This is a genomic window from Methylomonas sp. HW2-6 (genome assembly GCF_052474525.1).
On sequence record NZ_CP184124.1, the window covers coordinates 3,618,962 to 3,675,230 of the forward strand.

Sequence of the window (56,269 nt, forward strand, 5' to 3'; positions counted from 1 at the left end):
CGGCATCGGTAGCGCGGTGCAGCCGGAAAACAGCTGGGTAACGACGACTAACCGCCCGGCAGGCCTAAGCTGCAACGCATACTCTAGTCCGTTGTTTTAACTAATGAATTACCCATAGACACCGTTTGTGTAAGTCCGGTTGGCCAACCCCAAGTCGCCTGCAAATGCATAAAAAACACACATACTGTGTGATTTCACTTAGCGTGTGCGCGATATCACATAATTTGGATTTACCCGGCACCTGCATCCGGGCAACAGCGCGAGTCCGGTACCGCCACTACCGGACGATCGGATACCGAGATCCACACCCGCGAAAACCGCGCAATCCTTAGGTTTTCAGTCGCGCCGCCTAACACTGGAAAACTCGCGGAAACGATAGTCGATAGCAAACCGCCGATTTTCCCGTACAAGCCGATCGCCAGACAAAAAAACGCCAAAATTTTGATTTATAAAGGATTTATATAAAAGAGGCATGGCTATTGCTATCCGCAACTATCAATTGACCGCCCGGTCCGAGGTAGCCGCACCGCTGCCTTGTACACCATCGGCTCAATCGCATGGCCTGAACAACGACGGATAACATTATGAAAATACGCTATAAACGCGCGCTGGCATTCTCGGCTGCGCTCGGCATCGGAACCATTGTGACGCCACCCCCGGAAGCGCCATTTACCGGCCACGGCAACCCGGAAGTTTTAAGCCGGTTGTACCAGCGCTGGAAATATGCTCACGAACAATCCTCCAGCCCGGACAACTTGCAAATCGGCTTGAGCTATTCCAAGGCATTGTCCGCACGCTTCAGCCCGGCCGCCGGCCACCTTCAACTGAATCTGCGCACCGGGCGCTTGCAGGCAACGGTATCGGGTTTACCGGAAACCGGCCAATACGAACTTTGGTTGCTGGACAATCATAAGCAGTCTCGGCAAGGATTGCGCGTCGGCCAACTGGAGCCGGCGGCGGGCCGCCATGGTTTGACGCTGCAACTCGACCCGCAGCGAATGCGGAACTTTACGCTTGACGGCGCGGCAATCGTCCTAGCCGGAACCTCTCCCGAAAACGGCGGCCTGCTGTTCGGCTCGCCCAACCTGCTGCAGCGGCTTTATTTCACCGAGCACGACTGGCCGGGCGCGAACCTGGCTGCCGCCGGCGGCGAGATCGCCGCGAATCGCCTGCCGTTCGAATTCTTACTGCCGAAGACCGCTCAAGCCGGCAATTTCGGGAGCGAACCACAGTTAGCGCAGCTGATAGCCCGCGGCCAAAAAATATTTACAGAAGAGACTTTCGGCGGCAACGGACGTACCTGCGCCACCTGCCACCGGCCGGATAACAATCACACGATCGACCCGAGTTACATCGCCAAGTTACCGAAAAGCGACCCGCTGTTCGTCGCCGAAACCCGGCCGGAATTGGCCGATCTGGAAAAGCCGGCACTAGTGCGCCAGTTTGCCTTGTTCGTCGCCCACGCCGACGGCTTCGACCGGCCGCCGGTGATGCGCAGTTCTCCCCATCTGTTGGGCATGGCCAATACCCTCACCTTCGAGCGTGCAGTAAATCCTGGTTACGGCAACGGCGAGTTTCCGCAGGACGAAGAATACTTCAAACGCCACGATGACGAAGCGCAGCAATCCGGCAGGCACACCGAAGCCATAGGCTGGTCCGGCGACGGCGCCCCGGACGGCGGCTCCTTGCGTGACTTCGCCAAAGGCGCGATCAAGCAGCACATGCCGAAAACATTGATCCGGGCCGAAAACATCGATTTCAGATTACCCAGCGAAGACGAACTCGACGCCTTGGAAGCCTATATGCTGTCATTGGGGCGTAGCGGCGAATTGAATCTGGCCAATATGTATTTCAAATCGCCTTTGGTGCAAAACGGCCTGATGTTGTTCAATACCAAGAACAATCCGAAAGCGGCCGACGGCTCGGTGATTTTCGGCGCCACGGCAAACTGTAACGGCTGCCATTCCAATGCCGGCGGCATCAGTTCGACCACCAATGCCAATCCGACCCGCGATACCGGTGTGGAACGAATGCGCGACCAATTGCACCATTTGGCCGACCCGACGCTGGCCTATGACGGCGGCTTCGGTCAGATCCAACAAAACGACTGCGGCCCGAATTATGACGAAGTCTGTTTTAGCGACGGCAGTGTTGCGCCGAGCGGTACTACCTCGCGGCCAGCAGGACACCATGGCTTGAACCGCTTTAATACGCCGTCCTTGGTCGAAGCGGCCGACACCGCACCGTTCTTTCACAACAACGGCGTAACGACGCTGGAAGAAAGCGTCGCCTACTACAGCTCCGATGCCTTCAACAGCTCGCCCGGCGCATTTACCTCTAGTAAAGCGAATCGGCAAGGCAAATTGGATTCGTCGCAAGTAATAGCCGTAGCAATGTTCCTCCGTACGATCAATGTGCTGGAAAATATCCGCAGCTCCAATTCGTTGGACAAAAAAGCGTTGGAACAGAATGGCGAACAAAGTATGAAGTCCCTGAAGCTGGCAATCGCCGACACTCAGGACGCGGTGGAGGTATTACAGCAAGCGGTAATCAATCCTTATCCGGAAGCTTTGGAAAAATTGCAGCAAGCATTGAATCTGGAGGCAATGGCCTGCAACCGATTTTTTCCGGGCAAAACCGGTCTGCTGCGCCGAGCGATTGCGCTGAAAGAGCAGGCCCGCAACCTGATGGTTAGCGGTGGCTAGGCCAAGCGGGCGGAATGCGGTATGGAATATTGCTGCGCAGGCAAGGCCGACACTGCCGCTTGCAAGCCTTGCCGCGGCGGATTTCGGCAGGCATAAAAAAAGCCGGCGAGGCGCGCCTCGTCCGGCTCTGGAAGGACTTAAGCCGGAGCTTAAGCTTGGACCAGCGTTTTCCGGCGTCCGGTGTAAAGGAAACCCAACAAAGCGCTTGTCATGAACCAGATAGAGGCGGGAAGAGGTACTACAGAACCACCGCCTTGGTTAGCAGCAGGCTTGATATCGAAGCCGTACAGCAAAACCAAATTGTTGGTAGGCACACTTGTTTTGGCAAAACTCAACAAATACATGTTGCCAAGCAATGAGCCATTAGCCGCTTCACCCAGCCACTTACCCGCATCCCACAGACCCAATTTAAAGCTGCCCGTAGCAGTGTAGCTACCGATACCTGTAAATGAGTAAAGTGGCGCGGCGGTATTCAAATCAGCATTTGCTGCGAAAATACCGAAAGTTTCAGAGCTCGGTAATCCAAACAGGCTAATTGACAAGAAATTACTATCTCCGTCAGTTGACTCCCAAATGGTACTCGCAGAACTTGCAGACGAAACGGCCAACAATAACGCGGCAAGCCATAGTCTTAAAGATAAAAGCGTTTTCATGGATATTCCCCATTAGTTAACGTTAACAAACGGCCATTCCTCTGGCCATACAACTGGAATTGGCGATTTTTCCGAAATTGCCGCCTCCAAGCCGAGAGCAAAGACCGCAGCCTCCACTCCAAAATAGATTATACAAAAAACGTGCCAAAATATCCAGGCCTGGGATTTCAAGGAATTAGCTCGGCCGAACAACAGCCAATGTAAAATAAGCTGACACAAATTCCGGGAATTTAAGTCATTCGCGTTTCGGCTGCGCCATTTTGGCGCTATTTGCAATCCGCAGCCGGAATCCGCTGATATCCGCCGCTCCCCGGAAAAGCGGCAGCGGCGCCGAAATGCAGGAATAAAGCCTGACGGGTTTTGCTGCGCTGTCTAAGCTCGGCCCGGACACCACGCGCGGCAAGTTGCTCCTTAAACGCCAGCGCTCTCGCTCTATCGACAAATACACCCAAAGATAGCGCGCCTTTAATCTCTCCGTCCGGAACCATCCAGACGTCGTCAATGCCTTTGGCGTGCAACGTCAACTTGTTAAGCCGAGCCTGCTCGGCATCCTTGGCCGGGGGCAAGTAGAGCTGGTAATCGGCGGAAACCGTCGTTTCCCGCACAAACGGCTTCGTGAAAAGCAAGGGTTTGCCGCGCAGCCAGCGCTGCAATTCGCGGTCGTCGCTGAACGGCCCCGCTTCGTAACAAATCACTCGAACCGGCTCCGGCTTCCCGGTTGCCGCCGGCAGCGATTTTTTTTCGGATTTAACCGCGGCACCCGCCAATTGTTTTGGCTTAGGCGCCGCAAAAGCGGCAGGCGCGGTCAAGCGTTGCAGTTCGGCGGCATCGCGATCCAGGACCCGCGAAATCGCCACGCTACGAAGCGCGGCATCCCGTTCGGCAACCAGTACAATCGACGGCAGAGCGGCCTGGACTTGGTTGGCCGGCGTCGACGCACCAAAATGGAGCTTCCAGAAAAAAAATAATACATTAGCCAAACACAACAGCAGAAAAACCTGCTTCATCCCGATGCCTCCGCTTCAGCGCAGTAGTGCAACAAGCCTTTGAATACCAGCTGCGAATCCAACACTTTGTCACCTGCAAGTTGCTCCGCTAACTGTGCTGAATCGCCCCCCGTCAACAGCAATCGATACGGTTGGTTTTGCCGGCCTAGCGCGGTTTCGACCAAGCCGACAGCCGCCCACAGCACTCCGGCGTCGATCGCCGCATCGGTATCGGCCGCCAGCCCCCCCCCTCCGGCACCGGCGGCAACCGGTAAAGCGTGAGTATTCGCCGACAAGGCTTGCTTCATTAAACGCAAGCCGGGGCAAATCAAGCCTCCCTGGTGCAGCCCATCGGCGGCGACAAAATCGACGGTAATTGCCGTACCGCAATCGACAATACAATTGGCGCCCGGATAGGCGTGCAGCGCGCCAATCATCGCCAACCAGCGGTCGACGCCTAATTTTTCGGGCTTGACGTAAGCGCTGGTGACACCGAAGGCTTGGCCGGCAGCGCTCGGCTTGACAACCGTGGCGGCGGGCCACATCGCCTGAGCCAATCCAAGCACCTTTGCCACAACTTCCGGCGCAGCAACAGCCGCTAGCCCGATTTGTTCCGGTTCCGATAACGAGGTCCAGGCCCGGGTCAAAACCGACACAAAATCCGATTCGCGGTAATTCAAATAGCGCGGTTCGGCAATCATTCCAGAGTCAGCCAGCGTCCATTTCAGAAAGGAATTGCCGATATCGACCAGCAAAATCATGATTGACGTAGACTCACTTCACCGGATGCAAAGGCACGTATTTCGCCGTCGGCCTGACGTAGTAGCAGCAAACCTTGATCATCAATACCGGCCGCTTCTCCGCTAAACCGCTGCTCGCCCAAAAACACACAGACCGGACGCTGCAACATACAATCGTAGCTGCGCCATTCGGCCAACCAGTAAGCAAGAGTGCGCGATTCAAACTCGGCTAAGGCCGGAAGCAAATGGTTTAGCAATTCCGCCGTCAGCCGGTTGCGCATACCGTGAGCACCATCGGCCAGGATACGATGCAGGTCCACCCAGGCTTGGTCAATCTCTGCCGCATCTCGGCCGGGCATGAACACATTTAGCCCCAAACCCATCACGGCATGGCAAGGCCCGCCGCTTTCGCCGCCGACTTCGATCAATATGCCGGCTAACTTACGTTGCCGCCAATAAATGTCGTTAGGCCATTTCAAGCCAACCTCTTCGACGCCCAATGCCCGCAGTGCCCGCACCACGGCCACGCCCATCGCCAAACTCAAACCGCTCAAAACAGTCGGTCCGCCCTGAAAACGCCAGAGGATAGACAAATACACATTGTGGCCGAAGGGTGAAATCCATTTCCGGCCACGGCGTCCGCGTCCGGCGGTTTGCTGCTCTGCCAGGCAAACCACGCCGCTCTCGCCCGACTCGCGCGCGAGCTCAAGTAAACGCCCGTTGGTGGACTGGATACGGTCGTGGATCTCAATGCGTCGCAGCAAAGCTGAAGCATCCTGAGTCAAATGCTCCAGAATTTGTCCTTCCTGCAACAATTGCAACGGCTGGTTCAAGCGATAGCCCTTTCCGGAAACCGCAAGCAAATCGACACCGGCATCCGTTAGCGCCTGTTGGTATTTCCAGACTGCTGACCGGCTGATACCCAGAGATTGCGCCAACTCGGTACCGGAGTGGAAACGGCCGTCGCCCAACAGCCTGATCAACTGTTTGAGTTTCGGCGCCAGCGGTGTGGCTCCATCCGCGGCCCCGTCGCCAGATTTGGACATAAGGAACGCGGTTCAGGATTCGTTTTTGTCGCGCAGTTGTTGCAACTGCTTTTTGATGACATGCTTGATCAACAATTCGCGGTTGTCTTCGGTCAGATTAATGTATTCCACACAAATCGCGAACGGCCGCTGCGGATTGTCCTGAGAAATGTCCTTGCATTGCACGACTCTGGCGTAAGCGACGATTACCGCCATGCATGAGGTCAACAGCATCCGCAGCTCGAGGATTTCACCGACCGCAATCGCTTGTTCGTTACTGAACGCCAGGCCGGTGGCACTCAGACTGACTTCTCGAGTATCGTGCTCGGAAAACTTATCGGTCTGGGCATTGATTGCCTGCGCGATCAGATTGATTTTGGTGTCGATAATCTTCAGATATTCGAACATTTCCGGGTCGCGCCGTTCCAGGCGCGGCCCGAGCATCCGAGCTTCTTGAGCCAATACGTCCAGGGCTGAGGACAAAGTGCAATTGCTCAATACGTCGTTGGAAACATGGCTGGCGGCGTCGAAATTCTTTTTATCGATCACCTTGTGCAACAGGTTGATAGTATCGTTGACCCGGAAATAGCGCCGTTTTTCTTCAATTTCTTCCGCCATGGCGTGCTCTATCCTCGTAAAATAATTTGGAATGTTTAAACGGCAATTCTAGCCGATGCAGAGTCGGCCGGGTAAAGCCGGGGACATCAATCGGGAATGATCGTTGTGAAACCGCCGATCAAATCATGGACTTCGCTCCGGCCGACCAAGCGTACCGGCAAGATCAATTCGTCCGCCGTGAGTCCTCTTGCCTGCAAGGATTCGCGCTCCAGATACAGCTCCGTCACTTCGTAAAGCTCCAAAGCCTTAAAAATAGCCGAGGTATCTTTCAGCGCCAAACTTTCCGGCTGTTGCCGCGCCAACAGCTGAAACACGCCATCGTCCAGCCACAACACCGCCACCCGCTGATCGAACGCCGCAGCTGTTAATAAGGCGTCCAAGGTTTCCGCCAGGCGAACCCCAGTGTACGGTGGCCGGCGCATTACGAACAAAAACGACTTCATGGCCGCCTCAAGCGAATATCAAGCTGCGGTCGGCCAACAACTCGACTTCCAGCCACTGCCCCAAGCCGGCGATCCGAAACCCGGGCGCGACATCGTCGTCGAGCTTGCCTTGCCGGCGCGCTTCGTCGGCACACAATAAGCCGCGACGCTGGGCAGCGGAAATACAAACGGCTAGATCGACTCCTCGGTCGAGCGCCAATTCCGACCATTTTCGCCCCAGTTGCAGTTCGTCCTCCGGCGGACTGGCGTAGCGAAAAGCATGGTAAACCCCGTCCTTGTAAAAAAATACGCGAACCACATCGTGACCGGCATCGAGCGCGGCCGAAATAAATCGGTAAGCACATAGTCCGGAGTTACCGGAGCAAGGCCCGGCATTAACTTGAACGGCATATTTCATCGCACTGTAGAATATTGTCTTTGCAAAAACATCGTTGCATTTTAATACGCGCCCACCAATCTTGCCTGTTTTGCCGCCGAGCATTCGCGATGGAACCAAATTCGATACCTCAGGTCCGATCCGCCATGAGACTAATACCCGTTACGCTCGCCCTTGGTTTGAGCCTGTTTTGCCCCCCGCCGCATGCGCTAGAAATTGACAAAATCCAGTTGCCGGACATGGGCGACTCCGCCGGCGCGATCATCTCGCCGATTCAGGAAAAGGAATTCGGCGAAGCCTTCTTCCGCAATCTGCATCGGCAAGCCGAAATCAGTCAAGACGTCGAAATCCAGCAATACATCGAGAACATAGGCCGACAACTGGCATCTCACAGTGATACGCCGTCCAACCCGTTTCATTTCTTTGTCGTGATGGACCAGAACATCAACGCTTTCGCCGGCCCCGGCGGCTATATCGGCGTCAACTCGGGACTGATTTTGCTGACGGAAGCCGAAAGCGAACTGGCTTCGGTCATGGCGCACGAGATCGCCCACGTCACCCAACGCCATCTGTATCGCTCGATCGAAAAAGCCAGCAAACTGTCGATTCCGACCGTTGCCGCGACGCTGGCGGCGATCCTGATCGGGACCCAGTCACCGAACATGGGACAAGCGGCGCTGATGGCAATCCAGGCCGGCAACATTCAGTTTCAAATCGACTTTACCCGCGACCACGAGAAGGAAGCCGACCGGGTCGGTATGCAGACGCTGGCGGAATCTAACTTTGACCCGCGAGCAATGCCGGCGTTCTTTGAGAAACTGCAGCAGTCTAGCCGCTACTACGGGAAAGGCGTTCCGGAATTTTTGAGAACTCACCCGGTGTCGGAAAACCGGGTTGCCGACACCCGCGGCCGCGCCGAAATTTATCCTTACCGGCAGTATCCCGACTCGCTGGCCTACCAGCTTGTCAAAGCCAAGTTAGCGGTGGTTACCGCGCGGGATACCAAAGCGGCAATGCAGCATTTCACTACACTGGAAATGCAAGGCACTAGCGAGCAACGCGCGGTCGCCCGTTACGGCATGGGTCTGGTGCAATTGCAGAATCTGCAATTTGCGGCCGCCAACCAAATATTCCAGCAGTTGGCGGAACAATACCCCAATCAACCTCAATATATTGCTGCCTTGGCGCGCACCGCCAGCGAAAGCCACGACTACGATAAAGCCGGCAAACTCTACGAAGCCGCCCTCGCCCGCTTTCCGAACAACGCTACAGTGAAGATCGAATATACCCGCAGCCTGTTGAAAGGCGGACGCGCCGAACGTGCCAAACAAATCCTACAAAGCCTGCCCGAAGACCAAAAAGACCAACCTTACTACTACGAACTGCTCGCGCAAATCTTCGCCGACCTGAAACAACCGGGCGAATCCCACCGCTATACCGCCGAATATTATTACGCCAGCGGCGATACCGAATCGGCCATCACTCAGATCCGGCTGGCCAAACAACAAAACGACCTCAGTTTTCAATTGCAAGCGATCCTTAACGAACGCTTAAATTTTTTCCTGAGCGAAGAAGAATCCCGCCGAATGGAGCGCTGAAGCAAACATTAGAAAACCCTAACACTCTCTAAGTTTCTGTTTAAAAAAATCAATTTCGAGGCGAAACCATTTCTTCGCAAAAAAGGCATTTTTTTGTTGGACACTCCGATTTTTTTAAAATACACTTCGGCCACCTTTTACGGAGTGCATTCAACCCGACAGGGTTGTATCTTTGAGGGGGAGGGAAGCGGCCTGTAACAAAGGCTGACAATAATAATAATAAATAGTAACTGCTTGACTAAACTGCCTTAAGGCAGGCGTCCAACACAATAACAATAATAATTACAACAAACAGGACGGGCCCGCGCTGAGCGGGCTTTTTATTGTCCGCCACCCTGCCTTGCCCCGCCGCCGTTCCGTATCTGGCTTAAGACTTGCTTTTGTCTTATAATTCAGCCCTCTCCGCTTGAAACCTTTGCGGTTTTACAAGCTTCCAACCCCATAAACTCAACCAAGGTTTAATCATGGCCCGCGTGACTGTCGAAGATTGCTTAGAAAATGTAGAAAACCGCTTCAAACTGGTACTGCTGGCCAGCAAAAGAGCGCGCCAGTTGGAAAAAGGTGCCGACGAATTTGTGCCGCGCGGCAAGGATAAAGACACTGTAGTGGCACTGCGCGAAATCGCCGCCGGTTTCGTCACCGAGGAAAATGTCGACCGCCTGCACCGCTCCAGCTACGTCTCCGAAACTCACCTGGAACTTTAAGCGGTATGCCCGAGATAGCAGCCAAGCCGACTCCAGCACTTCCGGCCATAGAACACCCGGAAGAAAAACTGTTGCACCAGCTGTGCGACGTTCTGCGCAGCTATCTCGACCAAGACCAAATCAACGATATTGTTCGCGCCTACCATTTCGGCGCGGCCGCCCACTCCGGCCAATTCCGCCGTAGCGGCGAAGCCTATATCTGCCACCCGGTTGCGGTTGCGATCACGTTGGCCGGCATGCATATGGATGCCCACGGCATCATGGCGGCCATTCTGCACGATGTAATCGAAGACACCCCCATCACCAAGGAACAACTCGGCGAACAATTCGGCGCCGAGGTTGCCGATCTGGTCGACGGCGTCACCAAACTGTCCAAGATCGACAGCCGCTCCCGCGCCGAAGCGCAAGCGGAAAACGTCCGCAAAATGTTTTTAGCCATGGCGCAAGATCTACGCGTCATCGTCGTCAAGCTGGCGGACCGGCTACACAACATGCAAACCATGGGCAATATGCCCCTGGACAAAAAGCGCCGGATCGCCAAGGAAACGCTGGAAATCTACGCGCCAATCGCCAACCGCCTCGGCATGAACGATGTCCGCCACCAGCTCGAATCGCTGGGTTTCAAGGCCCTGTACCCGAACCGTTATGCGGCGATCAACAATGCGGTAAAAAAATCGCGCGGCAACCGCAAGGAAATCATCGACACCATCCAGAACGCGATTCAAAACCGGCTGAAAGAATCCGGGCTGGACGGCACGGTAGCTGGACGGGAAAAAAATATCGCCAGCATTTACCAAAAAATGCTGAACAAGCGGATTTCGTTCACTGACGTGTTCGACGTATACGCGTTCCGGATTTATTGCTCCCAAGTGGACGATTGCTACCGCGCGCTCGGTTGCGTGCACAATCTGTATAAACCGGTACCCGGCCGGTTCAAGGACTATATCGCCCTGCCCAAAGCCAACGGCTACCAGTCGCTGCACACGATTCTGATCGGCCCTTACGGGGTACCGATCGAGATCCAGATCCGCACCCACGAAATGCACCGCCTGTCAGAATCCGGCATCGCCGCACATTGGCTGTACAAGTCCGACAACGATAAAAGCGAGACGATACAGGCCCGTGCCAACGAATGGCTGCGCGACCTGTTGGAAATTCAGAAATCGGCCGGCGACTCGCTCGAGTTCATCGACAACCTCAAAGTCGACCTGTTTCCGCAGGAAGTATTCGTGTTTACGCCGAAAGGCAAGATCATCAAGCTACCGCGCGGCGCTACCGTGGTCGACTTTGCGTACATGGTGCATACCGATGTCGGCAACGCCTGCATCTCGGCCCGGATCGACAAAAAACTGGTGCCGTTGCAAACCAAGCTGGAAAACGGCATGACGGTCGAAGTCATCACCGCCACCTGGGCCCGACCCAATCCGCTGTGGCTAAACTACGTGATCACCGCCAAGGCGCGCAGTTGCATCCGCGCTTATTTGAAGAATTTCAACCAGCAGGAAGCCATCAACCTCGGCCGCCGCCTGTTGGAAAAAGAACTGCACAGCCTGGGCATCCAACTAGAAAGCGTCGACAACACCCGGATTCTGCAGGTGCTGCAAGTCTTGAAAAAGCACTCGTTGAACGAATTGCTGGAAGACATCGGCCTCGGCAACCGGATGCCGTTCCTGGTCGCCAAACGCATCAGCCAAACCGACGTCAACGCCGCGGTCAAACTGGACGATAACGAACCGCACCATAAAACACCTTTGATTATCAAGGGCACCGAGGGCATCGTCGTCAGTCTGGCCAAGTGCTGCCGGCCGATTCCGGGCGATCCTATCATCGGTTTTTTCAACCCGGGCAAAGGCATCGTGGTTCACCACCACGAATGCCGCAACAGCAACGAAGTCCGCAAAAAACAAACCACCTGGCTGGATGTGGAGTGGAGCCCGGAAGCCAGCGGCGAATTCCCGGCCGAAATCCGGATCGAGTTGCTGAACCAGCGCGGCTCGCTGGCCACGATTGCTTCGACCATCTCCAGCATGGACTCGAATATCGAGAACATCAACGTGGTCAGCCAGGACGACCGGGTCTCGGTGGACTTGCTGGTTCTAGCCGTGCGCGACCGGGTACACCTAGCCAACATCATCCGCAAATTGAAAAAGCTGTCCATCGTTTTAAAAATCACCCGCATCAAGGCATAACATGAGCAAGGAAACCATCTCCACGCCGCTGGCGCCGCAAGCCATCGGCACTTACTCGCAAGCCGTCAAAGTCGATAATACCGTCTACCTGTCCGGACAAATTCCGTTGGATCCGCAAACCATGCAAATGGTCGACGGCGACATCGACCTGCAAATCCGCCGGGTATTCGACAATCTGAAGGCCGTTGCCGAAGCCGCCGGCGGCAGCTTGAACGACATCGTCAAACTGAACGTGTTTCTGACCGACCTGAGCCATTTTCCGATCGTCAACGAAATCATGGCCGAATATTTCCACCAACCCTACCCGGCCCGCGCCGCGATCGGCGTTGCCGCACTGCCCAAATCGGCCGGCGTCGAAATGGACGGCATTTTGGTTTTACCCAACGAATATTACTGAGCTCGGCGCCGTGGCGGCGGACACAGTCGCCTTAGCCCTGTCCCAACCGTAGCGACGATGCGCAGCGAACCGCAACAGCATCCGGACCCGCGGCTGTTGCCGGTCACCGCATTGAACGGCATCGGCGCCCAATCGGCCGCCCGCCTGGAAAAACTCGGCATCCGCCATGTGCAAGACCTGCTGTTCCACCTGCCGTTACGTTACCAGGACCGCAGCCGGATCACGCCGCTCAACCAATTGCTGCCCGGTATGACCGCCTTGGTTTGTGGCCGCGTCGAATTCACCGACCAGATTCAACGCGGCCGAAATAGCGTGATTTGTCGCATCGCCGACGGCAGCGGCGAATTGTCGCTCCGCTTTTTTCATTTCTCGGTGCAGCAAAGCCAGCAATTGAAGCCCGGCGTACAGATCGGCTGTTTCGGCGAAATCCGATACGGCTTTGCCGGGCTGGAAATGGTACATCCGGAATACCGACTGGTCGACGATCCGGCGCAACTGATCGAGCAGACGCTGACACCGGTGTATCCGTTAACCGAAGGCGTCTCCCAATCCGCATTGCGCAAAGCCGCCCGCCAGGCTCTGAGCCTATGCCTGCACAGCCGCGATGCGATAAAGGACTGGTTACCTGCCGAACTGCTGCAAAGCCGAGACTACCCCAGCCTGCAAGACGCTTTGCGCACGCTGCATACCCCGCCGCCGCAGCTTTCCGCGCAGATATTGAGCGGAACGCCGTTACCGGCGTTGCGGCGTCTGGCGTTCGAGGAATTTCTGGCCCACCATCTGGCACTGTTGCAAGGCAAACTGGCCTACAAACAATGGCCGGCGCCGACTCTGAGCCTGGATGCGCAGACCAAACAGGCCTTTCTGGCCGCTTTGCCGTTTCGGCTGACCGCCGCCCAGCAGCGGGTGGCCGCCGAAATCGAGGCCGATTGCCGGCAAAACCGGCCGATGCTACGCCTGGTGCAAGGCGATGTCGGCTCCGGCAAGACCGTGGTCGCCGCGCTGGCCGCACTGGCTGCACTCGCTTCCGGCTACCAGACTGCGATCATGGCGCCGACCGAATTACTCGCCGAGCAGCATTTTCGCAATTTCAGCCATTGGTTCGCCGACCTGCCGACCCGAGTGCTGTTTCTGAGCGGCCAACTCAAGGGCAAAACCCGGCAGCAAACGTTACAATCGCTGGCCGACGGCAGCGCCGGGATTGTGATCGGCACCCATGCCTTGTTCCAGGACAGCGTGCATTTCCACAAACTGGGGTTGATCGTCATCGACGAGCAACACCGTTTCGGCGTCCATCAGCGTTTGGCCTTGCGCGAGAAAGGCCAAACCGGCGGTTTGCGGCCGCACCAGCTGATCATGACCGCAACGCCGATTCCGCGAACCTTGGCAATGCTGCAATATTCCGATTTGGACATCTCGGTGATCGACGAACTGCCGCCGGGCCGCAAACCGGTCGCTACCAGCGCGATATCGTCGGAACGTCGAGCTGACGTGATCGGCAGGATCGAACATTGGGTCGCTCAACAGCGCCAAGCCTATTGGGTTTGTACCTTGATCGAAGAGTCGGAAGCGCTGCAATGCGAGGCGGCGGAAAAGACCGCCGCCGCATTGCGTGAGGCCTTGCCCAAGGTCCGCATCGGCCTGGTCCATGGCCGGCTGAAAGCTGCCGAGAAGAACGCAGTGATGCAGGCGTTCAAAAACCGGGAGTGCGACCTATTGGTGGCAACTACGGTGATCGAAGTCGGCGTCGACGTACCCAACGCCGGGCTGATGGTGATCGAAAATCCTGAACGGCTGGGACTATCACAATTGCATCAGTTGCGCGGCCGGGTCGGGCGTGGCAATCAGGACAGTTATTGCCTGCTGCTCTACCAGGCACCGTTGTCGCAAACCGGCAAACAACGCCTGGCGATTTTGAAACAAAGCAACGACGGCTTCGTCATCGCCGAAAAAGACCTGGAATTGCGCGGCCCCGGCGAAGTGATGGGCACCCGCCAGACCGGACAGATTCAGTTTAAAATCGCCGACCTGGAACGCGACCGCGAACTGCTGGAATCGATTCCGGCCGCCGCGCAGACCATCGTTCAACATCATCCCGAAATCATCCAACCCCTCATCGACCGCTGGATCGGCCGCAGCCGCCATTACGCCGAGGTTTAGACATTGCCCGACAAGAGTTTTCTATTTAAACGCCCACCGCTGTGGTCCGCCCACGAGACCGCAGCACAACGACAATTAACGCCGGAGTTGCAATCCTGGCTAAACGAGACTGGTTCGTTGACCAAGCGCTTGCGCGGGATTTACGGCAACCGCTTCGGCGTCGAGATATTGTTTCACCGCTGGAAACCGGCATTCAATGACGAGTGCCGGCTGCTGGCATTGCCGCCGGCGCGTTACCAGTTGATCCGCGAGGTTTTGCTACATGCCGATGGCCGGCCGCTGGTATTGGCCCGGACGGTGTTGCCGGACCCGACCATCAAAATTGCCCACCGCAATCTGTCTCACCTCGGCAATCGGCCGCTGGGGGAAGTCATTTTTGCCTATCCCGACCTGGAGCGCCGACGGCGCCAGTTCAGCCGCGCCGAGCCGAACCAATGGTCGACTGCTGTGCAAACCAGGCTCTCGATGGCAGGGCCAACTTGGGGCCGGCGTACGGAATATGCGATTCACGGCCACCCGTTGTTGGTCGCCGAGTTTTTTCTGCCCGCGCTGCTGCAAAAGGTTTAGGCGAATCCATTACTCGAACAATTTGAACACGACCTCGGCAATCGTCTCCAACACCTCGAACTCACCGCCGGCCTGGTTGGTAGGTGCAGCATAGTTGCTGCGAAATTCAGTATTCGCGGTTTCGGTCCGGCCTCTGGCTTGGCGTTCCACTGCCTTTTTCCGATCGAGCAACTGGCCGCCGGCCTTTTTCCATTCCAACAAATGACTGATCTGGCCGTTATCCAGCCACACGCCGTGGCCCTTGCAACGGTTGACGACCACACCGCTCTGGTAGCCGTAAAGCATCCGGTTCATTAACACCTGGCAGACCGGACATTTCAAATATTTGACCGGACGATCGGCTTGGTAACGTTCGCGGTTGATGTTTTGCAGCAGAGGCAGATTGAAATCGGCCACCGGCGCAACCGAGTCTTCCAGCAACACCTCCAGTTCGCCCGGATCGAAAAACAAGCCGAAACACTCGGAGCAACGCTCGATATCCGGCGTACCTTCACGGCTCAACGCAACGGTTTGCAGTCCGATTTCGCAGTTAGGGCATTGACGCTTAACACCGGCGTCGGCGACACGAACAGCTTGTCGCCCGAGTAAGTCCATGTCGTTACGCACGCCGCAGTACCGGCATACCTGACTATTGGCCGGCAGCGGTGCGGCACAATTTGCGCAGCTCGCCATCAGCATCTACCCCTGCGGCGACCAACCGCATCGGAATCCCACGTCCGTTCAGCCCGCCGCGACCCCGGAAGGCCGGCATTTAACGGGCACCGGCGCCACACTTCTAACTGATCTGCCATCAATCCTCGCCACACTGGAGAACACTCCGATAATTGCGTAATATCGCCGCTCAATTATGGCAAAAATACGGAGTTGCAGTGGCAATCAGAACTTATAAAGGCAAATCTCCCGTGATCGGCGCGCGCGCGTTCGTCGACGATACCGCAGTCGTGATCGGCGATGTAGAACTGGGCGATGACGTCTCGATCTGGCCTACCAGCGTCGTGCGCGGCGACGTCGAACGCATCAAGATCGGTAACGGCACCAACGTCCAGGACGGCGCGGTATTGCACGTCTCCCATGCCGGCGACTTTTCGCCGAAAGGCCATCCGCTCAATATCGGCCGGGGCGTCACGATTGGGCATAGGGCCGTGGTCCACGCCTGCACGATAGGCAACTACTGCCTGATCGGCATCGGCGCCATCGTCATGGACGACGCCGAATTGGGCGACTACGTGATGCTGGGCGCCGGCGCACTGGTGACGCCGGGCAAGAAATTGGAAAGCGGTTTTTTGTATGTCGGCGCCCCGGCCAAGCAAATCCGGGCCCTGACCGATGCCGAAAAAGAATTTTTGGAATATTCCGCCAAACATTACGTCCGTCTGAAGGACGATTATCTCGACTAATCGCGCCGTTGAGCAAAATCAGCCGACAAGCTAACTAAGAATACCCATTCTGTCGCATCCAAGCGTTGCTAAGATCGCCGGTCCGTTGGCCCAAGCACGAACGGACCGGGGACTCCGATTTGTAAAAGGCTTGCCGAAAACCGGTTCAAGCCATAATATTGATACGATATTTGTTTGACAAGCCCCTGCACTTGCTTTATTGTTTCGATTCGACACTACTTGACGAATCGAAACAGCCACAAGCCGTTTCGTTGCCAGACCACTCCCGATCCGGATAGCTCCAAGGCAACCGTCCGTTACAACCGACCCGTCGGTAAATCCAGGCCGCGATCATACACACCCAATGCGGCGAGTGTCAGACTGCAGAGGTCCGCCCCGGATGCGGGCCGGTTTTAACAATAAGTTTTCGGCGGTTTACCGGCCGAAGCGACAGCTAGCGAGGCGCAACACCATGTCACAAGTTACAGAAGAAAAACCGGAAAAAGATAATTTCGTCCTCTACGTCGTGTTGGTCACAGCCGTGGTCGTCGGCGCGATTTTGGCGGTTAAGATGAGCGAGAATGAAAAATTCGCCCCCATCAAAGACCAAATCGCCGAAGAGCACCGGCTGATGAACATCCGTGTCATCGCCAATCGCGAGGATTAAGTTATGATCAAAACGACTTTCATCGGCAGCTTATTCGCCACCTTACTATTGGCTTTTCCGGCCCACGCCACTGAGTATATTTATCGCGACATTATGGCGAATACGCTGGCGCCCGAGCACTGCCAAGCTGAATCCAAAGCCAAAGAAAACGCGACGAAAAACTACAATATCGACCGTTTCAGCAAGAAGTTTTGCCAATCGCAAGGTTACGGCTGGCACGTAGACGAAGTAAAAAGCGTCGGCAATACCGTCTGCGACAGTTGCGGCAACACTCAGGAAGCCAGATGCCACCAGGAGGATGTGGTTGTAGCCTGCAAACGCATCAAACCAGGCACGGTAGGTATGCTGCCGGGTAAAGGCTAACGCCCCCTGCGGGACACACTCTGCAACGTCCCGGTTTTTTCCAGCCTGAATGCCGCCGAAAACACCGTTTTCGGCGGCACGTTTTCAACCGGCTAAGGCTGCAACCAGTCGATGATATGGTCTTCCAGGTCCGTGACCTGAGATTCTTTGATAGCGTAACTGCTAATCGATACTCCGGCATCTCTGACCGAGTCGGCCGAACCGGAAACCAAGGGGTGCCAATCAGGCAAGGGTTTGCCGTCAGCCAGTAGCCGATAAGCACAAGTTTTCGGCATCCAACGGTACTCGGCAAAATCATGCTGCTTCAAGTCGAGGCAATCCGGCACCAGCGTGCAGCGTTCGCTGTAACGGGTACAGCTACAAGTATCCAGATCGATCAAGTCGCAGACGACATTGGTAAACGCAATTTCACCGGTGTCTTCGTCCTCGAGTTTATGCAAACAACACTGGCCGCAATGGTCGCATAAGGACTCCCACTCGGTAGGGGTCATTTGCGCTAGGGTTTTGGCTTCCCAAAATTTCATCGTTTACTGAGGTTTTAGTTGGCGTAGTTGATAGTGCAACACCGCCCAAGAACCCAGCACCGCCAGCGCGGCCGAAATCATCAGTAACAGCAGGAACTCGGAAAAACTCAAAAACAGCAATTCGAACGAACTGTTGTAGAGGGTAGACAATTTCTCCACCGGCGATTCCAGGATCAGCAGCATGACCGTGACGATCAGCCAACCCAAGAAGCCGGAGATGAAGCCGAGCCAGAATCCGGTGTATAGAAACGGACGCTGGATAAAAGCATGGGTAGCACCGACCAGCTTGGAAATGAACACCTCGTCCTGACGGTTTTGCAATTCCAGGCGAATCGTGTTGCCGGTGATGAACGTCACGGCAAATCCGAGCAGCAAGCTGACCAATAGCACGCCCCGGCTGGCGATCAGCATAATGGTTTGCAGCCGCGCTACCCATTGCATATCGACCTGGACGAATTCGACTTGCGGCAATTGTTTGAAATCGGCCATCAATTTCTCGATATCCTCGCTGTGTTCCAGCGCGTTCTTCGGCAACACCTGAATCACACTGGGCAAGGGATTGCGCTCCAGCGCGTTTAACGCATCGCTGAAACCGCTATTGGCTTTGAACTCCTCCAACGCCTGCTTTTTGCTGATGTACTTGACTTCGGCAACGCTAGCATTTTGCTGCAACTGCTCCATCAGCTTCTGCCCGGCCGCATCGGTAATGCCCTCATGCAGGAACAGCGACATTTGGTTGCTCGACTCCAGATTACCGGTTAGCTGCTCGACGTTTGCGACGACGATATAGAAACTGCTGGCCAGCGAAACCGCAATCGCCAATACCAACACAGTCATCGCCGAGGTAAACGGCGTGCGGGTCAAGCGACCCAGGCTGGAAAACAGGCCGTGGGCGTGGTTTAGCAGATAGGCCTGAAATAATTCCACGATGCGGTTGCCGGCATGTTTACGGCGGATTTGTTTCATCATCAGCTTGCTACCAAGTGGCCTTTGTCGAGCGTCAGTACCCGATGTTCCAGATGATTGATCAATTCTATGTCGTGCGTCGCGACCAATACCGTTACCCCGACCTGTTTGAATTGCTCGAACATATGCATGACTTCGGCCGACAAATCCGGGTCCAAGTTACCGGTGGGTTCATCGGCCAATATCAGTTTCGGTTTGTTGACGATGGCTCTGGCGATGCCAACCCGCTGTTGCTCGCCGCCGGATAAGGCCAGCGGATGCTTACGTTCCTTGCCCAGCAAGCCGACCTTATCCAACGAGGCTCGCACCCGGCGCGCGACTTCCTGATGGTTATAACCGGAAACCACCAGCGGCAATGCCACGTTATCGAACACGGTCCGGTCGTTCAGTAACTTGTAATCCTGAAAGATCAAACCCAGGTTACGCCGCATATAGGGTATTTTCCGGTCGCTGATGCGGCTGATATTCTGGCCGTCCAGAAAAATATTGCCTCGCGTGCATTGCTCCATCATTGCAATCAGCTTCAACAAGGTACTTTTGCCGGCGCCGGAACGCCCGGTCAAAAACGCCATCTCGCCACGTTGCAAATGAAAACTGACGTCGGTCAACGCCTCGCCGGCATCCGGATAGCGTTTGCTGACGTGTTCGAATTTCAGCATAGGTTTAGTCTTTCACAAACAGCGCATCGACGAAGTTCTTCGCATCGAAATCCTGCAAATCGTCAATTTGTTCGCCGACGCCGATAAAACGGATCGGCACCCTCAGTTGGTTGGCCAACGCGAAAATGATACCGCCTTTGGCGGTGCCATCCAATTTGGTCAAAGCAATACCGGTCAGCGCGACCGCTTCATTGAATAACTTGGCTTGCGACAAGGCATTCTGGCCGGTGCCGGCATCCAGAATTAGCAATACTTCGTGCGGCGCGGACTCGTCCAATTTGCCCATGATGCGTTTGATCTTCTTTAACTCGTCCATCAAATTGGATTTGGTGTGCAAGCGACCGGCGGTGTCGGCGATCAGTACATCGATGTTCTTGGCTTTGGCCGATTGCAAGGCATCGAAAATCACCGAGGCCGAGTCGGCGCCGGTATGTTGAGCCACAACCTGAACATTGTTGCGCTCGCCCCAGGTCTGTAATTGTTCGACCGCCGCCGCGCGGAAGGTATCGCCGGCCGCCAACATTACGCTGTGCCCTTGCTGTTGCAGGCGTTTGGCCAGTTTGCCGATGGATGTGGTCTTACCCACACCATTGACACCGACCACCAGAATCACGAACGGCCCGTCCTGCTGCGGAATCCGCAACGGCTGGCTGCAAGGCTGCAGCATGTTTTGCAAGTTCTGCTTCAAGGTAGCGGTCAACACCTCCCCATCGCTGAGCTGGTCGCGTTCCAGGGTATCGGTCAGTTGTTTGATGATTTGCGTCGTGGTCTCGATACCCATGTCGGCCATCAATAAATTGGCCTCCAGTTCGTCGAGCAACTCCTTGGTGACGGCTTTCTGACCGAACGCCAGACTACCCAATACGCCGCTGAGGCCGCTACGGGTTTTTCGCAATTGGCTGGACAGCCGCAGGTATAACGATTCCTGGCTGACCGGCGCTTCCGCAGGGACTTCGGCGGCAGGTGCCACAGGCACAGCCAACTCGATTTCCGCTCTGGTTTCGTCGGCTTCTTCGCCCAGCCGGTAACGGCTGAACAGTAAAATCGCCAACAACGGCAACATCAACAAGGCCGCAAACGCATTGTGCGCAACCGCCAGCGGCAAGGGCAGCGTGTATTTGACGCCGAAGACACCGAGAGCGATTTGAATCAGCAACAATAGACTCAGAGCATTACTGGCCATGCGCACCGGTTTTGGGTAACGCTCGGAAGTGGCGACCAGCATCAATCCGCTCAACACCAAGAAGGTAAACCCGGCAAATAGCCGGTGCACCGCCTGAATCGCCATTTTCGCATCGGCCGACAAGGCATCGGCATTGCCGAATAGATCGAATGCGTGTTGGTAATCGGTTTCCGGCAACCATTGGCCGTTACAACGCGGAAAATCGGTGCAGGCCAGACCGGCGTAATTGCTGCTGACCCATCCACCCAAACCGATTTGGGCCAGTAATACCAAAATCCCAATCCAGGCAAACCAGGTCGGCCCGGACTTCACCGATCTCGGCGTCAACTTAGGATGCAAGCGCAAATAGCTCCAGGCGATGGACCAGAACGTGGCAAAACCCAGCAGTAGATGGCCGGTGACTACCAGCGGCATGGTGCCCGAGGCAACGGTCCACATGCCCAGCGCCGCCTGCGCGGCAATCAGTAACAGTACCAACCCGCTCCAAGCCAAAGCGGCAGCCCGCTCGCGCTGGCGCCAGGCGAATCCGAACCAGACCAGCGCCAAAATGGCCAAGCCGCCCGCCAAATAACGATGCGCCATTTCTTTCCAGGCCTTGGCGGTATCGAGCGTTTGCTGCGGAAAACCGGCTGCGGCGTCGGCTTTGAATTGCGGGCTGTCGCTGACGAAGGCTTTACCGTAGCAACCCGGCCAATCCGGACAGCCAAGGCCGGCATGGGTCAGGCGGACATAGGCGCCGACGACGATGACAAGCAGCGCCAGCAGCGCGCAACACAGGGTTAGTTTTCTGAACATGTGATCAACCGATTTGTGAAATTCTGAGTAACTTGCCTAAGTCGTCTCTGACCTGATACGGATCGTAACCGGGCGCGTATTTCATCATTACGTTGCCCAACGGGTCCATGATCAGCAGGCTACCATCCGGTAGCGGACTTGGATTTATTGTTGTGATTTTTTGTTGCAAGCTTGGCGCAGGCGCAGCCTTCAGCAGACGCCCGTCTTCGCGCCACTCGGCCGGTAGCGGCAGTTTGTTATCGAATAGCAATGCCAGGCGCCGGATTCTGGCAATGTCCTTACCCATCATCAAGCCGATTTGGTTGGTTTTATGGAGTGCCACCCGGCAGGTTTCGCCACATTCGCCGGCCACCGGATTAACCAAGATCCAGTGTCCTTTCAACTCGCCGATATGCTCTGCGGAAAAAGGATCGGCCCCGGAAAACTCCCCCACGTCCGTGACCAACGGCGGACTGATCAACTCGCCGTGGTTGGTACCCAGACGCACGACGTCAGGATGTTTCGCCAGATACCAGGCAATGCCGAACGGAATTACCGACATGGCGAAAATCACCAAAATAGTGATGCGGTTTTTACGATGTTGTTTATCCACGATGTGTATTACGGCTGCTGTGCCAAACCAATAGCACGGTTAAGGTCAACGCTAAACCGAACCATTGTACTGCATAGGCCCGGTGTTTTTCAGGCGGGATCGTCACCGCTGTCTTCCATTCGCGGCGATAACCGGCGGGTTGATCCGGACTTAATTCGATTTGGTAATCGGCCAGGGCGTACCCCATTTTCTCGGCCAATAGCCGGGTATCGATCACTTGTACCCTCACCGGCCAACTATCGCCGGGTACTTCTGCGCCCTGCAAGCGGATACCGGGCTCCGGAAAACGGTTGATCCTTCCCGTAACTTCCCCGATTTGGCCGACTACGCTCAGATCGGGCGCTGTGTCGCGCGAAACGCCCATTCCAATCCAACCCCGGTTGATCAAAACGGCGGCCTGACCGTTGCCGGGCAAAAACGGCGTCAACACCAGATACCCCGCTTTACCGTCCAAGACCTGATTGTCGATCAAAATCTGATGGTCTTGATCGTAATGTCCACGCAGGGTCGCCGGACGGTAACGGTACTCCGCTGCGTCAATTAACACGTCGCCGTTTAAATCCAAGGCCGGAGCAGACAATGCCGCCTGCTGCGCATCCAACAGATTTTGCTTTTCCGCACCGCGCCGCAATTGCCAGAAGCCCAAATTGCACAGCAATGCGACCAACAACAGATAGCCGGCCAACATCGGCCAGGCAAATTGAAACTCGACACCGAAAAGATTGAATCTGACCATATTGTTTCCCAACCGTTAGCTCGCTATTGGCAAGCATACTTTATTCGCCGAAAATGCTTGTTTTTTATCCGGTTCCGCCGACATGCCCATCAAAATCCTCATCATTGCCGCATTCATCGCCATTGTCGTCAGCCTCGGCTCCGCCTTGTTCCACATTGTCAAACACAAGGATGACGAAGATTCGAAAAAAACGGCAAAGGCCTTAACCGTCAGGATCGGCGTATCGTTGGGCGTCTTCATTTTATTGTTTCTCGCCTTGGCCACCGGCCTGATCCAGCCCCACGGCATCGGCACACGCATACACAGCACTCCTCCAGCCTCGACCAACCCGTCCAACCCCTGATTTCGAACAAAAAAAAAGCGCGATCCGCAAAGACCGCGCTTTTTATTGGGTGGTGTTTGGATTTACAGCAGGTAAACGAACACGAACAAGCCTAACCAGACCACGTCGACGAAGTGCCAATACCAAGCGGCCGCTTCGAAGGCAAAATGGTTTTCCGGCGTGAAGTGGCCTTTCCAACTTCTGAACAAGACTACCGACAAGATGATCGCGCCCACGCAGACGTGGAAACCGTGGAAACCGGTCAGCATGAAGAAGGTCGAGCCGTAGATGCCGGAGCCCAAAGTCAAACCCATTTCGGCATACGCTTCATGGTACTCGCTGGCTTGGAAAACCACGAACAAAAAGCCCAAACCGACAGTTGCCGCCAAGCCTTTGATCAATTGGCTACGATTTTTCGCCAACAAGCCGTGGTGGGCCCAGGTGCAGGTGACGCCGCTGGTCAACAGAATCAGCGTATTCAAGAACGGTAACCCGAAGGCGCCCATCGGTTCGAAATCGCCGCCGACTTTGCCCGGGCCATTGGTGGGCCATACCGCTTGGAAAGCAGGCCACAATATCTCGTGAGTGGAGCGACCCGGACCGCTGACGGGGCCGGTTTCGCCCAACCAGGGCACCGACAGGTTGCGGGTATACCACAACGCGCCGAAGAATACGGCAAAGAACATGACTTCCGAAAAAATGAACCACATCATGCCCATCCGGTAGGAAATACCGACGCCGTGGTTGTACATGCCGGACTCGCTCTCGGTAGCTTGCAACGCAAACCAGGCTCCCAGCATTGCAATGAAAACCAGCAAGCCGGTAATCATCATGCCGGAACCGGCCGAGTTACCGTTCAAATAGTTGGCAAAGCCCGCCAGCGTCAGCATCAAGCCGGCGGTCGCCATCACCGGCCACGTGGCTTTATGCGGGATGTAATAAGCTGTGTTTGTCGACATAACCTTCCCCTTCGTTAATTTTCAGAATTTTCAGTAATTTCAAAAAAAGTGTAAGACAGCGTAATGGTTTTATAGCGTTCCGGGAGTTTGGGATCCACCACCAGACGTACGGTCATATTCTTTTCTTCGTTCGGCTCGAAGATTTGCTCCAATTCGCAGAAACAAATCACTTTGGTCACGTAATCCTTGACCTGACCCGGCGAATAAGTCGCTACCGCCCTCACCTTCAACCGGCGCTCGCTCAGATTCTTGGCATAAAAGCCCACCGAGTAATATTGCCCCGGATGCACTTTCAAGCTCGGCGTCTCGACCTTGAACGCCATCGGCACCGACCGGTTCAACGACGTCAGAAACTCCATCGTCACCTCGCGGTTTTGCTCAGGTTGGAACGCCGTTTCCTGTTTTGCCACGGTCTCGACTTTGGCATTCTGCCCTACCAAATCGCATAACACGTTGTAGAGCGGAACCAGGGCATAACCGAATCCGAACATCATTGCGGCGAACAAAACCAGCCTCACCGCCAAACGAGTATTTTTTTTATCTAAACCGTCGTCGCTCATTGCGACATGGCCTTGATGACCGCCAACACGTAGATGGTTATCGCAATTGCTGCCAACACCACCGCCGTCAAAATATTTTTCTTTTTAATGTCCATGTTGCTCCTCGAGACGCTCCATCGGGAACATCCCGATGGAGCGGTCAACCAGCATCGCTAAAACCGAATCAGAAATGCTCGGTCGGAATTTTTTCCGGTGGAGTAGTAAAGGTGTGGTACGGCGCAGGCGAAGGCACGGTCCATTCCAGACTGTGTTTGCTGGCATCTTCCCAAACTTCGTCGCTGACTTTCTCGCCGGTACCGCCGCGAATCGTGTCGATCACGATATAGACGAACAACAACTGACTGAAACCGTAAATGAAGGCGCCGATACTGGACACCATGTTCCAATCAGCAAACTGGACCGCGTAATCCGGAATCCGACGAGGCATGCCGGCCAGGCCCAGGAAGTGTTGCGGGAAGAACAGGATGTTGACCGAAATCGCCGACAACCAGAAATGCAGTTTGCCGATTTTCTCGTTGTACATATTTCCGGTCCACTTAGGCAGCCAGAAATAGCCGGCGGCCATCAGGATGAAGACCGACGCCGGTACCAGCGTGTAGTGGAAGTGAGCAACGATAAAATAAGTATCGTGGTATTGGAAATCCACCGGCGCCACCGACATCATCAAGCCGGTGAAACCACCCATCGTGAACAGCACCACGAACGCAATCGAAAACAACATCGGTGTTTCGAAAGTCATCGAGCCTTTCCACATGGTTGCCGTCCAGTTGAAGACTTTTACCCCGGTCGGAATGGCGATCAGCATCGTCGCATACATGAAGTACAACTCACCGGCAATCGGCAGACCGACGGTAAACATGTGGTGAGACCAAACGATGAACGACAGGAATGCAATCGCACCGGTCGCATACACCATGGAGGCGTAACCGAATAGCGGTTTACGGGCGAATACCGGAATGATGGTAGACGCCACGCCGAAGGTCGGCAGAATCATCACGTACACTTCAGGATGGCCGAAGAACCAGAAAATGTGTTGGTACAACACCGGGTCGCCGCCGCCAGCCGCGTCGAAGAAGCTGGTTGCGAAAAATTTATCGGTCAACAACATGGTTACCGCGCCAGCGAATACCGGCATGATCGCGATCAGCAGGAATGCGGTGATCAGCCAGGTCCAGACGAACAACGGCATTTTCATCAGGGTCATGCCGGGAGCGCGCATGTTGAAGATGGTGGCGATTACATTGATCGCACCCATGATCGAAGAAATACCCAACATGTGTACCGAGAAAATCGCAAACGGAAACGCTTTTCCGGTTTGCAATACCAACGGCGGATACAAAGTCCAACCGGCGGCAGGCGCACCGCCTTCCATGAACAGTGTGCTCGCCAGCAATAAAACGCCGGCGACCAGCATCCAGAAGCTCATGTTGTTCATCCGCGGCAACGCCATATCCGGCGCGCCGATCATCATCGGAATCATCCAGTTCGCCAGACCGACGAATGCCGGCATGACCGCGCCGAACACCATCACCAGCGCGTGCATGGTGGTCATCGAGTTAAAGAAGTTCGGATCGACGAATTGCAATCCGGGCTCGAACAACTCCGAGCGAATGATCAGCGCCATGGTCCCGCCAACGAAGAACATCGCCAGTGCAAATACCAAGTACAGGGTACCAATGTCCTTATGGTTAGTGGTAATTATCCACCTTAGAATGCCCTTCTCCGGGCCGTGATCGTGGTGATCGTGATGATCATCATGTTCAGCTACGACAGCAGTCATGTTTTATACCTCAGCAAAAATTAGAAAATGAGTTCAATGCGTACATCAACGAATTACTCATCATCGTCCCATTTGGGTGTGATTTTGTTGGGCTGAATTTCATCACCCACGTTGTTACCCAGCGCCGGAGCGTTTCTGATATAGGTAATCAGCTCGGCCAACTCGTTGTCGGGCAGCTTGCGGAAGGCCGGCATTTTGCTGGTACCGGCTTGGATAAAGCCGATCAACTGATCCATGTTGCCGGTGACTTTGGCACTGCCGCTCAAAGCCGGAAACCAGCCCGGAATACCTTTGCCGTCGATCTGGTGGCAGGCCACGCAGTTTCTCAGGTAAACCGATTCGCCATGGGCCATCAGCGAATTGCGGGTTTGGTCGCTCAGATCGGGGGCTTGGTTTTGCTTTTCCAGAGTCGCCTTCACCCAGGCGTCATATTGGTCCTGCTCCATCGCAATCACCACCACTGGCATGAAGCCGTGGTCCCGGCCGCACAATTCGGTACATTGACCACGGTAGGTACCGGGCTTGTCGACGTAAGTCCAGGCCTCATTGACAAAACCGGGGTTGGCGTCTTTTTTCCAGCCCAGTTCAGGAACCCACCAGGAATGGATCACGTCGGCCGCGGTAAACAGGAAACGGATTTTCTTTTTAACCGGAACCACCAACGGTTTGTCGACATTCAGCAGATAGTTCGGTACTGAACGCGGGTCCATAGAGCTGACGCGGTGGACGCGTTCGCTGGCTTCATCCAAGTGGCTTTCGAAATGAATGCCGTTGTCCAGATATTCGTAGTCCCAATACCACTGCTTGCCGGTCACCTTGATCGACATTTCCGATTCTTGAGTCCGGTCCAGATCGACCACGGCTTTGGTTGCCGGAATCGCCATACCGACCAGAATCAGCGTGGGGATGATAGTCCAGATGATCTCGACCGTGGTGTTTTCATGGAACTGCTCGGCTTTATGACCTTTCGATTTACGGTGATGGAAAATCGAATAGAACATCGTGCCAAATACCGCGATGCCGATAAACACGCAGATCCACATGATCAACATGTGCAGGTCGTACAACTCGTTACTGAGCTGGGTCACGCCTTTCGTCAGATTGAGTGTGTAGTCCGCATGCGCCGATCCGAGCCCTAAAGCCATCAGAACCGAACATGCGAGCAGTTGCTTAGTTTTCTTCACGGAGCAGCCCCCATTGGTAGTTATAAACTTGTATGCGTTATATCGTTGTAATCTTGCCGCCCGACACCAAACAGACAACAAACTCCCTTTACAGATAATTGTCATAAATAAACTGGGCAATTTTAACCCATGAGTCCCCGGCAGACCAGAAGAGCTTTTCCCGTTTGTACACTATGCACATAAAAAAGGCTCACGGACATTGCTGCCCGCAAGCCTTCATGGCTGTTCTGCCGCAAACAGCGATTGACTTAGCTTAAAACTTCTGCATAAGCCTTATCGTAAGTCGGAATGTGGCTATCCAGCCAACCTTTCACCATTTGCCCCACCTCGTCGGTGACGTCGGCTTCACCGGCATGGAATTTCTTTTGCAAATCGGCGCAAATACCCACCAACGCATCGTGTTCGGCCTTATGCCGCTCGTAACCGCCGAAACCCTTGGCTTGCATTTCCTTTTCCTCGTGGGCGAAATGGTCGACCACATAAGCGATCAACGCATCCAACGAAGCGCCGACGGTTGCCCGCGCCGCGCCGCCGGTTGCTTCGTCGTACAACTTGTTCAACAACCCGAACAGAGTTTGGTGTTCTTGATCGGCAAAGCCAACGTTGGTGCCGTATTGTGCTGCGGTCCAAGTGATTAAAGCCATAAAACGTCTCCTGGTTATAGTTGTAATGGAGCCGTCATTCTCAACATCCGCCGCTTAATTTTCTTGATGCAGATCAATATTTTGCCAGGTTGGCAACTGCAGGCCGCTTGACAAAAGTTCAAAATCGCCAGCCTCCGAATAAGGCAAAACTCCCAGAAACGGCGCCGGCAGCGCCTCCTGCAAATACGCCACATTTTCTGCAAAGTACGGCATATTTTCGAGGATTTGCATGCCAATCCAGCCGGCACAGCGCAAGCCGGAATCAAGGACGGCCTGCACCGTCAACCGCGCGTGATTCAGGCAACCGAGCCTGATACCGACCACAACCAGCACTGGCAGCCCCAATATCCCAGCCAATCCGGCGTTATCCAAAGTTAGGCTCATCGGCGAATACCAGCCCCCCGCACCCTCGACCAAAACGACTTGAGCCCGCTGCTGCAAAGCGCCGAAAGCTGCCAGGATCTGTGCCGGCTCAACGGTTTCGCCGCCGCAGGCCAAATGCGGCGACACCGGCTGTTCGAAGGCATACGGATTGACCAACTCGTATTCCGCGTCGACCGATGCATTTTGCATCAACAGCAACGCATCTTGGTTTTGCCATTTGCCGCCGTGGCGTTCGCAACCGGCCGCTACCGGCTTCATCCCGGCAACCGAATAACCCTCGCGTCGGAAACGGCGCAACAATGCGGCAGTGGCCCAGGTTTTACCGATATCGGTATCGGTACCGGTGACAAAATATCCGATCTTCATCGCATCGCTCGTAGATAAATAATTTCATAACTGGCAACAATCTCGCCGCCGGCCATCGCCGATTCGTAATGGGCAATCATGCTTTGCAATGCCGCCCGACTGGTCGGCCGCGGATTACGGTAAGTACTGACGTTGTGCGCGCCGATTCCTTTCAGCTCGCGCATCAGCGCCATCACCGACGGATATGACTGGGTGATTAACTCGGTTTCCAGTTCGAACCGGCGCCAACCGGCCGCTGCCAGGAATTGGCCTATCTGGTCGGTACTGTAAAACTGGTTGACGTGAGCAAACTCGTCGACTTGGCTCCACGCCGCTTTCAATTCCGCCAAGGTCCGCGGACCGAAAGTCGACAATACCAAACGACCGTCGACGCACAATACTCGCCGGCAATCGCCCAGCAGCGCGCTCAAATCCTCGCACCACTGCACCGCCAAGTTGGAATAGATTTGGCCGATACTGTCATTCCGGAACGGCAAGCGCTCGGCATCGGCACAGACGTAAGCAAGCGGCAAGCCGGCACAGTTTCGCTGCGCGGCTTGCAACATCGGCACAGCGATATCCAGCGCCACGGCGGCCGGCGCCCGGCTAGCCAAATGCCGGGTCAGAAAGCCGGTACCGCAACCGATATCCAACACTGGTTGAGCCAGGCCGGCGCAGGGAAATTTTGCCAACAAGGTCTCGCCGACCCGGCGCTGCAAACCGGCCAACGCATCGTAACCATCGGCCGCGGCGGCAAACGACTGCCGGACTTTAGCCTTGTCCAACAGCGCCGTATCAGTCATCGCTCAGCACAGCATCGGCTAAAACTTGCGGATGAGTGAGAAACGGCACATGCCCGGCGCCTGGCAATATCTCTATCTGCAACGCCGGCTGCAAATCCTGTAACGCGGTCGCGGTCGCCACCGGCACCAACGTATCTTTATCACCCTGAATCACCCGTATCGGCAGTTTCAACGCCGCCAAGCTATCGCGCGCGTCGTGCTGCTTCAAAATCTGCAATCCGCCTTGCAGCGTGCCGAAATCCGGAGCCTCGCATTCCGAGACAGTCAGTTTCAGTTGTTGCAACACGGTTTTGGCATGCGGCAATCCCTGCACTTGCAAGCCCAAAAAGCGTTGCAGCGTCTGTTTCGAGTCGCTAATTAGCAATTCGGCAAAACTGTCGAGCACCTCGGGCTTGACTCCCGGCCAGCCGGGTTCACGGACGAAACGCGGGTTGCCCGCCAACAATGTTAAAGAACGAACCCGATCGGGACATGCAACAGCCAAATTGATCGCGACCGTCGCGCCCAAAGACCAGCCCAGCAAATCGAAACGCGGCACCGGAATCGCCGCCAACAAGGCCTCGACGATGGCCGGCATTTCAAAATTGATTAACGGCGCACTACGTCCATGCCCCGGCAAATCCAGACAAATTACCTGCCGCTGCTCCGCCAACTGCCGGGCGAACTGACGCCAAATACCGCTGTGCATGGCCCAACCGTGCAGCATCAGCAACGGCCGGCCGTGGCCGTATATTTCGCAATGGATGCTACTCACCGCAACACCTGACCCAACGCCGTCAGTAAGGCATCGACCTGCTGCAGACTGTGGTGCGCCGTAAACGTGACCCGCAAACGGGCGCTACCGGCCGGCACGGTCGGCGGCCGAATCGCACCGACCCAAAATCCCAACTCCGCCAATTCCCGGCTCGCTGCCAGCGCGCGGCCGCTGTCACCGACCAGCAGCGGCTGAATCGCCGTAGCCGAGTCCATCAGCCGCAAACCCTGTTGTTCGGCGCCGCGGCGAAAATGGCCGATCAAGGCCTGCAACTGTTCCCGCCGCCAGGACTCGGTTTGCAGCAAGCGCAAGCCGGCGCGAGTGGCTTCGGCCACCGCTGGCGGCAAGGCCGTGGTGTAAACGTAAGTTCTGGCTTTTTGAATCAGATATTCAATCAATTCTGCGGAACCGGCAACGAAGGCGCCGAAAGTGCCGAACGCTTTACCGAGGGTGCCGACCAAGATCGGCACTTGCTCGGCGGAAAGGCCGAAATGTTCGACCACGCCGCCGCCGTTGCGGCCCAACACGCCGAAACCGTGGGCGTCGTCGACCAGCAATCCGGCTTGATAGGCTTCCGCCAGCCGCGCCAAGTCCGGCAAAGGCGCCAGATCGCCGTCCATACTGAATACGCCGTCGCTGACGATCAGCGCCCTGCCCTGAGCGCGATCAAGCTTGGCCCGCAGCTCGTCGGTGTCTGCGTGACGGTAGCGCTGAAATCGGGCACCGGCCAGTAAGCCGCCGTCCAATAACGAAGCATGGTTGAGCCGATCTTCAAACACAGAGTCGCCGCGTCCGACCAATGCCGAGATCGCTCCCAGATTGGCCATATAGCCGGTCGAAAATAGCAAAGCCCGTTCCCGTCCGGTGAACGCGGCCAATTCCTCTTCCAAGGCGTGATGCGCCGAACTGTGGCCGCAAATCAAATGTGCCGCGCCGCTGCCGCAACCGTAACGGTCGGCGCCGGCCTTGAACGCCCCGACCACATCCGGATGATTGGCTAGCCCGAGATAATCGTTGCTGCAAAAATTCAGCAAGCGGCGGTCCTCAAGCTGTAATGCGACCGCCTGCGGCCCGTCGACGACGCGCCGGCGCCGATACAGATTTTGCTGTTCTAACTGCTGCAGGCTCGCGGAAAAATCGTAAAACCGGTTCGGCATCAGGCGTAGCTGGAGCCGCCCATCCGCACGCCCAAGCGAGCGAACAATTGCTTATCCTGGTTGGTCATCGGATTGTCGGTGGTCAGCAACTTCTCGCCGTAGAAAATCGAGTTCGCACCGGCCAGGAAACATAAGGCCTGCATTTCGTCGCTCATTTGGGTGCGTCCGGCCGACAAGCGCACCCGCGAATGCGGCATCATGATCCGGGCTACTGCCACAGTACGCACGAATACGATCGGGTCCAGCTTTTCGGTACCGTGCAACGGTGTGCCCTGCACCTGCACCAACATATTGATCGGCACGCTTTCCGGATGCTTGGGTAAATTGGCCAACTGCAGCAGTAATTTGGCGCGGTCGGTTTCCGACTCGCCCATGCCGACGATACCGCCGCAGCAGACGTTGATGCCGGCATCGCGCACCCGCTCCAGCGTATCAAGCCGGTCCTGATAGGTCCGGGTGGTGATGATTTCCGAGTAATAATCTTCCGAGGTGTCCAGATTGTGGTTGTAGTAATCCAAACCGCCTTCTTTCAAAGCCTGGGTTTGCTGGTCGGTCAACATGCCCAGCGTGACGCAGGTTTCCATGCCCAGCGCTTTGACGCCCTTGACCATTTCCACCACCCGTTCGATATCGCGATCTTTCGGACTGCGCCAGGCCGCGCCCATGCAGAAGCGCGAAGCACCTTCCGCTTTGGCCCGCTCAGCAGCCTGTAATACCGCGTCGACCGGCATCAAAGCCTCGGGCGCCAAATCCGAATCGTAGCGCGCACTTTGCGGACAATAACCGCAATCCTCCGAGCAGGAGCCGGTTTTGATACTCAGCAAGCTGCTGACCTGGACTTCGTTCGGATCGAAACAGGAACGGTGTAAGGTTTGGGCCTGAAATATCAAATCGTTGAACGGCAGGCCGAATAAAGCTTCGACTTCGTGCAATTGCCAATCGTGGCGCACTGCGACCGGTTCCAAGGGTTTGTGACTGGCGGACATTCTGTTACTCTCCGAAAAATTGTCAGGCGGGGCCGCTACAGCCACTTATCAACCCAACAGCAAAAAAATGGTAAACAACTGGCTGAAGATTATACAACGAAAGCTGTTGCCGCCGCGTTGCGTGTTGTGCGGCGATACCGGCTTGGCCGATTTCGACTTGTGCGCGGGCTGTTTGGACGATTTGCCGCGCAACCTAAGCTGCTGTTATCGCTGCGGCGAACCGTTCGAGAGCGAGATCGCGCTGCCCAGCTTGTGCGGGCGCTGCCTGAAACGCTCGCCGCAGTTCGACGAGACCTATGCGCCGTATCTGTACCGTTATCAGATGCCCTACCTGATCGGTCAGTTGAAATTCGGCCGCGATTATAAAAATGCCCGCCTGTTGGCCATGCTGCTCGCCGAGCATATCGCCGCCGGCGCCGAACTGCCGGAACTGCTGCTGCCGATGCCGCTGCATCCGCACCGATACCGGGAACGCGGTTTCAACCAGTCGATCGAGATTGCCCGCCATTTGGCCCGGCGCTTCGAGCTGCCGCTGGATTTGTATAGTGTGGCGCGCAGCCGGGATACCGTGCATCAAACCGGCTTGCCGGCCAAACAACGGCACAAGAACATGCGCGGCGCATTTCGCCTGATTAAATCGTTAAAAGCAGAGCATGTAGCGATCGTCGACGACGTGATGACCACCGGCGCCACCGCTTCGGCTCTGGCCGGTGTTTTAAAGCAGGCCGGTGTCGGCCGGGTGGACGTTTGGGTCTGCGCCCGGGCCTGAACCCAGACCCGAATAACGGTCTGCTCAACAGCCTAGCCCAGTGTGCCGCCGCCGACGCCATGCACATCCACCCACAGGTGGGGCAAATTCAACTGCCGCAACCACTCCACACCGTCCGCCTCTTTTAACATCGCAATCGTCGATGCACTGCCCGCCACCACGCAAAAATCGGCGACTGCGGTAACGGCCGCCAGATGCCTGACCGGCCAGCCGGTTTTCGGGTTAAGAATATGGCCGTAACGCACGCCGTCGATCAGCAAGCAACGTTCGTAATCGCCGCTGCTAGCCACCGCACCTTCATAAACGGGCAACGTCTTTAGAATCTCGCCGCGTTGGCGCGGATCGCGAATGCCGACCCGCCACGGCGTCCCGTCGCCGCGCGGCCCGATCACCCGAATATCGCCGCCCAAATTAACCACGCCGTGTTTGACGCCACGATTACGGCAAACCGTCGCCGCGCAATCCGCGGCGTATTCTTTAACCACGCCGCCGAAGTCGATTTCCATGCCCGCGACGCCGAAACCCAATAAAGGCTTTTGCCAAACCACCTTATCCCAACCGACTTTGGCCAATAGCGCCGTCAGCGCAGCCGGCTCGGGCAATCGGCCGGAATCGAATTTCCAGACCTGCCGCAAAAGTCCTGAAGTAATGTCGAACAAGCCCTCGCTTTGCTGGTGGCAGGTCGTGGCGTAATCCAACAAACTTGCAGTTTCGGCGTCCACTTCGATGGCGGTTCCGGCCGCAGCGGCCCGGTTGATTTCCGACAGAAAACTGTCGGGGCGGTAGCGGGAATATCGCGCCTCCAAACGTTGGACTTCGGCCACGGCTGCATCCGCCGCCGCACTGGCGGCGGCGGTGCTGACGGCAAACAATTGAATTTCGCACGGGGTACCCATTGCGTTGAATTCGCGGCGGTAATAGGTCAACGGCCGATTCTTCGCCGGTTTGTTGGAGTTCATGATCAGGAAATCGCTGAGGCAAGGCCGCGATTTAACCAAAATCCACGGTTGCGATAAAGTCTGGCCACAAATCGATCTTGCTCTCCCGAAAAGTTTTAGGCCATACCGCTCGCTGTGCGACTCCTATGTCGCCGGCTCGTCGAGCAGTTGTTTCAATATGCCGCGTAACTCGTCGACTTCGCCCGGCCGAAAGCCTTTGTGGATGAATCGCACATGGCCTTTGCGATCGATCAAATACGAAGAAGGCATCGCTTCCACCGCAAAATTCTTGGCACATTGCTGACTCGGATCGGCTGCCACCGCAAAAACAGGGCGCGCTTTCGCCAAAAATGCCTGCGCGTCGGCGTCCTCCTCGTCAAGATTGACCGCCACCACCTGCAAGCCTCGCTGACCGTATTCGCGCTGCAACTCATTCATAAACGGAAACGATTGCATGCACGGTCCGCACCACGACGCCCAAAAGTCCACATATACCACTTGATTTTTGAGTTGCTGCCACTGCAAAGTCTTGCCGTCGGGCATAGCGGGCAAAGCGCATGCCGGCGCGGCTTGATTAACCTCGGCAGCCACGGCCGACATAGCGCAAGATACACCCAATACCACCGCGCCCCACTGCAAAAACGTCAAACGTCGAATAGATCGATCTTTCATCTTTATTCCTCTCCCAAACGGTCCAAACCCATACTGCCCAGCGCCCTAGCGCCGAGCGGCATCCAAACTCCCGATTTGCTCACAGCCGCCTTCAAGGCGGACCGGGGTCCTCATTCAAGCGGTTCACTTCGCGCTCCAAATCTTGCACTCGGTCACTCAAGATTACCAGTTGACGTGTGGTCAACGACAACTGCTCGTGCAACTGCTCGAAATGCACCTGAAAATACCGCGCTGACGGAAACTCCTCTGCCGGCACCCGCCTTGCCCGCCGTTGAGTGGACTTCGGCGGTTTCCCCTCGGGTCCGGCGTCCGGCTCGACCTGCGCTTGGCGCTGCTCGCGCATATCTCGCTGCATCGCCAGCGAACGCACCGCATTCCGTTTACCCATAACCGACTCGTCCATCATCTCTCCTAGGTTAAAAATCTGCCGCCGCGAACGGCAGCCTAGTCCCGGCCAATGCCTTTCGCGCCGGCATCGGGCATGGTGTTTGGAGTTACAGCACAACTGAAATTAACCCGCCGGTTAAACCGGTCCGATCTATAACCGCGGTCCTGCTCCGACATGCCAAAACGCAGGTGAAACCGCCCAACGCGATATCAAGTTCATAGACCGCGACGACACATTAGCCACCGCCGGCTGGAGCCAACCAGCGGGAGGTTGGTTTGACATCGCCGCCGGGACCGGCGGTCAGAGTTTTTTTCGGCGCCATTTGCGCCGTGCCCCCAGACTTGATCTCAAGCAACTCCAGGTCGACAATCAAGGCTTCGTTGGGTTGTACCTTGCCAGCCAGACCGTCCGCACCATAGGCCAGTTCGGGCGGCAGGAATAAACGCCATTTGGCGCCGGGCGTCATCAACCCTAGCGCTTCCCGCCACCCCGGCACCAACCCGCTCAGCGGCACTTCGGCCGGCACTTCCGGCTTATTTGCCGTCAGTTCATTCCCGTCCAGGCGGGCGATCCGATACTGCAAGCGCACGCTGTCCGTAGCGGCCGGCTTGGCGCCGGCTTCGCGGCCAGGTATCAGCACCTGATATTGCAAACCGCTGGGCGTGGTGGTAACGCCGGGCTGGCTGCGGTTCTGTTGCAAAAACGCCTCGCTTTTGGCCTGATTGGCCGCCGCCAGTTTTTCGGTATACATAACGTGCTGCACGAACACCCAGTCCTGGCCTTTCTGCAATTGCTCGGGATTCAAGCGCAATGGCCGTTTATGCAGCACGTCGTTCATGCCCTGCAGGAACAGCTCCTGATCCAGCGGAATGTCGCTGACCTTCAGGTTTTGCATGTATTTCACGCCCTGGGCATAACTGGATTGTCGCTGTTCGGTGTCCAGCGCCGCGGGTTCGGCCGGTTTATCCGGGGCGGTGGCGCAGCCCCACAACGGCACGAGTAAGGCCAGGGCACATAGTTTGGGTGATGTCATGGCGTAATCCTCCTATCGAAAAAAGGCGCAGCGTTGCGATGATCGCTTCTGCTTGGAAAAATGGCGATTTGCATCCGGCGTCATACCTTGGGCCGCAGACAAGGTTTAATGCAAGGAAACCCGGCATTCAGGCCGGGTGTCGCTATCGCTCTACCCAGCCTACGCCTCCGGCTCCCTTCTCTCCATAGGAGAAGGCTTGGGGGTGAGGGCATGGCCACCCTCAAAAGTCATAACTCCAGTTGGCGTTGAGGGTGTAGTCGCGGTCCAGTTGGTAGCCGTTGAACTTGGTGTACAGCGGCTGTAGCCATTCCAGCTTCAGACCGTGGCCGGCCAGCGCGCCGTCGCGAAATTGCACGTTCAACCCCAAACCCAGGTCGACGAACTGGCCGCCGTAGTTGCTGGTCTTGTCGAAGGTGCCGTCATGACCGCTATAGGGCTGCCCCAAGCTGTTGTTTGGATAATGCCCGCGCAACTTGTCCTGCCAGCTATAAATCCCGCGCACGCTGCCGGACAACCAGTCTGTCAACTGGTAACCGCCCCAGACGCTACCCTGAAACACATCGCCCAAGGCGTACTTGGCCTCGTTGTGGTGTTGCAGGCGCAAGGTGCCGCCGGCCTGGGCGCCCCACAACCAGTCCTGCCAGGCGCCGCTATAGGTCAGGCTGGGTTTGAAGTCCCAGGTGCCGCTGCCGGTCTGCATGCCATAGTCCATCGGAGTTTCGCCGGTTGAACTTGCTGGCGAGTTGCGACGCCACACCCAATTGACGTCGCCAGTCGGCGCGCTGCCGCCCAGGCTAAGCACCAGTTGCTGGCGGTCAAAAGCCAGCACTTTAAACAAGGCGTACAAACCGGTGTCGCCGATGCCGCCGGTTTGATGAGTGTTGATCATTTTGCTGGCATGAGAATGGCCATTACCGTCGCGTTCGTCGACCAGCATCGTCATGTCCATCGCCATGTCCATCCATTGCGGCATCAGCATCAGGGTCAGCCAGTCGCTCGGCGCGTACATCAGTTCCAGCATATGCATATTCATCGCCATGTACGCCGGCGCCATCGCGCAGGTGGCGCCTTCGCAGCCGTTGGCGGCGATGTCGGCCTGGCCGACCGCCCGGTCGCCGTGCAGCATGGCGCCGGCTTGTTCGCTGCGCTGATAGCGGTAGCCCAGCATCCAGTCGCCGGCTTGGTTCAGGGTATGGGCAAACATCACTCCGGCCGGGGCCGCGGCGCCGGCGTGGCCGCCGTGGCGGTGGCCGTCGCCGGCCCCGCTGCCCCGACCCAGTTGGGCAAAGTTAACGCTGAGCGCAGCATTGGCGCTCCAGTAGTCGTAGTCGGCAAAATCCTGCTCGCCGCCGCCACCCAGTTTCAGGCTGCCGCGATGGCTGTAATACTCGAAGCCGACCTGCAACTTCAAGCCCCTGGCAAACTGCTTGGCGACAACCACTCCGCCGCTCAAGGCCCCATAACCGGATAGCCTTTGGTCGCTGGAATAATGCTTGGGCAGGGCTTTGATCGGTCGATAGGTGGTTTCGCCGGTATCCGGGTCGGTGGCCGTTTCGGTAATGGTGGTGAAGTAAGGCGCGTAAAACTCGGCGGCGCTTTGCGAGTAATAGCGCAGGGTCGGGGTGATGGTCCAGCCCATCCCTAAGGGTTGCACCCAATCGGCGTCGAAAGTGTGGGCGTCTATGCCCCAGTCGTCGTGGCCGAAGCGGTAATTGAAATGCAGCGCCGCGTCCAGCGGCTCGACGAACTGGCTGTAACCCACATGCCAATTGAACTGGTTGCGGACGATAGGCCGGGCTTCGTAAATACCGGAGCCACGCGCGCTGTACAACAGGGGTTGGTTCAGGTCCTGGCCGGGGGTTACCAATGCGTTGTAGGCATAGACGGCTTTATAAGGGTTGCCCAAAAAGCCATCGCTGCGGGTATAGCTCATGTCCAAAGCCAGCACGGCATGGGGGGTCAGCACCTGGCTCAGGCCCAGTTCCGCGCCCCAATCCTGGCGGTTGCCGCGCAGGGTGGTACTGCGCAAGCTGGGGATGTGAACGCCGTTACGGTTGACGATGATGTCGTATTCCTTATCGATACGGGCGCCGGTGACCCGGCTGTTCCAATGTTCGGCAATCGCTTCGCCGGCGGCATTGTAGTCGGTAGAAAGTTGAGCTAAGTCGTTATAGGCCGGGCCTTGCGAGAAATAGCCCTGAGAAAGCGGATCCAGCGTAGCCTGGGTGGCGCTGTTGGTGTAACTGGCGCCGAAGTTGAGGCTGGTGCGTTTTTGGTTGAAGTCCAGGCGCAGGCCCAGATTGGCGAAGCGCGACTCGTAGTCGTTTTCCACCGAGGTACCGCCGCCGAGGCTGGCCGCCGCTTCGTCCCAGTCGTAACTGAGTTTGAAGTCGCCTTGCTGGCGCAGTTCCGGCGAGGCGCCGACCATGACGTGGGTCAGGCGGTCGGCCGGGGCGCCGGGGGCAAAGATCGGACTGCCGGTGTCCGGATCGAATTCGCCGGTGGTTGCTACTTCGTATAAGCGGCCGTTGCGGTCGGCGTAAAATGCCGCGCCACCAGATAGGAGTGGCGAGGCGCCGGTAATCGTCGTATACGTCGGATCATACTTCAATGCGGAATTACCGGTAATCGCCGGCGCGGTGGCGATCGGCGTGGCGCCGGACCAAGTGTCCTGAGTGTAATTGAAGGCAAATTTCAGCCGATCGCTGAAGGCGATGCGGGCGCTGCCGCGCAGGCTGTCGGCTTCGATGGGGTTGAGATAATTCGGGGCTTTGGCGACGAACTTCTGGCTGGTTACCGGATCGGAGCCCTGACCATAAACTGCGCGGTTGCCCTCCTGATAGTGGCCGTATTGAAAATCCACGCTTTCCAGTTCGGCGGCCTGCACCGGCCGCTGGGCCAGGCCGGGCAATAACAAGGCGGCGGCGCTGAGCGCTTGCAGCGCGCCGATGGGCGGTTTAGTAACAGCCACAGCCGCCTCCTTGCGCGCCGCTAGCAGCGCCGGTCAACGCCTCGCGGCTGCCGTAATTATGGGCCCGCAAGCTGCTTTGCAAGGGGTAAGGATCCAAGGCCATTTGCGGCTTGGCCAGGTTGCCGCGCTGCCAGGGCTGCACCTCGGCGCAGCCAGTGAACAGGGTTAACAAAATCAGGGTGAGGTAAGGTTTAAACATGGTGCGTCAATTTCCTTATAAACAGAGCTGCGCAAGTGGCTTAGGCTGCGCATCGCGTACCGATTTAGATTTAGCTGGTGTGCAAGGCCTTTGCGGTATGCGCTGCATACCCAAGCTCGATCACACCGGGCCAGAACCACCAGCGACTAGCCAATGGACGGTCAAGAAACCGGCGGACCGAAACCCGCCGGCGTTGCACTGCCCGTCCCTGGCGACTGAAGACTAGCGCCCCAGCCTGCGGTTTAACCGCTCCGCGATGGCACTAGATCATCATTGGTTGATGATTTGCACGTAGTCGGCGGCTTGATCGACACCATTGGGGTTGGCGCCGCCGGTGGTGGTGACGCCGGTGCCGGTATGTTGTGTATCTGTTCCTGGAGCCGGATTTCCCAACAACACGTCTTCGCAATGGAAAGAGGCTTGATAGGTGTTCGTCGTCGCGCTGCTATGCGAGATCGCGACGATGTAATCGCCGTTACGGTCGGCGCCGACCGTGTCGGCCACTTGCACCCAGGCGCTGCCGGCGCCGGACAACCACAGCAAGGTTTCAGGATGTTGCGCACCGGAACCGGTGGTGCTGGTCGATGCCGACGAACCGCCAACCTGGTTGCTGCCGCCGATGGCGCCGATGCTGACCCGCACACTGCCGGCCGCCGCATTGCAGGCGGCGTTGTTGGTGGTACATTGTTTGTGCACCTGCGCCACGAAACGTTTGGTCGCCAGCGTGGATGCGCCGAAATATTCACCCAATGGATCGGCAACTTGCGCGGCCGACAAGGTAAAGCAACTGGTATGGTAGACATCCACCGTCGAAGCGCTGGTGGAACCCAGCACCCCGGCGGCTTCGTGCGCCGTCGCCCAGCCGGCGTAAGCCAGCGTACCCAATGCCAATACGGCGGATAGTGCGGTTTTTTTGGTTAGATTGTTCATGTTTGTCTTCCTTTGCGGCTTTTGCCGCGTTACCTAAATGAGTAAGTCACGGTTGCCCTGCAACCGCGGTTCCAGTCACGCCGGAATTACCGATTGATGATTTGGGTGATGGAACTAGCCGCACCGGAGCTGCAATTCGGCGTGACCGTATAGGCATGAGCCGCGGCCGTGGTTTGCGCCACGGTAAGCACAAAGGTGTTGGGATTGCCGGCATTGTTGGCCGCGACCGCTGCGGTGGTGCAACCTGCGGCGCTGGTTACGGTGCAGGAGGTACTAGAGTTTTTACCGTCCAGATTGCCAACCGATACCCGAGTACCGGAGGTGGTGGTTGGCGTACCGGCGACGGTGGCAGTCAGCGACGCACCGGCGGTACAGGTGGCGTGCCAAATGTCGAGATTCTCGGTGGTGGTGGAACCCAGCGAGCCCGAAAATGCATGACCGACGGATGCAAAACCCAACCCGGCCAGCATCAAGGAAGACAATAATGCGGTTTTGAACATTGGCTGTTTCATGTAAACTTCCTCTGCGGCAATATGCCGCACTTGCGTTAGAAAAAACCGGCGGCGGGGCAATCCCGACACCGGCTTCGGCCGTCACCGTTTCAGCCGGTTACGGCCTGTTTGCGCTTCCGTTTGCCGTTACCGCGGCGGACGGAAGCCATCGCGGCTGGACCGATCGCCCTAGAGCGGCGAATCGGCGTATGCCGTGTTCAAAAAGCAGTTTCATCGCGCGGACGGCTATCCGCACCATCCCAAATGCAGTTCAGCTCCCAGGCGCACGCTATTGACCGTGGGTACGGGCGAGTTCCGCCAATTTAGCGGCCGCGTAGCCGGCCACCGTCGGATTACTGTCGGTCGCGGCTCGCTCCAGGATGGCTTGATTGCCGGCGGCACGATCGACCGCCGCCAGGCGCACTTCCATGTCTTTGTCGTCCAACGCTCGATTCAACACTTGCTCGGCGCCGTCTTCGTCGTAAGCCGCCAGCGCGCTGACCGCTTGCGCCCGGATACCGGGGCTTTTGTCGTTAATGGCGTCTTCCAAGGCTTGCCGGACGTTAGGATCCGCTTTGGTACCGGTCGACCCTAAATTCAGCAGGGCCTCAGCGCGCTGGGACGGATCCTTGGATCTGGCTTGCTTTAGCATCGTTTCGGTGTGTTCGCGCTGAGCGCGATCAAGCGCGGCCTGTTGTGCCGGTGTGGGTTGGATTTCCGGCGTAGCATCTTGTTCGGACACAGCGGCCTTGGCGGTCGCGGCCGGGCAACCGCTCATGCTGGAGCCGAGCAGCCAGACTTGTTCCCGGCTAGCGCCTTCCGGCTTTTGGCTGACGACGCCAATTTGCTTGCCGACCAGGCATTCCAACAGCGCTTGCACTTTATCGGCAATACAGGTGGCGGTGACCGGCGCCTCCGGCAATACCGTGTAGTGGATTTCGGTTTTGGTTTTAGCGGCGATTTCCTTGACGATGTCGGCCAATGCGGCTTGTCGAACATTGAGCTGCAACAGACTGCCGGGAGTTTTGCCGATAACCAATTCCACGGCCTGAGGGCTTTCTGACTTGCTCGCAGTGCCGACGGGCGCGGTAGCGGCTACCGCCGGTTGAATTACAGGAGCTAACAACACCAAGGAGACCGGCATCGCGCGGCAAGCGGACGGAGGAGCGAGTCGTATTGTGGCGGCAACCCGGCCGACGGTTTTTCGGTAAAGTCTGATCATGGCTAATTCCTGGATTGGCAAGCGAAAAGGTAGAAGCTAAATGGATCGACACTGAAGAGCCTGAGGTGTCGATAGGACGGGAAGCTGAGCAATGTTGCGTTCTAACAGCAATGATCAGGCCAAAATATTCGAGCATGAGTTGGAACCCAGCGCGACCCGAACCGCTTCCGGCCCCGGAAAATCCAGGCAAAGCGTTGTATTTATAATTTATTTTCCGGAACAGCGCTAACCGGCTCTCGCTGCCTCAGCGCAGTTTCAGCGGCAAAAATATCTAGCGTGTGATATGACGCGATTTTATTGGGGAAGCCTGCTGCTTATGCGATTGATTTCTAACGCGAAATCTACAGAGATAGTCGAAATGCCTTAACGGCATGGGATATAACCCAATTTTCTGCCGTCATGGACGCAGAATTCAGGCGCACTTGGATGCGCGAACTACTAACCCAGGCCTTGAATACCGCTTGCCCTGAGCCTATTTAAGGACGTGCCACACCGCCAAGCCCAGGGTTTAACAAGGTTTTGATGGCGATGGAGAGTTTTTCGCGGCGCGATGCCAGCAACTGGAATCCGTGCATCAACATCGCGATTTCGTCCTGCAGGTTTTGTTGGTCAACCGCCATCGTATCCAAAGCCTCCAGCGTCGAATTGAGCAATAATTCGGGTTGGCTTTGGTACGGACGATTGAAGCGGGCGTGAAAGGCATCGCGCAATTTTTGCAGCAATTCTTCAAACCGCTGTTCGGTGAATTCGTCGCTGCCGACGCTGGCCAATACTGCCTGTTCGGCATCGAACGCGTCGCGATGGTAAGCCTGCCGGAACGCGGCGCGCAGTTGTTCGATCGCATCCTGGTGCTGTTCCGGCTGTCCCTGCACCTGGGCCGCCAAGCGCGCCACTGCTTCAGACAGCTTGTACATTGGCGTTTGATGGCGCATCGCATATAACGCCTCCAGAGTCGACGCCAGTTCCAGCAGGCGCGGCGCGGCATAGTTTTCGGTTTCCAGCCAACGGTAAAACAGTGCCTTGAACGCGGCCGGAAAGGTGCCGAACTGCTCGCAATACGCTTCGACGAAATCGCCGGTAAACCGCTCCAGTGCCGGCTGGTCCAAAACTTGGCGCCTGATGTCCGCAAGCAAGCGCTGCGGCGCATCACTGGCGACAGCCGGTGTTTGTGTACGGACCGCACTGCGAATGTCCGGCCCCGGTTCCGCGTATCCCGCCGTTACTGCGGGCTCGGCCGTCGGCGCGGCATCGGCGGCGGTCAGCATCCGCAGCCAATAGTCGGTCAAACCGGGAGCATTCGGATCGCTGCCGATATGTTTGACGATGTTATCGGCTAACGAGAACAAACAGCGGCTGGCCGGCGAACCGGCCGCCAAATCGATCACGGTCATCTGCAAAGCCACCGCTTTGGAAACATTGTCGTCGCGAACCACGAAACCGCCGTACTCGACCTTCTGTTTCAGACACTTTTCGGCGACCGCGGCAAATCGGCGGTAAGTTTCGGTCGCCGCCGGATAATCCAGCGCCTGATTGACCACCACGCGCAAACTGCCGCGGTAGTTTCTGGCATTCAAGGCTTTCAGCAGGGAAAAGCCGTCGGTTAATGCGGCCGGATCGGCACTGACTAACAAAAATGCGTATCTGGCCGCCTCGATTAATTGCAATACCTTGTCGGTCAGTGCCGCCGGGACGTCAATCAAAAAATAATCGTATTGGCCTTCCAGTTCCCGCACTACCCGTTCCAGCTGCGAGTGCTGCTCCGCCGCCAACGGCTTGCTCATCAGCGTTTGCGCGCCGGGTAACACCGCCACACCGTCGCTGGTTTTGATCACCGCCTCGGCCAGACTACGCTCGCCGCGGGCCAGTTGTTCCAGGTTGAACGCCGGTCGCAAGCCCAGCACGGAATTGATATTGGAAAGCCCGGTATCGGCGTCGATGATGCAGACACCGAGGCCGCGGGCGGCCATTGCCGCGGCCAGATTAGCCACCAAACTGGACTTGCCGACCCCGCTCGTGCCACTGGCGAATACCAGGACGTGCGGCGTTTTTCGAAGAACGTTTGTATCCTGCAATTGAGTAATCTGACTATCCATAATGAAACGGCAAACGAAACGATAGCGGCTGGGAGAAATATCCTGACAATTCGGCTCGGCATTGTACGCCTTATCCTACAAATCCCAAGCAACTAAAAGGCGCGGCGAAAATAGCGGCGGCGGCCGGTCGGAACCCACTCGGCCTCGGCGGCATTTGCCGCGAGTCTTCACGTATAATGCCGCGACCTGCAAACTAACCGAAACGCCATGACCACGCCACGCCTTGCCTGGGCTATCACCGGCTCCGGACATTACATCGAAGAATGTCTCGACTTCATGCTGACGTTGGATAACGTCGATCTTTACCTGAGCCAGGCCGGCGAGGAAGTACTGAAAATGTACGGCATCAAACTGGACGATATCCGCGCCAAGATGCCGATTTATCGAGACAAAGCCGCTTCGGCGCCGCCGGTGGGGCTGTTTTACAAAGGCTATTACCACACCTTCGTCATGGCGCCGACCACCTCCAACACCATCGCCAAATGCGTGCTGGGCATCGCCGATTCGCTGGTGACCAATTTGTACTCGCAAGCCGGCAAATGCCGAGTACCCAGCATCGTCTACCCCTGCGATACCGCGCCGGAAATCGAGACCACCGCGCCGGGCAAGAAAAAATTCATGGTCTATCCGCGCCCGGTCGACCTGGAGGCCACCGATAAAATTCGCAGCTTTCCCTACACCCAAGTTGTGGACGACGTCGAACAACTGATCCTGGCGGTAAACACCCGTCTGGCCGGGCTATGAGCGAAAAAATCCTGTTCATCACCGGCCGCCTGGCCGAAAAACAGGTCCGCCAGGTGCTGGAAAAAATGCAGCCCGATTTTTTTTACAAGGTGCATGTGATGGGCGTGACGGTGGCGGCACTGATCACCGCGGAAATGATCGCCCGCCGGCTGACCGACACCGGCGGCGCCGACCGCATCGTGATACCGGGCCGCTGCCGCGGCGATCTGGACATGCTGTCCCGGCATTACGGCATTCCGGTCGAACGCGGCCCGGAAGAGATCAAGGACTTGCCGCAACACTTCGGCATGGCCGCGCACCATTACGACCTGAGCCAATACCAAACCAAAATCTTCGCCGAAATCACCGACGCGCCGAATATCGGCGTCGATGCCGTAGTCGAGCGCGCGCATTACTACAAAGCCAACGGTGCCGACGTAATCGATATCGGCTGTCTACCCGGCACGCCGTTTCCGCATCTGGCCGATTGCATCAAAACGTTAAAGCAGGAAGGCTTTAGCGTCAGTATCGACTCGTTGGAAGACGCCGACTTGCTGGCAGGCGGCAAGGCCGGCGCCGATTACCTGCTGAGCCTGACCAATAAGAGTCTGTGGATTGCCGATGAAGTGGCGGCAACGCCGATTCTGATTCCGGAAGTCCACGGCGACTTGGATACACTGGATCAAGCCATCGAGACCTTGAGCGCCAAAAACCGCGCCTTCATCGTCGACCCGATCCTGGACCCGATCCATTTCGGCTTTACCGAGTCCATCGTCCGCAATTACCGGTTCCGCCAACGTTACCCGGACATCGAAATGATGATGGGCGTCGGCAACCTGACCGAACTGACCCACGCCGATACCTCCGGTATTAATGCGGTGTTGCTGGGCATTTGCTCGGAACTGAACATCAACCATATTCTGGCAACGGAAGTCAGCAAACACGCACGGCGGGCGATCAAGGAGGCCGACGTGGCCCGGCGCATGATGTATGCCGCCAAACAGCACAACACGCTGCCCAAGCACATCAGCCCCGACTTGATGACGGTGCACGAGACTGCACCGTTTCTGAACAGCCGCGAAGAAGTCGAAAGTCTGGCGGCGCAAATCAAAGACCCCAGCTACCGAATTCAGGTCAGCAGCGACGGCATCCACATTTTCAACCGCGACGGCCTGCACAGCGCCACCGACCCGTTCGATCTATATCCGAAACTGCAGGTCGAAACCGACGGCGGCCACGCTTTCTATCTGGGCGTCGAATTGGCCCGTGCCGAAATCGCCTGGCAACTGGGCAAGCGTTTCACCCAGGACCAAGCCTTAAGCTGGGGCTGCGCCGCGCAAGGCGCCGAGCCGACCGTGGACTTGCACACCTTCAAACCGGCCGGCAGCACGCTGAAAAAACACGAGGACTAAGAGGAAGCTATGGCCAGCCAAACTGCGCTACTGATCCTGATAGCCATACTCAGCGCGGTGCTGCTTTGGTTATGGCAGCACTGGCGCCGCGCTGCCCGCGCCGACTTCATCCGCCGCTACGCCTTCCCTGCCGGGCTATTCGAAAAATTGCAGCAGCGCCGGCCGCAATTGACACGCAAGGACTGTGAATTGACCGCCCGCGCCTTGCGCCAGTTTTTTCTGGCGTATCTGCATGGGGGCGGTAACTTCGTGTCGATGCCGTCGCAACTGGCCGACGACTTGTGGCACGAGTTCATTTTGTATACCCGGCATTACCAGCAATTCTGCCGCCAAGCCTTCGGCGGCTTTCTGCACCATACGCCGGCCGTGGTATTGAGCCGAAACCGCCGCAGCAATGCCGGCCTGCGCCGGGTCTGGTGGCAATGCTGCCGTGATGAAAACATCAACCCCAGAAAACCCAGCCGGCTACCGCTCCTGTTTGCTCTGGACAGCAAATTGCAGATCGCCGACGGTTTCAGTTACGTCGCCGATTGCCGCGGCCAGATCGCCCGTGCCGGCGACGACGGCCGTAGCGGCACGCCCTATTGCGGCGCCGACTTCGCCGACAGCAGTTTCGACGGCGACACCGACGGCTTCGGCGACGATAGTGGCAGCGGGGACAGTGGCGGGGATGGCGATTCCGGCGGCGGCGGCGGCGGTTGCGGAGGCGGCGGCGACTGATTGCCGGCAACGTTGCGTTATGCGCTCGGACGCAGTTCAGCGCCGGTTTGTCGGTTTTGACCTGTCGCGAACCCGACAACCCATGCTCCCGCTAAAGCCGCAGCCCGCGGTCCGCCTGGGTTGTACGTCTGGTATCGGACTTGCTAATCAAGTCCTGACCACCACCACTTTTGCCACGATGAAACCGAAATTCGCTGCTTTCCATTCGGCCATAGCCGGCCGACCAATTCCGGAGTCAGGACTATGCTGGAACCGGCCCTGAAACTCGCGGTTGCCACCAAAGACGGCATCTCGATCAACGAACATTTCGGGCACGCCAAAAAATTCGGCATCTATAGCGTCGGCGAAAACGGCTGCCGGCTCCTGGAAACCCGCGACGTCGATAATTATTGCCTGGGCCAGCACGCCGACCAATCGGCGATGGCCGGCATCCTGGCAACGATCAAGGATTGCCACGCCGTTTTCGTGGCTCGCATCGGCGACGGCCCGACCGCGAAAGTCAACGCGATCGGTGTCCGCGCCGTGTCCGCATACGCCTATGCGGCGGTCGAAGAATCCTTGCTGGATTACGCCCGGCGTACCGCAGCCGGCGAGGAAATCGGATGACGCCGGAGCATGTCGCCGCGTGGGCGGCAACGCATGCGCTATCGCCGCTTCAGATCGATTGCGCTGTGACGGTGATGCTGAAAATCCTGGACGGCAAATGCAAGATGCCGGCGCAGGAAAAAGTGGTGATGGCCTTGCTGTACGACCGGATCAAACATCTGCCCGGCCAATTGCTGGACCATAGCGTACACGAACTGATCGAATCTGCTCGCAATGCCGATGACGAAGCACTGAAAAATCTGATCTACGAAAAACGCCTGCTAGCCGAAACCGCGATCTCGCGGCCGGTGATGAAAAGTTTTAAAGCGATGATCCGCGCTGAAGGCTTGCTGCCGGCGAAAACCGCAACCGACAGCGAAGACTAAATGCCGCCGGCGCTGAGTGCCGGATAGCTGAACAGCAAAAAGTGCAGACAATTCAGGCCAAAATGGCTCAGGATCGCGGCTTCCACGCGGCCAGTGGCCTGATATGCTGTGCCGTAACCGATACCGGCCAGCGTCGCCAATCCGGCGTAAGTCCAGCCGCCCGGCAGATGCTTCATGCCGAACAGAACCGCCGCCAACACGATCGCCCACTTTTCGCCATGGCACCAACGCATCAACCAGCGCATCAAGCCGCGCAGTAACAAACCTCGGAAAAAGGCTTCCTCGACCAAACAGGTCGACAATAAATTGCCCCAGGCCCACAGCCAAAACAGCTCGCTCCATTTCGGTTGCCAGCGCACAAACGCCAAAGCCAGCGACGCTCCTAAAACCGCGATCGTCGTCAGCAACAGAATCGGCAACATCCGTTTCCCGAGTTGTCGCCATTCCCCGACCTTACGCAGGCGGTGCCGGGTGCAACCCAACACGCAAAGGCCGAGCAAAATGCCGTCGAAGTTCAGATACTTGCTATACGGCAACGAATCCGGACCGAAGCGCCAATCGGCGATGACTTTGGGATTGGCGAAGCCCGGCAACCAATGAAATATCAACCCGGTAGCAACGATGAGGGCGACCAGCCAGGCCAGAGTCCGCCAAAACTTAGCCAGCGCGGCACGTTCGGCCAGCAGCAATCCGGCGGCCAACAGTACAGGCCAGAGCAAGGCCAGCGGCTGCAGGATACGGCCGTAGAGCCCGGCCGCAATCGCCGCGGCCAAGGCCAATGGCGTCAGCCAGCACTTGCTGGGCAGCCATAAGCCCAGCACGGCCAGGCTCAGCAGGCCGTAAGTCCACAGAATAATGGGCGTTACAAACACCACGCAGCCGGCTCAATCGAAAAAGTCGAAACTCATCTGCCCGCTCGGCTCGGGTTTGCGGAACACATCACTACGCAATGCCGGCAAGGCGCGGTCCATGCCCAGTTTCTTGCGGATCAAGCCAAAGCGCTGGGCGATCAGATCGGCGTAAGAGCCGCTACCGCGCAAGCGCTGATGGAACGCGGCATCGTAGGCTTTGCCGCCGCGGCTGTCGCGGACCCGGTTCATGACATGCTCCGCTTTCAGCGGAAAGTGGTGTCGCAGCCATTCTTCAAACAGCTCAGCGGTCTCCAGCGGCAGGCGCAGCAGAATGTATTCGGCACTGAGCGCACCGGCCGCATGCGCGGCGGAGACGATTCGCTCCAATTCGTAGTCGGTCAATACCGGAATCAACGGCGCCACCATCACCCCGACCGGCACGCCGGCCTCGCGTAAGCGCGCCACGGCGTCCAGCCGGCGTTGCGGTGCCGAGGCGCGCGGCTCCAGGGTTCTGGCCAGATTCCGGTCCAAGGTCGTGACCGACAGGCATACCGAGGCCAAGCCCTGTCGCGCCATCTCGGCCAAAATATCGATGTCGCGTTCGATCAAGGCCGACTTGGTGACGATACTGACCGGATGCCGGGTCTCGGCCAGCACTTCCAATATGCCGCGCATGATGCGCTGCTGGCGTTCCAGCGGCTGGTAGGGATCGGTGTTGGTACCCAAGGCCAACGGCGCACACCGGTAATTGCGCTTGCCCAGCTCTGCCCGCAACAATTCGGCGGCATTGGGTTTTACCAGGATTTTGGTTTCGAAATCCAAGCCCGGCGAATAGCCCAGGTAAGCGTGGGTCGGCCGGGCGAAGCAATAAATGCAGCCGTGCTCGCAGCCGCGATAGGGATTGATGGAACGGTCGAACGGAATATCCGGCGAATCGTTATAGGTAATCAGCGATTTGCTGTTATCGACCACGATTTCGGTCGGCAGCGGCGGCAGATCGTCATCCAGGCTGCCCCAGCCGTCGTCCTCGGCATGGCCGCTTTGCTTCTCGAACCGGCCGGCGGCATTGCTGATGCTGGCGCGGCCTTTGTAAATCAGGGGTTTGGACATGGATTGCTCCGCAAAACCGCGTACGGCGCTCAGGTTATCGGTCGATACCGGCATTATACCCGGCGCGGTAGCCGCCGAAACCGTCTGCGAGTTGGCGCGGCCCACCAAGCAAAGTTTGCACCGGCGGCCGGTGAAATAATCGATAGTTTGGCGCCGGCCGTTTGCCTTAGCGTCAGAACGGTGCCACAGCATGGTCAAGACCAACACTCGCGACCGCCGCCGTCAAACCGCTCATTGTTAGCCTCCAATCCTGGCCGCATCGGCTGCCACACTCCGCCATAAAGCGCGATATTTCGTAAATCGCGCGACATCTCGTGCCCATCCTCTGTCGCCCGCGCTAGCCCGCTGCCACAAAACACCGCAAAACCAATGACTTAAGCTGCTCAAACCGCCTTGGCACACGAATTGACTATCGATTATGGAAACCCGTTCGGGCCCGGCCCGAGACCCGATTCATAACTACTTCGCCAAAAATCAAGAGGAAAAACCGATGAAAACCGTCACCATGCCAAATCCGGCCAATCCCAACCCGACCGCCACGCCAGACCGACCGTTCCGCAATTTCAAAAGTTTGGCCTTGGCCATCGGATTGGCGTTAGGCCAACAAATCGGGGCGGCGCATGCCGCCAGCTTCGATCCGAACATCGTTATCAAAGGTTCCGCCGAATTCGACAGCACCGGCTCGCCTTCCGACCCGGTCAATGCCACCCAAGCCGGGGAATTGACCAGAATTATGGCCGGTGTCACGACCACGACAACCTTGAACGGTGCGGCGATCAACGGCATCGATCCACTCTCGGGCACGTTAACCAGCATCGGCGACGGCTTCGGCATTAAATTCAACGCCAATGGCAGATCAAACAGCGAACCGTCTATCGTCAATCCGTTATTCGGCGACTATACGATGTCGTTGCAGAACAATTCGGCCACCGATGCCTTCCTGGTTAATTTAAGGTTCCAATTCAGCTATCAGGTCAGCGCGACCGACTCGGTCCGCTCCACGACGGATAACGGCGAATTCGCCAAAGCCCAAGTCACCTTGCATAAAGAGGACGGTAGCGAATTGTTGTTCGCCAGCGGATTGTCCGACGCCAAGCAGGGCAACCAACAATTTCTATTCACGAACAACTTGGTTAATGCCGCTAGCGGACTCGGCGGCACCTTAAGCGACAGCGGCTTTATGATCCTGTCCTTTCTATTGAATCCGGGCCAATTGCTGAATTTAGGCGACGGCAGTCCCGAAGTACTGTTGCAAGGCAGGGCCGATTCCGGCTTGTTCGGCAGTGAGGTGAACACGCTGATTACGGTCGACTCGGTCGTCAAACAAAACAGCCAGACCGTACCGGAACCGGAAAGCTTGATGCTGACAGCAATCGGTTTACTTTCTCTGTTCGCCGCCAAGCGCCGTAGCAACCCGCTCGCTGGTTAAGACCCGACAACTTAAATTTAAGAGGAAACCGACATGTCAAAACCCTTCAAAAAACCGCTAGTGAAATTGGCGCTGATCGCCGCCGCCGGTTTACCGATGTCCGCCTCAGCCTGTGGCAACGAGCCTTTCATAGGTGAAGTGTGTACCTTTGCCTTCAACTTTTGCCCGCGCAACTACCTGCCGGCCGACGGCTCGCTGCTACCCATCGCCAGTAACACCGCCTTGTTCTCGTTACTCGGCACTACCTATGGCGGCGACGGCCGTAGCACCTTCGCTCTACCCGATCTGCGCGGGCGAAATCCGGTCGGCGCCGGTCAGGGTCCGGGACTGTTGAATGTATTCCTCGGCGAAGAAGCCGGTTCGGACCAAGTGGTTTTGAACATTACCCAGTTACCGCAGCACACCCATGCCGCCAGCACCAACGTCCAAGTCACCGGCACCATCAACGCTGTCAATGCGGCCGGCAATAGCAGCAGCCCGGCCGGTAAAGTGCTGGCAGCCTCATCCGCTCGGGACAACATTTATTCAGGCAACGTCGCGGGAGCCAGCTCGCCGCTGGCCCCGGAAGCCCTGACCGCATCGGCCACCGCGACCACATCCATCGGAATCACCGGCGGGAATCAGCCAGTACCTATACGCAATCCTTACGTAGGCATGACGTATTGCATCGCGACCTCAGGCATATTCCCTTCGCGAATTTAAGCTGAATGCGATCAACACCCGGCGATTGAAAGCCGTGACGGTTAAAGCTTGCTCTGCACGGTTTGATAAACGTGCAGCGCGGCTTGTTCTGCCGCCGCCAGCAATCCGTCAAGCTCGGCCAGTTGGGCATTGGCGAAATCGCGATCTTTCAAACCGGCGGCATTGATCTGCACATTCAAAGCTGCACTCTTCAAACCGGCGTAGGCGGCCATCACCGCTACGCCGGCATCGCTGATCACGCCCAAATTGCCTTTGTCGGCGGCGATTTTGCTCAACTCGATAGCCTTTGCACACGCCTTGGCACAGGCCAAGGGCACCAGCGTCGCTTCCTTCAACACGATTTGGATTTGCTCGCTCCGCTGGCTTTTTTCCTGATCGTTGGCTTTCGGCAAGCCGTAACTGGCCATCAGTTTATCGAATACGTCGACGTCGGCCTTGATCATATCGATCAGCGTCTGGCGCAGAGCTTCGGCTTCGATCAGCAAATTCTTCAGCTCAGTTTCTACCTCGGCGTACTTGGGCTTTCCTATCGTCAGATTGCAAACCATACTGATCAACGCCGCAGCCTGCGCCCCCATGACCGCCGCCGCGCTACCGCCACCAGGAGTGGCTTGTTTGCTGGCCAGTTCATCGAGAAATGTTGCGATCGATTTGTCTTTAATTTCGCTCATGTGTTTCCTTAAGCTTCCCGGCGCCAAGTGGTGTTACCGCCGGCCACGTCTTCCAGCAAGATGCCCTGAGATTTCAATTGGTCGCGAATGGCATCCGCCTGCCCCCAATCTTTTTGCGCTTTTGCGGCTTTGCGCGCCTCTATCAGGCGTTCGATCTCCGCTTCGTCCAAACCGCCCTGCCCGGCCCCACCTTTCAGAAATTGTTCCGGATCGTCTTGCAACAGGCCCAAAATTGCCGCCAACTGCTTTAACGTGGCGGCCAATAGCGCTTTATCCGCGGCTTTGTTCAATTCCCGCGCCAATTCGAACAGCACTGCCAGTGCGACCGGCGTATTGAAATCGTCGTCCATCGCCTGCTCGAAGCGTTGTCTGAACTCGGCGTCTGCCGGGATATCGGCAATATCCACCCCTCTCAGCGCGGTATAAAGCCGGGTCAAGGCGATACCGGCCTCATCCAAGTGTTCGTCGGAATAATTCAACGGACTGCGATAGTGACTGGACAGAATGAAAAAGCGGATGACTTCCGGACGGTACTGTTTCAGCACTTCCCTCACCGTGAAAAAATTGCCCAACGATTTGGACATTTTCTCTTCGTTAACCCGGACAAAGCCGTTGTGCATCCAGTAATTGACGAAAGGCTCGCCGGTAGCGCCCTCGGATTGGGCGATTTCGTTTTCGTGATGCGGAAACTGCAGATCCATGCCGCCGCCGTGAATGTCGAAATGGTTGCCCAGGCAGCAGGTTGACATCGCCGAGCATTCGATATGCCAGCCGGGTCGACCGGAGCCCCAGGGCGAATCCCACGCCGGCTCGCCGGGCTTAGCTGTCTTCCAGAGGACGAAATCCAACGGATCGCGTTTGGCGCCGTCGACATCGACCCGCTCGCCGGCATTCAAGTCTTCGATATTTTTACCGGACAACTTGCCGTACCCCGGAAACCGGTTGACGGCATAAAACACGTCGCCGTTACTCCCGAGATAGGCAAATTGCTTGTCGATTAATGCCGATATCATGTTGATGATGTCGGAAATCGACTGGGTTGCTCTGGGTTCGCGGTCAGGCGGCAACACGGCTAAAGCCCGTTCATCTTCGTGCATTGCATCGATAAAGCGGGCGGTCAGTGCCGTAAAATCCTCGCCGTTCTGGTTAGCGCGCTGAATAATCTTGTCGTCGATATCCGTAATATTGCGCACATAGATCAGTTCATAACCCGAATGCCGTAGGTAACGCGCCACCGTATCGAACACGACCATCACCCGGGCATGGCCGATGTGGCAGTAGTCATAGACGGTCATGCCGCAGACGTACATACCGACTTTTCCGGGTTGTTTCGGGACGAATTCTTGCTTGCTGCGGGTCAGAGTGTTGTAGATTTTTAACATGTATAGGAGGCTTGAAGACGGCAAAACATCCGGCAATCTACCAAGATTCGAACTTCTCTTTCAAGATAAAAACACATAGAATTCAAGGCTTGCAGCTATATTTGGGAGCGGTCATGCGCGCAACTCTGGTTTACTTGATGCTGTTTTCAATCTCAACTCTTTCATTTGCAACAGAAAATAAAATGTCCAATACACACACCAAAGTTAAATTAACCACCTCTCTTGGCACTATTGCCATCCAGTTGGAAGACGAAAAGGCTCCGGCCTCCGCGGCAAACTTCGCCGCTTACGTCAAACAAGGTTTCTACGACGGAACGATTTTTCACCGGGTCATTCCCGGCTTTATGGCGCAAGGCGGCGGTTTCGATACCTCGTTTAACCAAAAAACGACAAATGCACCCATCAAAAACGAAGCCGACAATGGCCTGAAAAATAAACGCGGCACCCTGGCAATGGCTCGCACCAGCGATCCGCATTCCGCCACCGCGCAATTTTTTATCAACTACAAAGATAATTCTTTTCTGGACCACACCAGCCCGACCCCCAGCGGCTGGGGCTATGCCGTGTTCGGCGAAGTCACCGAAGGCATGGACATAGTCGACTCGATGGCAAAACAACCGACCGGCAACCGCGGCATGCATCAGGACGTACCTAAGACCGACATCGTCATCGAGAAAGCTGAAATCTTGGAATAAGGACCCTGCCGTTACGGTATCGCCGTCACGGCCCCGCTTGTGAAAGACATCCTATTCATCTCCGACTTGCATTTGGCGCTGGAGAAACCCGAAATTCTCCGGCGCTTTTTCGCGTTCCTGCAACAACGCGCCACCCAGGCAGAAGCTCTATATATACTTGGCGATCTATTCGACGCCTGGATCGGCGACGACGATAACACCCGGCCTGCCAAAGCGATCAAACAAGCGCTTAAGGAACTAACCGCTTCCGGCGTAAAAGTATTCGTGCAACAAGGCAACCGGGATTTTCTGTTGGGCGACGCATTTTGTACCGAAACCGGAGTCAGGCTAATCGGAGATTTCGAAGTTATCGTACTCGACGGCCACCGGATACTGCTTACCCACGGCGATTTACTTTGCAGCGACGATGAGGCATATCAAGCGTTCCGCATCAAATCGCGCAGTCGCGAATGGCAGGACTCAGTGTTGAACAAACCGCTTTGGCTAAGGCTGATCGCCGCCCGCTGGTACCGTTTGCGCAGTTACTTTCATAAGCGAGGAAAATCCGACGAAATCATGGATGTCAACCAAGCCACCGTGATGGAAACGATGCGCCACTACGATTGCCGCATCTTGGTCCACGGCCATACTCATCGGCCGAACCGTCACGAGTTCATTTTGGACGGTGAACCGACGCTACGGTACGTGCTCGCGGATTGGCGGCCGGAGTCTGCTGGGGTGTTGTGTTGGAAAAACGGCAGTTTTGCCGAAGAACAAATCGGACTAAAAGACCCGGCGGTCCGTCGTTAATCGCTGTATCGAAACCGATTTCAGACTTTACCGTCTCGCCGCCGGAAACGGATTACTATCTCCGCTTGCATGGACCGTCCCAATAGCGACAAGTTCACTGCGCCAAACACCGATCTGTGCCGAACTAGTGCCAGCCAAATAGGTCTTCCTAATTGCTAGCTACTATTCTGCTAACGTTTATCAAAGTCCGATATGGCGTGCGTTCCGA

At 56.7% G+C, this 56,269-nt stretch carries 60 protein-coding genes; 22 read left to right on the forward strand and 38 right to left on the reverse strand.

The features are described 5' to 3' along the window. Window positions 1–584: 584 nt before the first annotated feature. Window positions 585–2,705, forward strand: coding sequence for a hypothetical protein (locus ACH518_RS17365; protein WP_445370994.1), 2,121 nt, complete (start codon window positions 585–587; stop codon window positions 2,703–2,705). A 149-nt stretch (window positions 2,706–2,854) separates the two neighbouring features. On the opposite strand, the gene ACH518_RS17370 is transcribed toward ACH518_RS17365, so the two are convergent. From ACH518_RS17370 to tusD, 7 genes are all read right to left on the reverse strand, one after another. Then, window positions 2,855–3,358, reverse strand: coding sequence for a hypothetical protein (locus tag ACH518_RS17370; protein WP_445370995.1), 504 nt, complete (start codon window positions 3,356–3,358; stop codon window positions 2,855–2,857). Between the two features lie 266 nt (window positions 3,359–3,624). Next, window positions 3,625–4,365 carry a hypothetical protein gene (locus tag ACH518_RS17375; RefSeq protein ID WP_445370996.1) on the reverse strand — a complete coding sequence of 247 codons (741 nt, stop codon included), beginning with the start codon at window positions 4,363–4,365 and terminating at the stop codon, window positions 3,625–3,627. After that, entirely contained in the window at window positions 4,362–5,105 is a 744-nt protein-coding gene (locus ACH518_RS17380) for a type III pantothenate kinase (protein ID WP_445370997.1), read from the reverse strand. The genes ACH518_RS17375 and ACH518_RS17380 overlap by 4 nt, the downstream gene beginning before the upstream one ends. Further along, the gene (gene birA / locus ACH518_RS17385) at window positions 5,102–6,130 is read right to left on the reverse strand and encodes a bifunctional biotin--[acetyl-CoA-carboxylase] ligase/biotin operon repressor BirA (protein ID WP_445370998.1); all 1,029 of its coding nucleotides are present in this window, start codon (window positions 6,128–6,130) and stop codon (window positions 5,102–5,104) included. Before birA ends, ACH518_RS17380 begins: the two co-directional genes overlap by 4 nt. Window positions 6,131–6,142: 12 nt before the next feature. Next, window positions 6,143–6,727: a PilZ domain-containing protein gene (locus ACH518_RS17390; protein WP_278211442.1), complete on the reverse strand. Its 585-nt coding sequence runs from the start codon at window positions 6,725–6,727 to the stop codon at window positions 6,143–6,145. 86 nt (window positions 6,728–6,813) lie between these two features. After that, complete coding sequence (tusC, locus tag ACH518_RS17395) at window positions 6,814–7,170, reverse strand: sulfurtransferase complex subunit TusC (protein WP_445370999.1); 357 nt, start codon at window positions 7,168–7,170, stop codon at window positions 6,814–6,816. Between the two features lie 7 nt (window positions 7,171–7,177). Then, the gene (tusD, locus tag ACH518_RS17400) at window positions 7,178–7,567 is read right to left on the reverse strand and encodes a sulfurtransferase complex subunit TusD (protein ID WP_445371000.1); all 390 of its coding nucleotides are present in this window, start codon (window positions 7,565–7,567) and stop codon (window positions 7,178–7,180) included. Between the two features lie 125 nt (window positions 7,568–7,692). Between tusD and ACH518_RS17405 the strand changes: the two genes are divergently transcribed. From ACH518_RS17405 to ACH518_RS17430, 6 genes are all read left to right on the forward strand, one after another. After that, the gene (locus tag ACH518_RS17405; RefSeq protein ID WP_445371001.1) at window positions 7,693–9,144 is read left to right on the forward strand and encodes a M48 family metalloprotease; all 1,452 of its coding nucleotides are present in this window, start codon (window positions 7,693–7,695) and stop codon (window positions 9,142–9,144) included. Between the two features lie 464 nt (window positions 9,145–9,608). Then, window positions 9,609–9,848, forward strand: coding sequence for a DNA-directed RNA polymerase subunit omega (gene rpoZ, locus ACH518_RS17410; RefSeq protein ID WP_064021268.1), 240 nt, complete (start codon window positions 9,609–9,611; stop codon window positions 9,846–9,848). A 5-nt stretch (window positions 9,849–9,853) separates the two neighbouring features. After that, the gene (locus tag ACH518_RS17415; protein ID WP_140910681.1) at window positions 9,854–12,037 is read left to right on the forward strand and encodes a RelA/SpoT family protein; all 2,184 of its coding nucleotides are present in this window, start codon (window positions 9,854–9,856) and stop codon (window positions 12,035–12,037) included. A 1-nt stretch (window position 12,038) separates the two neighbouring features. Continuing rightward, entirely contained in the window at window positions 12,039–12,434 is a 396-nt protein-coding gene (locus tag ACH518_RS17420) for a RidA family protein (RefSeq protein ID WP_445371002.1), read from the forward strand. Window positions 12,435–12,491: 57 nt separating this feature from the next. Further along, the gene (gene recG / locus ACH518_RS17425; protein WP_445371003.1) at window positions 12,492–14,594 is read left to right on the forward strand and encodes an ATP-dependent DNA helicase RecG; all 2,103 of its coding nucleotides are present in this window, start codon (window positions 12,492–12,494) and stop codon (window positions 14,592–14,594) included. A gap of 3 nt (window positions 14,595–14,597) precedes the next feature. After that, the gene (locus ACH518_RS17430; protein ID WP_445371004.1) at window positions 14,598–15,161 is read left to right on the forward strand and encodes a chorismate--pyruvate lyase family protein; all 564 of its coding nucleotides are present in this window, start codon (window positions 14,598–14,600) and stop codon (window positions 15,159–15,161) included. A 9-nt stretch (window positions 15,162–15,170) separates the two neighbouring features. Here ACH518_RS17430 and ACH518_RS17435 read toward each other — a convergent pair whose 3' ends face one another. After that, entirely contained in the window at window positions 15,171–15,833 is a 663-nt protein-coding gene (locus ACH518_RS17435) for a TFIIB-type zinc ribbon-containing protein (RefSeq protein WP_445371005.1), read from the reverse strand. A gap of 197 nt (window positions 15,834–16,030) precedes the next feature. Here ACH518_RS17435 and ACH518_RS17440 point away from each other — a divergent pair, with 197 nt between their 5' ends. From ACH518_RS17440 to ACH518_RS17450, 3 genes are all read left to right on the forward strand, one after another. Then, the gene (locus ACH518_RS17440; RefSeq protein ID WP_445371006.1) at window positions 16,031–16,558 is read left to right on the forward strand and encodes a gamma carbonic anhydrase family protein; all 528 of its coding nucleotides are present in this window, start codon (window positions 16,031–16,033) and stop codon (window positions 16,556–16,558) included. A 451-nt stretch (window positions 16,559–17,009) separates the two neighbouring features. Then, window positions 17,010–17,204, forward strand: coding sequence for a hypothetical protein (locus ACH518_RS17445; protein ID WP_140910675.1), 195 nt, complete (start codon window positions 17,010–17,012; stop codon window positions 17,202–17,204). Window positions 17,205–17,207: 3 nt separating this feature from the next. After that, window positions 17,208–17,567 carry a hypothetical protein gene (locus ACH518_RS17450; protein WP_140910674.1) on the forward strand — a complete coding sequence of 120 codons (360 nt, stop codon included), beginning with the start codon at window positions 17,208–17,210 and terminating at the stop codon, window positions 17,565–17,567. Window positions 17,568–17,659: 92 nt separating this feature from the next. Here the strand turns inward: ACH518_RS17450 and ACH518_RS17455 are convergent, their stop codons facing one another. From ACH518_RS17455 to ACH518_RS17480, 6 genes are read right to left on the reverse strand one after another with little or no spacing between them, the layout of a single operon-like run. After that, window positions 17,660–18,091: a YcgN family cysteine cluster protein gene (locus tag ACH518_RS17455; RefSeq protein ID WP_140910673.1), complete on the reverse strand. Its 432-nt coding sequence runs from the start codon at window positions 18,089–18,091 to the stop codon at window positions 17,660–17,662. A gap of 3 nt (window positions 18,092–18,094) precedes the next feature. Continuing rightward, the gene (gene ftsX / locus ACH518_RS17460; RefSeq protein ID WP_278211430.1) at window positions 18,095–19,060 is read right to left on the reverse strand and encodes a permease-like cell division protein FtsX; all 966 of its coding nucleotides are present in this window, start codon (window positions 19,058–19,060) and stop codon (window positions 18,095–18,097) included. Further along, window positions 19,060–19,716 carry a cell division ATP-binding protein FtsE gene (gene ftsE, locus ACH518_RS17465; protein WP_140910672.1) on the reverse strand — a complete coding sequence of 219 codons (657 nt, stop codon included), beginning with the start codon at window positions 19,714–19,716 and terminating at the stop codon, window positions 19,060–19,062. Before ftsE ends, ftsX begins: the two co-directional genes overlap by 1 nt. A 4-nt stretch (window positions 19,717–19,720) precedes the next feature. Then, on the reverse strand, window positions 19,721–21,694 hold the full coding sequence (gene ftsY / locus ACH518_RS17470; protein ID WP_445371007.1) for a signal recognition particle-docking protein FtsY: 1,974 nt from the start codon (window positions 21,692–21,694) through the stop codon (window positions 19,721–19,723). Window positions 21,695–21,698: 4 nt separating this feature from the next. Beyond that, window positions 21,699–22,286, reverse strand: a complete 588-nt coding sequence (locus ACH518_RS17475; protein ID WP_445371008.1) for a hypothetical protein — start codon at window positions 22,284–22,286, stop codon at window positions 21,699–21,701. After that, on the reverse strand, window positions 22,279–23,022 hold the full coding sequence (locus tag ACH518_RS17480; RefSeq protein ID WP_445371009.1) for an SURF1 family protein: 744 nt from the start codon (window positions 23,020–23,022) through the stop codon (window positions 22,279–22,281). Before ACH518_RS17480 ends, ACH518_RS17475 begins: the two co-directional genes overlap by 8 nt. Before the next feature lie 82 nt (window positions 23,023–23,104). Between ACH518_RS17480 and ACH518_RS17485 the strand changes: the two genes are divergently transcribed. Next, entirely contained in the window at window positions 23,105–23,365 is a 261-nt protein-coding gene (locus tag ACH518_RS17485; RefSeq protein ID WP_445371010.1) for a twin transmembrane helix small protein, read from the forward strand. Between the two features lie 62 nt (window positions 23,366–23,427). Here the strand turns inward: ACH518_RS17485 and ACH518_RS17490 are convergent, their stop codons facing one another. The 10 genes from ACH518_RS17490 to bioB all read right to left on the reverse strand — a co-directional run bounded on the left by ACH518_RS17490 (window position 23,428) and on the right by bioB (window position 32,900). Further along, window positions 23,428–24,303 (reverse strand): cytochrome c oxidase subunit 3, encoded by an 876-nt coding sequence (locus tag ACH518_RS17490; protein ID WP_140910667.1) that lies wholly within the window; start codon window positions 24,301–24,303, stop codon window positions 23,428–23,430. Between the two features lie 14 nt (window positions 24,304–24,317). Next, window positions 24,318–24,863 carry a cytochrome c oxidase assembly protein gene (locus tag ACH518_RS17495; protein ID WP_445371011.1) on the reverse strand — a complete coding sequence of 182 codons (546 nt, stop codon included), beginning with the start codon at window positions 24,861–24,863 and terminating at the stop codon, window positions 24,318–24,320. A gap of 163 nt (window positions 24,864–25,026) precedes the next feature. Then, window positions 25,027–26,643: a cytochrome c oxidase subunit I gene (gene ctaD, locus ACH518_RS17500; protein ID WP_140910665.1), complete on the reverse strand. Its 1,617-nt coding sequence runs from the start codon at window positions 26,641–26,643 to the stop codon at window positions 25,027–25,029. Window positions 26,644–26,696: 53 nt separating this feature from the next. Continuing rightward, the gene (coxB, locus tag ACH518_RS17505) at window positions 26,697–27,827 is read right to left on the reverse strand and encodes a cytochrome c oxidase subunit II (protein ID WP_140910664.1); all 1,131 of its coding nucleotides are present in this window, start codon (window positions 27,825–27,827) and stop codon (window positions 26,697–26,699) included. Window positions 27,828–28,075: 248 nt separating this feature from the next. Beyond that, window positions 28,076–28,471 (reverse strand): bacteriohemerythrin, encoded by a 396-nt coding sequence (locus ACH518_RS17510; protein WP_140910663.1) that lies wholly within the window; start codon window positions 28,469–28,471, stop codon window positions 28,076–28,078. A 54-nt stretch (window positions 28,472–28,525) separates the two neighbouring features. Beyond that, a complete protein-coding gene (gene bioD, locus ACH518_RS17515; RefSeq protein WP_445371012.1) occupies window positions 28,526–29,221 on the reverse strand; it encodes a dethiobiotin synthase in 696 nt (231 codons plus the stop codon). Next, a complete protein-coding gene (gene bioC / locus ACH518_RS17520) occupies window positions 29,218–30,003 on the reverse strand; it encodes a malonyl-ACP O-methyltransferase BioC (RefSeq protein ID WP_445371013.1) in 786 nt (261 codons plus the stop codon). Before bioC ends, bioD begins: the two co-directional genes overlap by 4 nt. After that, entirely contained in the window at window positions 29,996–30,757 is a 762-nt protein-coding gene (bioH, locus tag ACH518_RS17525; protein ID WP_445371014.1) for a pimeloyl-ACP methyl ester esterase BioH, read from the reverse strand. The genes bioC and bioH overlap by 8 nt, the downstream gene beginning before the upstream one ends. Then, a complete protein-coding gene (gene bioF / locus ACH518_RS17530) occupies window positions 30,754–31,914 on the reverse strand; it encodes an 8-amino-7-oxononanoate synthase (RefSeq protein ID WP_445371015.1) in 1,161 nt (386 codons plus the stop codon). The genes bioH and bioF overlap by 4 nt, the downstream gene beginning before the upstream one ends. Next, window positions 31,914–32,900, reverse strand: coding sequence for a biotin synthase BioB (gene bioB / locus ACH518_RS17535; protein WP_445371016.1), 987 nt, complete (start codon window positions 32,898–32,900; stop codon window positions 31,914–31,916). The genes bioF and bioB overlap by 1 nt, the downstream gene beginning before the upstream one ends. Before the next feature lie 67 nt (window positions 32,901–32,967). On the opposite strand from bioB, the gene ACH518_RS17540 reads away from it, so the two are divergent. After that, the gene (locus ACH518_RS17540) at window positions 32,968–33,669 is read left to right on the forward strand and encodes a ComF family protein (RefSeq protein ID WP_140910658.1); all 702 of its coding nucleotides are present in this window, start codon (window positions 32,968–32,970) and stop codon (window positions 33,667–33,669) included. A gap of 32 nt (window positions 33,670–33,701) precedes the next feature. Here ACH518_RS17540 and ACH518_RS17545 read toward each other — a convergent pair whose 3' ends face one another. The 10 genes from ACH518_RS17545 to ACH518_RS17590 all read right to left on the reverse strand — a co-directional run bounded on the left by ACH518_RS17545 (window position 33,702) and on the right by ACH518_RS17590 (window position 44,606). Next, window positions 33,702–34,628, reverse strand: a complete 927-nt coding sequence (locus ACH518_RS17545; RefSeq protein WP_445371017.1) for an FAD:protein FMN transferase — start codon at window positions 34,626–34,628, stop codon at window positions 33,702–33,704. Between the two features lie 123 nt (window positions 34,629–34,751). Continuing rightward, on the reverse strand, window positions 34,752–35,279 hold the full coding sequence (locus ACH518_RS17550; protein WP_260839158.1) for a TlpA family protein disulfide reductase: 528 nt from the start codon (window positions 35,277–35,279) through the stop codon (window positions 34,752–34,754). A 91-nt stretch (window positions 35,280–35,370) separates the two neighbouring features. After that, on the reverse strand, window positions 35,371–35,667 hold the full coding sequence (locus tag ACH518_RS17555) for a hypothetical protein (RefSeq protein ID WP_140910657.1): 297 nt from the start codon (window positions 35,665–35,667) through the stop codon (window positions 35,371–35,373). 235 nt (window positions 35,668–35,902) lie between these two features. Beyond that, entirely contained in the window at window positions 35,903–36,700 is a 798-nt protein-coding gene (locus tag ACH518_RS17560) for an FKBP-type peptidyl-prolyl cis-trans isomerase N-terminal domain-containing protein (protein WP_140910656.1), read from the reverse strand. 220 nt (window positions 36,701–36,920) lie between these two features. Beyond that, a complete protein-coding gene (locus ACH518_RS17565) occupies window positions 36,921–39,671 on the reverse strand; it encodes a DUF3570 domain-containing protein (RefSeq protein ID WP_445371018.1) in 2,751 nt (916 codons plus the stop codon). After that, window positions 39,658–39,870, reverse strand: coding sequence for a DUF4266 domain-containing protein (locus ACH518_RS17570; protein ID WP_445371019.1), 213 nt, complete (start codon window positions 39,868–39,870; stop codon window positions 39,658–39,660). Before ACH518_RS17570 ends, ACH518_RS17565 begins: the two co-directional genes overlap by 14 nt. A gap of 270 nt (window positions 39,871–40,140) precedes the next feature. Next, the gene (locus ACH518_RS17575; RefSeq protein ID WP_140910653.1) at window positions 40,141–40,800 is read right to left on the reverse strand and encodes a hypothetical protein; all 660 of its coding nucleotides are present in this window, start codon (window positions 40,798–40,800) and stop codon (window positions 40,141–40,143) included. An 86-nt stretch (window positions 40,801–40,886) separates the two neighbouring features. Beyond that, window positions 40,887–41,312 (reverse strand): hypothetical protein, encoded by a 426-nt coding sequence (locus ACH518_RS17580; RefSeq protein ID WP_140910652.1) that lies wholly within the window; start codon window positions 41,310–41,312, stop codon window positions 40,887–40,889. 268 nt (window positions 41,313–41,580) lie between these two features. Next, window positions 41,581–42,513, reverse strand: a complete 933-nt coding sequence (locus tag ACH518_RS17585; RefSeq protein ID WP_445371020.1) for a HEAT repeat domain-containing protein — start codon at window positions 42,511–42,513, stop codon at window positions 41,581–41,583. A 476-nt stretch (window positions 42,514–42,989) separates the two neighbouring features. Continuing rightward, complete coding sequence (locus ACH518_RS17590) at window positions 42,990–44,606, reverse strand: nucleotide-binding protein (RefSeq protein WP_445371021.1); 1,617 nt, start codon at window positions 44,604–44,606, stop codon at window positions 42,990–42,992. Between the two features lie 207 nt (window positions 44,607–44,813). Here ACH518_RS17590 and ACH518_RS17595 point away from each other — a divergent pair, with 207 nt between their 5' ends. The 5 genes from ACH518_RS17595 to ACH518_RS17615 all read left to right on the forward strand — a co-directional run bounded on the left by ACH518_RS17595 (window position 44,814) and on the right by ACH518_RS17615 (window position 48,432). Continuing rightward, a complete protein-coding gene (locus tag ACH518_RS17595; RefSeq protein WP_140910649.1) occupies window positions 44,814–45,350 on the forward strand; it encodes a flavoprotein in 537 nt (178 codons plus the stop codon). Continuing rightward, window positions 45,347–46,741, forward strand: a complete 1,395-nt coding sequence (locus ACH518_RS17600) for a DUF6513 domain-containing protein (RefSeq protein WP_445371022.1) — start codon at window positions 45,347–45,349, stop codon at window positions 46,739–46,741. The genes ACH518_RS17595 and ACH518_RS17600 overlap by 4 nt, the downstream gene beginning before the upstream one ends. Window positions 46,742–46,750: 9 nt before the next feature. After that, window positions 46,751–47,461, forward strand: a complete 711-nt coding sequence (locus ACH518_RS17605) for a glycine-rich domain-containing protein (RefSeq protein ID WP_445371023.1) — start codon at window positions 46,751–46,753, stop codon at window positions 47,459–47,461. Between the two features lie 243 nt (window positions 47,462–47,704). Continuing rightward, window positions 47,705–48,067 (forward strand): NifB/NifX family molybdenum-iron cluster-binding protein, encoded by a 363-nt coding sequence (locus ACH518_RS17610; RefSeq protein WP_445371024.1) that lies wholly within the window; start codon window positions 47,705–47,707, stop codon window positions 48,065–48,067. Beyond that, window positions 48,064–48,432 carry a hypothetical protein gene (locus ACH518_RS17615; protein WP_445371025.1) on the forward strand — a complete coding sequence of 123 codons (369 nt, stop codon included), beginning with the start codon at window positions 48,064–48,066 and terminating at the stop codon, window positions 48,430–48,432. The genes ACH518_RS17610 and ACH518_RS17615 overlap by 4 nt, the downstream gene beginning before the upstream one ends. On the opposite strand, the gene ACH518_RS17620 is transcribed toward ACH518_RS17615, so the two are convergent. Both ACH518_RS17620 and ACH518_RS17625 read right to left on the reverse strand, forming a co-directional pair. Beyond that, complete coding sequence (locus ACH518_RS17620) at window positions 48,429–49,304, reverse strand: lysostaphin resistance A-like protein (protein ID WP_445371026.1); 876 nt, start codon at window positions 49,302–49,304, stop codon at window positions 48,429–48,431. The two genes, ACH518_RS17615 and ACH518_RS17620, sit on opposite strands and share 4 nt — an antisense overlap. A gap of 12 nt (window positions 49,305–49,316) precedes the next feature. Next, window positions 49,317–50,393: a PA0069 family radical SAM protein gene (locus ACH518_RS17625; protein ID WP_445371027.1), complete on the reverse strand. Its 1,077-nt coding sequence runs from the start codon at window positions 50,391–50,393 to the stop codon at window positions 49,317–49,319. Here ACH518_RS17625 and ACH518_RS17630 point away from each other — a divergent pair. From ACH518_RS17630 to ACH518_RS17640, 3 genes are all read left to right on the forward strand, one after another. Then, entirely contained in the window at window positions 50,392–50,532 is a 141-nt protein-coding gene (locus ACH518_RS17630) for a hypothetical protein (protein WP_278211406.1), read from the forward strand. The two genes, ACH518_RS17625 and ACH518_RS17630, sit on opposite strands and share 2 nt — an antisense overlap. A gap of 351 nt (window positions 50,533–50,883) precedes the next feature. After that, a complete protein-coding gene (locus ACH518_RS17635) occupies window positions 50,884–51,822 on the forward strand; it encodes a PEP-CTERM sorting domain-containing protein (protein ID WP_445371028.1) in 939 nt (312 codons plus the stop codon). A gap of 33 nt (window positions 51,823–51,855) precedes the next feature. After that, window positions 51,856–52,524 carry a phage tail protein gene (locus ACH518_RS17640; RefSeq protein WP_445371029.1) on the forward strand — a complete coding sequence of 223 codons (669 nt, stop codon included), beginning with the start codon at window positions 51,856–51,858 and terminating at the stop codon, window positions 52,522–52,524. Window positions 52,525–52,565: 41 nt separating this feature from the next. Here the strand turns inward: ACH518_RS17640 and fchA are convergent, their stop codons facing one another. Together fchA and cysS are read right to left on the reverse strand one after the other, a co-directional pair. Further along, the gene (gene fchA / locus ACH518_RS17645) at window positions 52,566–53,195 is read right to left on the reverse strand and encodes a methenyltetrahydrofolate cyclohydrolase (protein ID WP_445371030.1); all 630 of its coding nucleotides are present in this window, start codon (window positions 53,193–53,195) and stop codon (window positions 52,566–52,568) included. Window positions 53,196–53,203: 8 nt separating this feature from the next. Continuing rightward, on the reverse strand, window positions 53,204–54,577 hold the full coding sequence (gene cysS, locus ACH518_RS17650; protein WP_445371031.1) for a cysteine--tRNA ligase: 1,374 nt from the start codon (window positions 54,575–54,577) through the stop codon (window positions 53,204–53,206). A 113-nt stretch (window positions 54,578–54,690) separates the two neighbouring features. On the opposite strand from cysS, the gene ACH518_RS17655 reads away from it, so the two are divergent. Both ACH518_RS17655 and ACH518_RS17660 read left to right on the forward strand, forming a co-directional pair. Further along, on the forward strand, window positions 54,691–55,272 hold the full coding sequence (locus ACH518_RS17655; RefSeq protein WP_445373014.1) for a peptidylprolyl isomerase: 582 nt from the start codon (window positions 54,691–54,693) through the stop codon (window positions 55,270–55,272). Window positions 55,273–55,311: 39 nt separating this feature from the next. Continuing rightward, window positions 55,312–56,061: a UDP-2,3-diacylglucosamine diphosphatase gene (locus ACH518_RS17660; RefSeq protein ID WP_445371032.1), complete on the forward strand. Its 750-nt coding sequence runs from the start codon at window positions 55,312–55,314 to the stop codon at window positions 56,059–56,061. Window positions 56,062–56,269 lie beyond the last annotated feature (208 nt).

Bases quoted from the DNA above. Each gene is read 5' to 3' on its own strand.
- ACH518_RS17610 (WP_445371024.1), top strand. From the start codon at position 47,705: ATGCTGGAACCGGCCCTGAAACTCGCGGTTGCCACCAAAGACGGCATC.
- ACH518_RS17560 (WP_140910656.1), bottom strand. From the start codon at position 36,700: ATGACATCACCCAAACTATGTGCCCTGGCCTTACTCGTGCCGTTGTGG.
- ACH518_RS17550 (WP_260839158.1), bottom strand. From the start codon at position 35,279: ATGAAAGATCGATCTATTCGACGTTTGACGTTTTTGCAGTGGGGCGCG.
- tusC (WP_445370999.1), bottom strand. From the start codon at position 7,170: ATGAAGTCGTTTTTGTTCGTAATGCGCCGGCCACCGTACACTGGGGTT.
- ACH518_RS17545 (WP_445371017.1), bottom strand. From the start codon at position 34,628: ATGAACTCCAACAAACCGGCGAAGAATCGGCCGTTGACCTATTACCGC.
- ftsY (WP_445371007.1), bottom strand. From the start codon at position 21,694: ATGTTCAGAAAACTAACCCTGTGTTGCGCGCTGCTGGCGCTGCTTGTC.
- ACH518_RS17480 (WP_445371009.1), bottom strand. From the start codon at position 23,022: ATGGTCAGATTCAATCTTTTCGGTGTCGAGTTTCAATTTGCCTGGCCG.
- ACH518_RS17575 (WP_140910653.1), bottom strand. From the start codon at position 40,800: ATGAACAATCTAACCAAAAAAACCGCACTATCCGCCGTATTGGCATTG.
- bioC (WP_445371013.1), bottom strand. From the start codon at position 30,003: ATGACTGATACGGCGCTGTTGGACAAGGCTAAAGTCCGGCAGTCGTTT.
- ACH518_RS17415 (WP_140910681.1), top strand. From the start codon at position 9,854: ATGCCCGAGATAGCAGCCAAGCCGACTCCAGCACTTCCGGCCATAGAA.
- bioD (WP_445371012.1), bottom strand. From the start codon at position 29,221: ATGAAGATCGGATATTTTGTCACCGGTACCGATACCGATATCGGTAAA.
- bioF (WP_445371015.1), bottom strand. From the start codon at position 31,914: ATGCCGAACCGGTTTTACGATTTTTCCGCGAGCCTGCAGCAGTTAGAA.
- ACH518_RS17640 (WP_445371029.1), top strand. From the start codon at position 51,856: ATGTCAAAACCCTTCAAAAAACCGCTAGTGAAATTGGCGCTGATCGCC.
- bioB (WP_445371016.1), bottom strand. From the start codon at position 32,900: ATGTCCGCCAGTCACAAACCCTTGGAACCGGTCGCAGTGCGCCACGAT.
- birA (WP_445370998.1), bottom strand. From the start codon at position 6,130: ATGTCCAAATCTGGCGACGGGGCCGCGGATGGAGCCACACCGCTGGCG.
- ACH518_RS17420 (WP_445371002.1), top strand. From the start codon at position 12,039: ATGAGCAAGGAAACCATCTCCACGCCGCTGGCGCCGCAAGCCATCGGC.
- ACH518_RS17585 (WP_445371020.1), bottom strand. From the start codon at position 42,513: ATGATCAGACTTTACCGAAAAACCGTCGGCCGGGTTGCCGCCACAATA.
- ACH518_RS17555 (WP_140910657.1), bottom strand. From the start codon at position 35,667: ATGGGTAAACGGAATGCGGTGCGTTCGCTGGCGATGCAGCGAGATATG.
- ACH518_RS17485 (WP_445371010.1), top strand. From the start codon at position 23,105: ATGCCCATCAAAATCCTCATCATTGCCGCATTCATCGCCATTGTCGTC.
- ACH518_RS17380 (WP_445370997.1), bottom strand. From the start codon at position 5,105: ATGATTTTGCTGGTCGATATCGGCAATTCCTTTCTGAAATGGACGCTG.
- ACH518_RS17605 (WP_445371023.1), top strand. From the start codon at position 46,751: ATGGCCAGCCAAACTGCGCTACTGATCCTGATAGCCATACTCAGCGCG.
- ACH518_RS17570 (WP_445371019.1), bottom strand. From the start codon at position 39,870: ATGTTTAAACCTTACCTCACCCTGATTTTGTTAACCCTGTTCACTGGC.
- ACH518_RS17635 (WP_445371028.1), top strand. From the start codon at position 50,884: ATGAAAACCGTCACCATGCCAAATCCGGCCAATCCCAACCCGACCGCC.
- ACH518_RS17595 (WP_140910649.1), top strand. From the start codon at position 44,814: ATGACCACGCCACGCCTTGCCTGGGCTATCACCGGCTCCGGACATTAC.
- rpoZ (WP_064021268.1), top strand. From the start codon at position 9,609: ATGGCCCGCGTGACTGTCGAAGATTGCTTAGAAAATGTAGAAAACCGC.
- ACH518_RS17590 (WP_445371021.1), bottom strand. From the start codon at position 44,606: ATGGATAGTCAGATTACTCAATTGCAGGATACAAACGTTCTTCGAAAA.
- cysS (WP_445371031.1), bottom strand. From the start codon at position 54,577: ATGTTAAAAATCTACAACACTCTGACCCGCAGCAAGCAAGAATTCGTC.
- ACH518_RS17365 (WP_445370994.1), top strand. From the start codon at position 585: ATGAAAATACGCTATAAACGCGCGCTGGCATTCTCGGCTGCGCTCGGC.
- ctaD (WP_140910665.1), bottom strand. From the start codon at position 26,643: ATGACTGCTGTCGTAGCTGAACATGATGATCATCACGATCACCACGAT.
- ACH518_RS17490 (WP_140910667.1), bottom strand. From the start codon at position 24,303: ATGTCGACAAACACAGCTTATTACATCCCGCATAAAGCCACGTGGCCG.
- ACH518_RS17405 (WP_445371001.1), top strand. From the start codon at position 7,693: ATGAGACTAATACCCGTTACGCTCGCCCTTGGTTTGAGCCTGTTTTGC.
- ACH518_RS17625 (WP_445371027.1), bottom strand. From the start codon at position 50,393: ATGTCCAAACCCCTGATTTACAAAGGCCGCGCCAGCATCAGCAATGCC.
- ACH518_RS17580 (WP_140910652.1), bottom strand. From the start codon at position 41,312: ATGAAACAGCCAATGTTCAAAACCGCATTATTGTCTTCCTTGATGCTG.
- tusD (WP_445371000.1), bottom strand. From the start codon at position 7,567: ATGAAATATGCCGTTCAAGTTAATGCCGGGCCTTGCTCCGGTAACTCC.
- ACH518_RS17450 (WP_140910674.1), top strand. From the start codon at position 17,208: ATGATCAAAACGACTTTCATCGGCAGCTTATTCGCCACCTTACTATTG.
- ACH518_RS17370 (WP_445370995.1), bottom strand. From the start codon at position 3,358: ATGAAAACGCTTTTATCTTTAAGACTATGGCTTGCCGCGTTATTGTTG.
- ftsX (WP_278211430.1), bottom strand. From the start codon at position 19,060: ATGATGAAACAAATCCGCCGTAAACATGCCGGCAACCGCATCGTGGAA.
- ACH518_RS17375 (WP_445370996.1), bottom strand. From the start codon at position 4,365: ATGAAGCAGGTTTTTCTGCTGTTGTGTTTGGCTAATGTATTATTTTTT.
- fchA (WP_445371030.1), bottom strand. From the start codon at position 53,195: ATGAGCGAAATTAAAGACAAATCGATCGCAACATTTCTCGATGAACTG.
- ACH518_RS17495 (WP_445371011.1), bottom strand. From the start codon at position 24,863: ATGAGCGACGACGGTTTAGATAAAAAAAATACTCGTTTGGCGGTGAGG.
- ACH518_RS17455 (WP_140910673.1), bottom strand. From the start codon at position 18,091: ATGAAATTTTGGGAAGCCAAAACCCTAGCGCAAATGACCCCTACCGAG.
- ACH518_RS17655 (WP_445373014.1), top strand. From the start codon at position 54,691: ATGCGCGCAACTCTGGTTTACTTGATGCTGTTTTCAATCTCAACTCTT.
- ACH518_RS17445 (WP_140910675.1), top strand. From the start codon at position 17,010: ATGTCACAAGTTACAGAAGAAAAACCGGAAAAAGATAATTTCGTCCTC.
- ACH518_RS17630 (WP_278211406.1), top strand. From the start codon at position 50,392: ATGGATTGCTCCGCAAAACCGCGTACGGCGCTCAGGTTATCGGTCGAT.
- ACH518_RS17435 (WP_445371005.1), bottom strand. From the start codon at position 15,833: ATGGCGAGCTGCGCAAATTGTGCCGCACCGCTGCCGGCCAATAGTCAG.
- ACH518_RS17390 (WP_278211442.1), bottom strand. From the start codon at position 6,727: ATGGCGGAAGAAATTGAAGAAAAACGGCGCTATTTCCGGGTCAACGAT.
- ACH518_RS17600 (WP_445371022.1), top strand. From the start codon at position 45,347: ATGAGCGAAAAAATCCTGTTCATCACCGGCCGCCTGGCCGAAAAACAG.
- ACH518_RS17540 (WP_140910658.1), top strand. From the start codon at position 32,968: ATGGTAAACAACTGGCTGAAGATTATACAACGAAAGCTGTTGCCGCCG.
- ACH518_RS17615 (WP_445371025.1), top strand. From the start codon at position 48,064: ATGACGCCGGAGCATGTCGCCGCGTGGGCGGCAACGCATGCGCTATCG.
- ftsE (WP_140910672.1), bottom strand. From the start codon at position 19,716: ATGCTGAAATTCGAACACGTCAGCAAACGCTATCCGGATGCCGGCGAG.
- ACH518_RS17510 (WP_140910663.1), bottom strand. From the start codon at position 28,471: ATGGCTTTAATCACTTGGACCGCAGCACAATACGGCACCAACGTTGGC.
- recG (WP_445371003.1), top strand. From the start codon at position 12,492: ATGCGCAGCGAACCGCAACAGCATCCGGACCCGCGGCTGTTGCCGGTC.